This is a genomic window from Bacteroides sp. AF34-31BH, from assembly GCF_003602795.1.
GTDB classification, from domain to species: domain Bacteria; phylum Bacteroidota; class Bacteroidia; order Bacteroidales; family Bacteroidaceae; genus Bacteroides; species Bacteroides uniformis.
This window is the reverse complement of sequence record NZ_QTLV01000006.1, coordinates 162,377-220,047: the sequence shown is the minus strand read 5'-3', so window position 1 is coordinate 220,047 and position 57,671 is coordinate 162,377. Positions and strand designations below refer to the sequence as shown.

Here is a 57,671-nt window from a genome sequence, read left to right as displayed (position 1 = left end):
GTGCAGGAAAGGCTGTCTTGGACAATATCTTATGAATCCTTTCTGCCATTTGCGGACGGTAGCGCTTCGTGAATATGCCGGCTACAATGGGAAGAAGCATCAGAACCAGGTTCTGCATGATAAGGCTGCCTACGGGGAGATGGATATCTATGTCCAGATTGCTGTCTACAAAGTGTGTGGCGAATTCCATAATCACGGGGATAGTGAACAGCGTAATAATGCTGCTGCATGCCGTCAGTGACACGGACAATGCTACGTCTCCTTTGGCTATCATGGAGAAGATGTTGGATGAGCTGCCGCCTGGCGAGCAGGCTATGAGTATGATGCCGATAAAGAACAGAGATTCGAGCTGGAAGACATGTCCTAAAGCAAATGCCAGCATCGGCAGTAGGATGATTTGGCCTGCCAGCCCGGCAATAGTGGGGCGGGGGCGTTTGCGGAACAGTTTAAAGTCTTCGGTTTGTAATGTCAGTCCCAGTTCAAACATCAATAAGGTAAGAATGGGGAGGACTATCCATATTGCGTTCATAAGTCAAATCATTTTTGAGGCTGCAAAGATAGCAAATATTGTTGTATACTTTGCCATTTTGTCAGCCTTTGTCTGCCAAACAATCAGCTTGTTCGTTTGGCACGGTTTTCGTAAGTTGTTTATCGCTTGTTTAAAGCAAAATTACCATTATAACAAATGTATAACATATAAAACAAAAAGATTATGAACATTAAACCATTAGCAGACAGAGTGCTGATACTCCCTGCACCTGCAGAAGAAAAGACAATTGGCGGTATCATTATTCCTGATACAGCGAAAGAGAAACCTTTGAAAGGTGAAGTTATTGCAGTAGGCAACGGAACAAAAGACGAAGAAATGGTGTTGAAGGTTGGTGACACAGTGTTGTATGGCAAGTATGCTGGTACTGAACTGGAAGTTGAAGGAACCAAGTATCTCATCATGCGTCAAAGCGATGTGCTCGCTGTTTTGGGATAATTTTTAATTAGTAAACCGTTAAATAGTAAATAAAATTATGGCAAAAGAAATATTATTCAATATCGATGCCCGCGACCAATTGAAGAAAGGTATCGACACACTGGCAAATGCAGTGAAAGTAACCCTCGGCCCTAAAGGTCGTAACGTTATCATCGAAAAGAAATTCGGTGCTCCCCACATCACGAAAGATGGTGTAACGGTAGCGAAAGAAGTTGAGTTGGCAGACGCATATCAGAATACCGGCGCACAGTTGGTAAAGGAAGTTGCTTCCAAGACCGGTGATGATGCAGGTGATGGTACTACAACCGCTACTGTTTTGGCTCAGGCCATCGTAGCCGAAGGCTTGAAGAACGTGACTGCTGGTGCCAGCCCGATGGATATCAAACGCGGTATCGACAAGGCTGTTGCCAAAGTGGTTGATTCTATCAAAGGACAGGCAGAGAAAGTGGGTGACAACTATGACAAGATTGAACAAGTTGCTTCTGTTTCTGCCAACAATGACCCCGTTATCGGTAAGCTGATTGCAGACGCTATGCGCAAAGTTTCCAAAGACGGTGTCATCACTATCGAAGAGGCCAAGGGTACTGATACTACTATCGGTGTGGTTGAAGGTATGCAGTTCGATCGTGGCTACCTCTCTGCTTACTTCGTTACCAACACGGAGAAGATGGAGTGCGAAATGGAGAAACCGTACATCCTGATTTATGATAAGAAGATTTCCAACTTGAAAGATTTCCTGCCCATTCTTGAACCGGCAGTACAGACTGGTCGTCCTTTGCTGGTTATTGCAGAAGATGTGGATAGCGAAGCGCTGACAACTTTGGTTGTAAACCGTCTGCGTTCTCAGTTGAAGATTTGTGCAGTGAAGGCTCCGGGCTTCGGTGACCGTCGCAAGGAAATGTTGGAAGATATTGCAGTGCTGACCGGTGGTGTTGTCATCAGCGAGGAAAAAGGTCTGAAGTTGGAACAAGCTACTATCGAAATGCTGGGTACTGCCGACAAGGTAACTGTCTCCAAGGATAATACAACCATTGTAAACGGTGCCGGTGACAAAGAAAACATCAAGGAACGTTGCGAGCAAATCAAGGCTCAGATTGTATCTACGAAATCTGATTATGACAAGGAAAAACTGCAGGAACGTCTGGCCAAGTTGTCTGGCGGTGTAGCTGTTCTTTATGTAGGTGCTGCTTCTGAGGTTGAAATGAAGGAAAAGAAAGACCGTGTAGACGATGCGCTTCGTGCTACCCGTGCCGCTATCGAAGAAGGTATTGTTCCAGGTGGTGGTGTAGCCTATATCCGTGCATTGGATGCTCTGGAAGGCTTTAAGGGTGACAATGTAGATGAAACAACCGGTATTGACATCATCAAACGTGCTATTGAAGAACCGTTGCGCCAGATTGTTGCCAACGCTGGTAAAGAAGGTGCTGTTGTTGTACAGAAAGTGCGTGAAGGCAAGGCAGACTTTGGTTACAATGCCCGTACAGATGTTTATGAAAACCTGCATGCAGCTGGTGTGGTAGATCCTGCCAAGGTTACTCGTGTGGCTCTTGAGAATGCCGCTTCTATTGCAGGCATGTTCTTGACTACAGAATGTGTAATCGTAGAGAAGAAAGAGGATAAGCCCGAAATGCCGATGGGTGCTCCCGGAATGGGCGGCATGGGTGGAATGATGTAAGACTTTTCCCCTGATTGCTTAATCAAATAGAAGAACCGCAGTGTCTTTTTGATAGATACTGCGGTTTTTTTTGTTTCATTTTCCTTCTTGATTATCAATAAAAAGAGTGTAATATTACAAAAGTGTTGCAAAAACGGTTCATTTTTATATCTTTTGTTCGTTTTTGTTGTTAGTTAAATAAAAAATCATATCTTTACCCTTTGTAAAGATAACCTAATCAACAAGAGCTATTAACCTTTTTAATTAAAGAGAAAAATGAACAAAAGCGAAATTGGACTAAATGCTGGGAAAGTTTGGCAGTTGCTTAGCGATTATACCAGATGGAGCTACGATTCTTTAAAGAGGAAGTCCGGACTGAAGGACAAGGAATTGGGAGCCGCATTGGGGTGGCTTGCCCGTGAGGACAAGATTGAAATTCATCAGGAAGAAGATGAACTTTATGTTTCACTAGGGGTAAATGTTTATATCGGATAAAGGGAACCGAGTGAATGGATTGATTGAGGGGCACAGATTTCATAGTGCGGAAGCATTTTCTGCCGGGGGGATGAAATCTGTGCTCCTTTGTTTTTTCATGTTGCAGAATATTCTTTCCTTTGCACATTCTTTTCAATGAACAAAAACAGAAAGATTATGAGAAGTTTTGCTTCAGACAATAATTCAGGCGTACATCCGTTGGTAATGGAGGCACTGAACCGGGCCAACAGTGACCATGCTGTCGGTTATGGGGATGACCCTTGGACAGAAGAGGCTGTCCGTAAAATAAGGGAAGCGTTTACGCCGGATTGCGAACCGTTGTTCGTATTCAATGGTACGGGCAGTAATGCGGTGGCTTTGCAGCTGTGTACCCGCCCTTATAATTCCATTATTTGTGCGGAGACCGCACATATCTATGTCGATGAGTGCGGTGCGCCTGCCCGTATGACAGGTTGTCAGATTCGTCCTATAGCTACCCCTGACGGCAAGCTGACGCCCGATTTAGTCCGTCCTTATTTGTGCCATTTCGGCGAACAGCATCATTCGCAGCCCGGAGCCATCTATATTTCGCAATGTTCGGAGCTGGGCACTGTCTATAAGCCGGACGAGTTGCGGGCTTTGACGGATTTGGCCCATCGGCATGGCATGTATGTCCATATGGACGGAGCACGTCTGGCAAATGCTTGTGCAGCCTTGAATCTTGGCTTTAGGGAACTGACAGTGGATTGCGGGATAGATATCCTCAGCTTCGGTGGTACGAAAAATGGACTGATGTTGGGAGAAAGCGTGGTTGTCTTTAACCCAGCTTTGAAGAAGGAAGCTTATTTTGTGCGCAAGCAGTCGGCACAGCTCGCATCCAAGCTCCGCTATCTGTCCTGCCAGTTCACTGCCTACCTGACAGACAGCCTTTGGTTGAAAAATGCCGCGCATGCCAATCGTATGGCAAAGATTCTTTACGACGGATTGAAGGAATTGCCAGGTGCGCATTTTACGCAGAAGGTGGAAAGTAACCAGCTTTTCCTTACGATGCCCCGTCCGGTGATTGACGAGCTGTTGAAGGAGTATTTCTTCTACTTCTGGGATGAGGCCATCCACGAAATCCGTTTTGTAACCTCTTTTGATACTACGGAAGAAGATATCGAGCAATTGCTGCAATCGGTAAAAAGGCTTCTCTGAAATATATAAAAGCTCCTAACCTTCACAGGCTGGGAGCTTACTTCGAAACTTTCCCCTCTTGGGGGTAGGGGAAGGTTTACTGAAAACAAACCGATTGAATATTTACCTTAAATACCTTTGCACGATAACCTTTTTAACTAACCTTTTCAATAAATCCTTGTTAGAGTATGCTTATATACCGACAGCCTCGCGGACCGGTACAAAAGTGTAGCCTTTTCGTTTCAGCGTCTTAATCATCTTGTCCAGATAGCCATTATAGAACTTGTCTGTGCGGCGGTCGTCCGTTCCGAAGTGTATCAGCATTAGGTGTCCGTTCAGACCTTCTTTCTTTTCCATCTCCATAATCTTGTCGTAGATGAATTTGCTGCTCCGGTACTTCTGTCCCATGTCCGGAGTGGTGTAGTCGGCATTGCTCATGGTACCAGGGGTATAGTTGATGACTTGAATACCCATATTCTTTGCCCAGGCGGATATTTCCTTGTTATAGTATTCGTAAGGGGGAATATAGACGGGAGCGTCTTTGTATTCGATACTTGCCTTGTGGAGGGTCTCGTAGCTTTTCATCATATCGTTCTCAAACTCTTCGCGGGTGACCAGCAGAGAATCACGGTCTTCCCAAGGCATGTACAACAGATGTCCGTAACTGTGGCTGCCTACAAAATGCCCTTCGTCGAGCAGGCGTTTCACTACATCGGGATAGAGTTCATAGAACTCTCCGGTAAAGAAGAAGCCACCTTTGATGCCATGCTTCTTCAAGGTGCTGATGATGGCATCGGCACCGTCTGCTTTGTCGGCGGCAGTGAATACGAGGGTGATTTGCTTTTTTGAGGGATCGGTGCGGATAATGCCTCCGTCCACATATACATTCTTGTCATTTGGGATACCGGCTTGCTTCATTCCATCCTTCTGCATGGCAGAGAGGTAGTACGTGAGGCAGGCGGTTCCGTCCATGGTAGGCTCATTGGTGGAATAGTCGTGGATGGCGTCGTGATATACCATCAGGTCTGGCTGGAAGCGTTCGTAGTCTTGTCCGGGAGTTCCGGGAATTCCCGTCATATTGACACCGCGCAGGCTTTCGAAGATGGTACGATAGACAGGACCGTCCACCAGTCCGCCGGTAGTATTGCCCACGCCTGCATTCAGCAGTGAGGAGTGGGGTTGCGAGGGATAGTCTCCGTAAAGGGGAAGTTCCACAATCATGCTGGTTCCCCAAGGGTTACAGCCGAACAGCCAGTCGCGCAGGGAGGCTTCCATTTCGGCGTATGTGTCATCGCCGGTGGTTTCACGGTACAGCCGGCATTGGGTCAGCATGGCGGTAGTCAGATTGTTGGAACACCAGATGTAGGGTATACCGTGCAGGAAGGGGCTTTCTACCGCTTTCTCGTACGTGCGTTCAATGCCCGTACGCATGTTGCGGATGAATTCCTTGCTGATGCGGCTGTTGTCCACTTTGGCAAGATGGTAGTGCCCCATGTTCATGAACGGATACCATTGGTAGTGGCGTGCACTGTCGGCGCCCATCCAAGGAGTCACCGGTTCGCGACGTCCGTATTCAAGGGCTTGGGCCAGGTATTTGTTGTCGCCGGTGGCTTTGTACAGTTCCATGGCTCCCAGTTCCATATCGTCCACCCAGTTGTCCTCTTCGTAAATGTAGGGAGACAAGACAGAGGCTGTCTGGCATGCTCCCGGTTTCTTTACGCCTTCCTGATAGGCGGCATCGGCCTTGGCTTCGATTTCTGCTGCAAATTCAGGATAGTAGTCTTTCAGTATCTTGGCGCCTAAAGCGAAGCAGGAGGCAAACTTGCCGGCAGTGCTTGCCACTCCGGTCGTTGCATTCTTGAACTCTCCACGTACTTGCGGTTCGCCACTGCAAAAGTAAACGGGGCGTCCTTTACCCGGTCCGTAGCCGTAATCCACCAGGTCTTTGTTAGGTAGGCGCATTCCGGCATGGTCACGGTCGTCGGCTATCTGGTTGTACAGCTCGCCCGGAGCAGGATTCATCCGGTTCAGCCAGTCCAGTCCCCACTTGATTTCGTCCACGATGTCGGGAATGCCGTTGGCTCCCGGATGTCCGGCTGCATCATAGGCGTCACCGAATGATTCCGGATTTTCCTGATAGGCAAACATCATCTGGTAGATGGCATTGGCGGAGGTGGTGGTGTATTGCAGATAGTCCGTAGCATCGTGCCAGCCTCCGCGGACGTCTATATGTTGTCCGGTTTTGGTGGGATGATAGACGATGTAGCCGTCGTGCACGTGGCAGCTGTCTTTCAGGAACGGATTATAGCCGCAGCGTTGCTGCCGCATGTAGTGCAGCAGGTAGTCTGCGGTACCGTTGTAGACTTGTGCATTGATGGGGAAACGGGGGGAGACCGCTTTGCCTGCTTTCAGATAATACGTGCCCGGTTCTGTGAAATCACTGAAGTTCAACCGGTAGGTACTCTTTATGCCTCCCATCTTGCCGGTGGCCTTGGTTGTGTTGAAGGTACGCACCACCTTTCCGGTGAAAGCGTCAATCAATGAATAATTTTCTACGTTTGTTCCTTCCTCGCTCATGAATACAGCGACTTTGACGGATTGCGGCAAATAGCCGAGTTGGTTGATTCTGATCCATTCGCCTGCTTTGCCCGGCAGGGCTACGAGAGCGAATATTACCGTTAGGAGCCAATAATTACTTTTCATAATGGGGGTTTTTAATCTAAGGTTGGGGATTATATATAAAACAAATTTTCCTTATTACAAATAAAGCATTTTCTGTCAATTTTAGGAAGATTTAGGATGAATAATTAGACGATATTAGGTGTCGTTTACACTATTTTGGTATTTTATAGACGTGAAATAAGTGTTTGGTTGAAACTAAATGTTTGTTTATCACGTAATTATTATGCTTGATGATGCTTTTTAATTTTCGTTTACCTATTTTAATAATGCGTAAAACAAATTGGCGTGTTATTTGTTTTATGGTATTTAGACAATAAAACTAATAGACTATGGCTTATATTGATTACTATCAGGTCCTTGGAGTGGACAAAAAGGCATCTCAGGATGACATCAAGAGAGCGTTCCGCAAGCTGGCGCGCAAGTACCATCCTGACTTGAATCCGAACGATGCTACGGCCAAGGATAAGTTTCAGGCTATCAACGAGGCGAATGAGGTGCTGAGTGATCCTGAAAAAAGAAAGAAATATGATGAATATGGTGAACACTGGAAACATGCCGACGAGTTTGAAGCGCAGAAGCGGGCACAGCAGCAAGCCGGGGGCTTCGGAGGATTTGGCGGTGCCGGTTTTGGAGGTTCCGGTGCGGGATTTGGTACGGACGGAGGCGGTACGTATTGGTATTCTTCCGACGGCCAGGAATTTTCGGGCAGTAATGCCGGTGGTTTCTCAGACTTCTTCGAACAGATGTTCGGTCATCGTACGCGCGGAGGAGGCGGTGCCAATGCCGGTTTCCGCGGGCAGGATTATCATGCGGATTTGAACCTCTCGCTTCGTGAGGCTGCGAAGACCCATAAACAGATATTGACGGTGAATGGCAAGCAAGTGCGTATTACCATTCCGGCCGGTGTGGCCAACGGACAGGTCATCAAACTGAAAGGCTATGGTGGCGAGGGCATCAACGGAGGTCCTGCAGGTGACTTATACATCACGTTTGTGATTCCGGACGACTCGGTATTCAAGCGTTTGGGAGATGATTTGTATGTGGATGTGACCGTCGACCTTTATACAGCCCTGCTGGGTGGCGACCAGTTGGTGGATACTTTGGATGGTCAGGTGAAGCTGAAGGTGAAACCCGAAACTCAGAACGGGACTAAGGTACGTCTGAAGGGTAAGGGCTTCCCCGTATATAAGAAGGAGGGACAGTTTGGCGATCTCATCGTGACTTATTCCGTGAAGTTGCCGACAAACCTGACGGAACAGCAGAAAGAGATGTTCCGTAAAATTCAGAGTATGAACTAATGAAAGGAGAACGGATTATGCAGAACGAATGGATTGTCATCAGCGAATATTGTGACAAGTGTCATATAGAGCCCACTTTTATTGATATGCTGTGCGAAAGTGGACTGATAGATGTGGAGCAGGAAGGTGGAGAGCGTTATCTGCCTTTCTCCGAGTTGCCGGATGTGGAACGGTACAGCCGTATGTACTACGACCTTTCCATCAATATGGAAGGGATTGATGCCATCCACCATCTGCTGGCAAGGATGGAAGAGATGCAGCGGGAGATACACTCGCTGCGCGGCAGGCTGAGGCTGCACGGAGAGTATTAATTTTCCTTTCGTCTCTTTGAGAACTTTTGTCCTTTTAAGAAGGGGCAAGCAGGAGGAAGTATTTCAGAAAAAACAAGCGGGCACCGGAGTAGCTAAACTCCGGTGCCCGCTATATTTGCCTTGTCCAAGCAATGCATTTATTTGCGGTAGCTTTCCAGCTCTTCTGCCTTGAACTTACGGATGAAGTTAAAGTGTTTTTCCACTTCAGCTTCTGCGTAGTTCACATACACCAGAGCCGACTTGCCGAACAGTTCGGGAGCCTTTGTCGCGTCCTGAATGATGAGGTGCGACATGATACATACCGCAGCCATCTCATAGAGGCGACGTGCCACGAAGTCCAGCAATTCCTGATTCTGTGCCTCTTTCACCGCATTGGTGCAGGCTTCGAACTTGTTGGTCATCTCTTTGATGCGGTCCATCAACGGTTGCATTTCTTCGCTGCACGGCACTTGCTCGTAGTCGCGCAAGGTGGCAGAGTATGAGCCGTTTGTTACATAGCGGATAGCAGCTACGGTCTGCAACTGAGTAGTACCTTCGTAGATAGAAGTGATACGTGCATCACGATAGATACGTTGGCAAGCATACTCCAGCATGAAGCCCGAACCGCCGTGAATCTGGATGCTGTCGTAAGCATTCTGATTGGCATATTCAGAGTTCATACCTTTTGCCAGCGGAGTGAAGGCGTCGGCAAGTTTGGCATACTTCTTTTGTTCCTGGCGTTCTTCCGGAGTCAGTTTGCGTTCGCGAGCAATGTCGTCCAGCGCTTTGTAGATGTCAACGTAGCGGGAAGTCTGGTACAGCAAGGAGCGTCCTGCATCCAACTTGGCTTTCATAATAGCCAGCATGTCATATACAGCCGGGAATTCGATGATAGCCTTGCCGAACTGCTTGCGGTCTTTGGCATAAGCCAGACCTTCGTTGTAGGCAGCTTGTGAAAGGCCTACCGACTGTGCGGCAATACCCAGACGGGCACCGTTCATCAAAGCCATAACGTATTTAATCAAACCAAGCTTGCGGTCGCCGCAAAGTTCTGCCTTTGCATTCTTGTAAACCAGCTCGCAGGTGGGAGAGCCGTGGATACCCAGCTTGTTCTCGATGCGGCGCACGTCTACACCGCCTTCATTCTTATCGTAGATGAACATGGACAAGCCACGTCCGTCTTTGGTACCCTCTTCTGAACGTGCCAGTACGAGGTGGAGATTGGCGTCACCGTTAGTAATAAAACGCTTCACGCCGTTCAGGCGCCAGCAGTTGTTGGCCTCGTCATAGGTCGCTTTCAGCATTACGCTCTGCAAGTCGGAACCGGCATCCGGTTCTGTCAGGTCCATAGACATGGTCTCTCCGGCGCAGACACGCGGTATAAAACGGCTGTGCTGGTCTTCGTTACCGAATTCGTAGAGCGTTTCGATACAGTCTTGCAGTGACCAGATGTTACCGAAACCGGCATCGGCGGCGGCAACGATTTCCGCACACATGGTGTACGGAGTAATCGGGAAGTTCAAGCCACCGAAACGGCGCGGCATGGTCATACCGTTCAATCCGGCTTTTACCATGGCGTCGAGGTTCTGCTTGGTGCCGCTGGCATATTCCACACGGCCGTTGGCACAGTGGGGACCTTCTTCGTCCACGCCCTCGGCATTGGGAGCGATAATCTCTCCGGTAATCTCTCCGGTGATTTCAAGTACCTTGTCAAAAGAGTCCATAGCATCCGCATAGTCTTGCGGGGCATAGTCATACTTGTCTTTGTCTTGGTAACCGCGTTCTTTCAGTTCGCAGATACGTTCCATCATCGAGTTGTTCAGATGATACTTCAATTCGGGAACTTCGGTATAAAAATTTGCCATAATTTCTTGGTTATTTAGGTATTCTGAAGTATAGGGGCATTGTGAATTTCACTCGCTTGGCCTCTCCGTCTTGATAGCCGGGCGACCAGCGGTAGACGTCGGCAATGGCCTCGAAAGCACGTATGGCTTCTTTATCGATGTCATAGCGCACGGACTGGAGGATTTTTGGATAGGTCATCTTGCCTTCTTCGTCTACAACGAACTGCAGGATTACCCTTCCTTCTGCCTTTTGCTTCCAGGCGTCTTCCGGATATTTGGTAACATTGGCCACCAGTTTCATGAGGTTCTCTATTCCTCCGGGGAAGGATGGAAATACGAAATACGGCTGATGTGCCATTTCAGTTTCGTGCTTGTCGAACATCTTTCCATCGGTGCACTGATTCTCTGAATAGTGTTCCTTTCTACGAAGTTTCCCATCGGGATAGTATTGCAGGAGTGTTCCGTCAAGTTTCCCATCACTGTAGCTCCGGGCCAGATGTATGGCACCGTCGGGATAATACACCATGGTCTGTCCCTCCAGGCGGTTGTCTCTATATACTTCTGTCAGGCTGTCCTTGCCATTTGCATAGAATGATGTATGCAGGCCTTCCCTTATCCTTTTGCGGGGATTGCTTTTGTATTCGGAGAAATGCCAGACATCCTTCTTTTGTCCTTCCAAAGCATACTCTTCCACCTTGATGCACTTCTTGTTTATCTTGGAAACAAGAGCATACCTGACTGCCTGGATGGAGTCGTCCGTCCATTGGTAATTCTTGTCCAACCAGAGCTTTTCTTGAGCTATAGCGGAAGATATACCTGAAAGAAGAACAAATATAAGAATCAGCCCTTTCATGATTACCTTTATTGTTATTTACTGTGTGATTTATAATATTTTATCATCTTCGGGATAACCTCTTCCACCGTACCGTTGATGACATAGTCGGCAATCGTATTGATGGGAGCGTTCTCGTCATTGTTGATGGAGATGATAATACCACTTTCCTGCATACCGGCAATGTGCTGGATTTGTCCGCTGATGCCGCAAGCAATATACAGTTTGGGGCGGACAGTGACACCGGTCTGGCCAATCTGGCGGTCATGGTCGGCATAACCGGCATCGACGGCAGCACGGCTGGCGCCTACCTCAGCATGGAGTTCTTTGGCAAGCTCGAACAACATGTCAAAACCTTCCTTGCTTCCCATGCCGTAGCCGCCGGCAATCACGATGGGAGCGCCTTTCAGGTTGTGTTTTGCCTTTTCTACGTGGCGGTCGATGACTTTTACCACATAATCCGTCTCGGGCACGTACTTGGCAACGTCGTGGTTGATGACTTCGCCCTTATAGTCAGCGTCCAGTATCTCTTTCTTCATCACGCCTTCGCGAACGGTTGCCATCTGCGGACGGTGCTCGGGATTCACAATCGTGGCAACGATGTTACCGCCGAATGCGGGACGGATTTGATACAGCAGGTTCTCGTAAACCTTGCCTTCCTTCTTGTCTTCGTGGTTGCCGATTTCCAGTGAGGTACAGTCGGCAGTCAGTCCGCTGGTCAAAGCGGAAGAAACGCGCGGGCCGAGGTCGCGACCGATAACGGTGGCGCCCATCAGGCAGATTTGCGGCTTTTCTTCTTTGAACAAATTGATGAGGACAGAGGAGTGGGGAAGGGAAGTATAGGGGAACAAGCCCGGAGCGTCGAATACGTGGAGTTTGTCTACTCCGAAGGGCAATACTTGTTTTTCAATGCCTGCCAGATTGTTGCCGGCAGCAACTGCCTCCAGTTGACAGCCCAACTGATTGGCTAATTTACGACCTTTGGTCAAGAGTTCGAGACTGACGTCGGCAACTGTTGTGCCTTCTATCTCTAAATATACAAATACATTATTCATAATCTTATCCTATCGTATGGTTAGCTAACAGTTCAACAATCAAATCTTCCACATCCTTGTCGCTGCCCGTCAGCGTTTTGCTTTCTTTGGCCTGGAATGAGATGTTCTGAATGGTCTTCACCTTGGTAGGCGAACCGCTCAGACCGCATTGTGCAAGGTCGCCGTTCACGTCGGCAACACTCCATTCCGTGATGTTCAGATAGGGATATTTCTCGTAGAGGCCGGCGTAGGCAAGCTCAGCGCCTTCCTTGGTGATGGCAGCTTTTTCCTGGGCACCGAGGGCGCGTTTGTACTTCTGCACCAGTTTGGCATTGCGCGGGCGGCAGGGAGCGGCACTTCCGTTTACGGTGATGACTATGGGCAGGGGAGCCTCAACGGTTTCCACACCACCGTCAATATGACGTTTCACGGTAATCTTCTTGGCGGCTTTATCCACGTTCAGAATCTCTTCTGCGTAGGTCACTTGCGTCAGCCCCAGCTTTTCGGCAACCTGCGGGCCTACTTGGGCGGTATCACCGTCGATGGCCTGGCGTCCGCCAATGATGACGTCATAGTCGCCTATCTTCTTGATGGCTGTGGCAAGGGCATACGAAGTGGCAAGCGTATCGGCACCTGCAAAGGCGCGGTCGGTCAGCAGATAGCCGTTGTCGGCACCACGGTAAAGTCCTTCACGAATAACTTCGGCTGCACGTCCCGGTCCCATGGTCAGGATGGTAACGGTGGAGCCCGGATGTTCATCTTTCAGTCGGAGAGCCTGTTCAAGAGCGTTCAGGTCCTCGGGGTTGAAGATGGCAGGGAGTGCCGCGCGGTTGATGGTTCCGTCGGCTTTCATGGCATCTTTCCCAACGTTGCGCGTGTCGGGAACTTGTTTTGCCAATACAACAATTTTCAAACTCATGCTATTAATTATTAGTATTAGTATTTCTTTGTATGTCAGTACCGGGAATAGGAGTAGTAGAATCCTGCTACTGAAATTGGCCGGTTAACTCATTATTAGCCTGCAAATTTACGGAAAGAGTTGGGTTTGACAAGAAAATGGGGTGAAAAATGCACAAGTTGAGGGATTTTGCGCAAATATCAGTTGGCTCTATATCTGTAAAAAAGGTAATAAAACCGGTAATTTATCTACCTTTCCGTTCCCGTTTCCTCTGTACTTTTGCAGCGTCTGGATGAGGTCTGCATAACGGGCAGCATCGGATAAACAAGCATTGCTACTTAAATGTTATTATAGAATATGTATATTGAAAAAGTAAATTCCCCTGCTGACGTGAAAAAGTTATCAGTCAGCGAAATGAACGGATTGGGTGGAGAAATCCGCCAGGTGTTGTTAAACAAGTTAAGCTCCCACGGAGGACACGTAGGTCCCAACCTGGGAATGGTAGAAGCCACCATAGCCCTGCATTACGTGTTCGATTCACCAACGGACAAGATAGTCTATGACGTGTCTCACCAAAGTTATACCCATAAGATATTGACAGGCCGCCGGGCAGCGTTTATGAATGCGGACGAGTATGACGAAGTCTCCGGATATTCCGAACCGTCGGAAAGCGAGCACGACTTCTTCGTCATTGGGCATACCTCTACCTCCGTCAGTCTGGCAAGCGGACTTGCCAAGGCGCGTGACCTGAAGGGGGAGGCGGGTAATGTGATTGCCGTCATCGGCGATGGCTCGTTGAGTGGAGGTGAAGCCTTCGAAGGATTGAATGTAGGTGCCGAACTGGGCACGAACTTCATCGTCATTGTCAACGATAACCAGATGTCCATTGCCGAGAATCATGGCGGGCTATACCGCAATCTGCAACAGTTACGCGAAACGGAGGGGCAGGCTCCCTGCAACTATTTTAAGGCAATGGGATATGATTATCTCTATGTGAAGGATGGCAATGACGTGGAGCAATTGATAGAGGCTTTCCGTGAAGTGAAGGACAAGAAGCATCCGGTTGTGGTACATATCAATACCTTGAAAGGTAAGGGATACAAATTGGCAGAAGAGCAAAAAGAACGTTTCCATTACAGTGTTCCGTTCGACCTTGAAACCGGCAATCTGACCGGTGAGTCTGGAGAGGGTGAAGACTATGCCGACCTTACCGCCGGTTATTTGTTGCAGGAGATGAAGAAAGACCCGACTGTGGTGGGCATCACCGCAGGTACACCTACGGTATTTGGCTTTACACCGGAGCGCCGCAAGGAGGCAGGGCGGCAGTTCATCGATATGGGCATTGCCGAAGAGCAGGCTGTTGCCATGGCTTCTGCCATTGCTGCCGGAGGTGGAAAACCGGTATTCGGGGTCTACAGCACCTTTATCCAGCGCGCCTACGACCAGTTGTCCCAGGATCTTTGCATCAACAATAATCCTGCACTGATTCTTGTCTTCTGGGGAAGCTTATCGAGTATGAATGATGTTACCCATCTTTGTCTTTTTGATATTCCGGTCATCGGTAATATTCCGAATATGGTTTATCTGGCACCTACTTGTCGTGAGGAGTATATGGCAATGCTGGAGTGGGGCATCCGTCAAACGGAACATCCGGTTGCCATTCGCGTGCCGGCCAATGGGGTTGTCCGCAGGAATGTAGAACCGGAGAAGGATTACGGCAAGACGCTGAACCGTTATGAGGTGTCCCATCGTGGAGAGAAGGTCGCCATATTGGGACTGGGCTCTTTCTATCAGTTGGGCGAAGCCGTGGCTGCCCGGTTGAAGGAAGAGAAAGGAGTGGATGCCACGCTTGTCAATCCTCGCTACATCACGGGTGTGGACGAGGCTTTGCTCGATGACCTGAAGCGCGACCATACACTGGTCATTACTCTTGAGGACGGAGTGCTGGACGGTGGCTTTGGCGAGAAGATTGCCCGTTATTACGGTCCGTCGGATATGAAGGTACTGAACTATGGTGTGAAGAAAGAGTTTATCGACCGTTACGATGTGGAGGAGCAGTTGAAGAAGAACCGGTTGACGGTTCCGCAGATTGTGGAAGATATCTGTAGGATTTGGTAAGAATTGAAAAAGGAGATGCATCAAACTGCATCTCCTTCTTTTATTTATTTAATACCCAGTTTCTTGGCAATATCCTTAGGCAGTGCATCCTTGTGCACAATGATGTTCATTGTTTTATAGCGCACGAAAGCTTTGGAAGCATACCACAGTCCTTTGTACTTTCCGGCTTCACCCCAAGAGTTCTTTACCATATAGTATTCGTTGCCTTCCTGGTCTTTGGCTATACCGTAAATCAGCATACCGTGGTCGTCAGTAGTTTCCCAGTTGTCGTATGCCAGCTGGCGCTCTTCTTGTGTGCACCACTTCTGCGGTTGAGGCTTGCTGTTCAGTTTCTTTTCTTCGGGTTTCATTTTCAGCCAGTGTGCCATGTCCGAACCGCTCAGTTCTTGCACCTTTTCTGCATCGGGCATTACGGCTATACCGTCGCGTGTGAAGCCTTGTTCGCTTACGTCACTACCCCATGCAATGGTGTAACCCTTATTGATAGCGTTGTCAAACACTTCCATCAACTCGTCGATAGGCAAGTTGTAGGAAGAAGCCCAACGCCAGTTGTCTTGTATTTCCAGGACGAACGGCTGGTAGAAGGGATGGTGGGTATAGGAAGTCAGTGAGATATAGTCATCTGCATTCAGTCCGGTAGATTCATAGAAAGACTTCGGAGTATATTCCTTGCCTTTGTAGGTGAACTTCTCGGGACGTTCGCCCAGATAGATGTCGTGGATGGCAGTGATGGCCTTCTTCCAAAGCGGGTTATTTTCCTTGTCTGCTTGCAGGCTACGGTGTCTTCCCTTGGCAATGGCTGCCACTACGGCATCAGATACGGCTGTCAATTCGGTGTGGTTGCTCAGCGTGTCGCCATACATAACGCCCGGACGCATTTCCTCTTCGGGCACCAGACCGAAAGTTTTCATACCATAAATTACATCGTAGAACGAACCGCCTTGTGAGAACGAAACGTCACCATGTGTACGCACTGCCTTGTCGGCACGGTCCAGATAGGTGTTGTGTACGATAAACATTTCAGAAAAGTCGTATTCGCCTTTGCCCATGCGGAGCAGTTCGGATTCGATGAATGCCAGTCCGGAATAGCACCAGCATGTACCGGCACGGTTTTGGTTCTTAACAGAAGTGATAGGATTTTCTTTTACGGTTGTAAAAATGAAACCTTCCTCTTTCGGAGTGTCTTGTGCTATTGTGTTTAAACTTAATAAACCCAATGCAGCCATCAGTATTGATTTCTTCATCATAATTAAAATGTTATAGATTTATAGTTGCAACTGCAAATATAGATAGAATATCGTAAACAAAAGCTATCTTTGGAGCGTTAATTCTGACACTTATGGAGAAAATAATACGTATCGACGACCATAGCGGTCTTGTTTTGGAGGGCGGCGGTATGCGCGGCGTCTTCACTTGCGGTGTGCTCGACAGCTTTATGGATCGTGGCATTCGCTTTCCCTATACCATCGGCGTCAGTGCCGGAGCCTGCAACGGACTTTCTTATATGTCCGGTCAGCGCGGGCGTGCCAAGTACAGCAATATCGACTTGCTGGAAAAATACAATTACATCGGATTGAAGTATCTGTTGAAGAAGCGGAATATCATGGATTTCGACTTGTTGTTCCAGGAGTTTCCGGAACACATACTTCCCTACGACTACGAGGCATACTTTCATTGTCCCGAACGCTATGTGATGGTAACTACCAACTGCGAGACGGGCGAAGCGAACTATTTTGAGGAGAAGCGGAGTAAAGAGCGCGTCATTGATATTGTGCGTGCTTCGAGCAGTCTGCCGTTTGTCTGTCCCATTACCTACGTGGACAACATCCCGATGCTGGATGGAGGTATTGTGGACAGTATCCCTTTGATGCGTGCCCGTCAGGATGGATTTACCAATAATGTGGTGGTGTTGACGCGCAATCATGGGTACCGTAAGGAAATTCAGGGAACGAAGGTTCCACCTTTTATATATAAGAAATATCCGCTATTGCGTGAAGCCATCAACCGCCGCAGCATTGTCTATAATCAACAGTTGGAGCAGGTGGAACGGATGGAAGCCGCCGGGGAAATCGTTGTGATCCGTCCACAAAAGCCGGTAGTGGTAGACCGCATCGAGCGTGACATCAAGAAGCTGACGGAGCTTTATGAAGAAGGATACCGGTGTGCGGAACAGTTTGCTTTTCGTTTTTGATTCTGAGAGAGTATACTATGAGAGCTGGTGCAATTAGCATCTGCTCCCATATTGTTTTCATTCTTTTCTATTAATTTGCTGCTAAAGCTAAAGTTTATTTAGCAAAAAACACGCGTAGAATACCTTTAGAAAGGGGATGTATCAAAAATACCACCTTTCGTAACATTTGTTATAGGTGCAAATCCTGGTTTCGCTTAATTTTGCTGACACAAAACTCAATTGCAGAATTGGTTTATTATTAACTTTAAATTAATAGATATGTTGAAAAGCATTAGTCTCAGGCTTTGCACACTAATTGTGCTTCTTTTTGTGGGCATTCTTTCCTTTGCCCAGCAAGTTCAGGTAAAAGGTACTGTCGTTGAAAAATCGAGTGGTGAATCCATTATCGGTGCTTCTGTCATGGAAGTAGGTTCCAACAGCAATGGAACAATTACGGATATTGATGGAAATTTCACGCTGTCTGTAACTTCCGGTGCCACATTGTCCGTATCCTATATAGGATATAAAACCGTTACAGTAAAGGCACAGCCCACTTTACGCATTGAGTTGACGGAAGATTCCCAGTTGATTGATGAAGTAGTGGTGACCGGCTATATGTCCGAGAAGAAGGCCAGTTTGACCGGTTCGGTGGCTGTGGTCAAGATGAAGGATGTAGCAGATATTCCTACGGGAAATGTGTTGTCGAGCTTGCAGGGACGTGTTGCCGGTATGAACATTACGACTGACGGCACACCGGGCGGTGGAAATACTTCTACATTGGTCCGTGGTAAGTCATCTTTCCGAAATGATGCCAATTCCCCGCTTTATGTCATTGACGGTGTGATGACCCGTGAGAACATCTCGTCTATCCTTTCTTCCAATGATGTAGAATCCATTCAGGTATTGAAGGATGCCGCTTCCGCTTCTATTTATGGTGCACAGGCTGCCAATGGTGTGATTATCATTACTACCAAACGTGCCAAGAAAGGGGAGACCCGTGTGGATTTTGATATGTCGTTGACTTTGCAGACCTATCAATGTGGCTTTGATATGTTGAATGCAGATGCGTGGGGCCAGGTTTATTGGTCGGCTTATAAGTATGCCAATAATGGAGCTACGCCAAGCAGCGAAATATATGGTAATGGTGCAACTCCCCAACTTCAAGACTATATCGGCCTGAATGGAGCTAAAGTACATGCCGTTGATACGGATTGGCGCGATGTGGTTTATCGCACTGCCTTGATGCAGAATTATAGTGCGACACTTTCAAAGGGCTCTGACAATGGTGCCTTCTCGTTAGCGTTGAACTATCTCGACCATGACGGTCTGGTAGAGAATACGAATTTCCAGCGTATCAATACCCGCATCAGTTCTAACTATCATTATCTTGACAATCGCTTGCGTATCGGCGAGAACGTTGCCATCAATCGTTGGACACAGACCCTCAGTCCGGCCGGTGTAGATGAGAATGCCATCAAACAGCATCCTGCCAAGACGGTTTATGATGAGAATGGCAATTATAACGATGCCATCAATGATGTTTTGGGTGATGCCCCCAATATGGCACGTTTGTTGGAGAATGAAAAACAGAACAAACATGATTACTGGCGTATCTTTGGTAATGCATTCCTTGAAATTGAACCGATTAAGAACCTGGTGCTGAAAACCAATTTCGGTATGAATTATTATGATGAAACCAACAAAACTTTTGAGCCGGCATGGGCACGCGATGAGGTCAATAAGCTGACTCAATCATCCAACAAAAGACTGGATTGGGTATGGACCAATACCGTGACTTATAGCAAAGCTTTTGGAAAGAACAATCTGACTGCACTTCTTGGTACAGAAGCCAAGAAGAACCATTCGGAATCCATGTTCGGTTATGGTACGGGACTGGCTGTAGAAGATGAAGATTATATTTATCTCGACGGTGTGACTGCCGGTAAGAATGTAGGTGCCGGTGCTTCCAATTATGGTATGGTGTCTTACTTTGGTAAAGTGAACTATGATTATGAAGGACGGTATTTGGCCTCTGTTACGGTGCGCCGTGATGCTTCTTCCCGCTTGGCAAAGGGTAATAATGTGGATTACTTCCCTTCAGTGTCGGCAGGCTGGCGCATTTCAAGTGAGAAGTTTATGGAAGCGACCAGGGATTGGTTGGCTGATTTGAAACTACGTGCTTCATGGGGTGTCAATGGTAACGATATTATTGATAATGAGGCTCCCTATACAAAATACTTGATTAGTCTGAAGGATGCAAGCTACAACATGAACGGTGATGGAACGACTTTGGCTCCCGGTGGTTACAAAGTGAGGTCTACCAATCCCGATTTGAAGTGGGAGAGTACAAGACAGCTCAATATCGGTGTGGACGCCGCTTTCCTGAACGGACGTCTGAGTGCTTCTCTCGATTATTTTGATAAGAAGACAAGTGATATGCTTGTGGAGAAACCGTATATCGCTGTCATTGGCGAGGGTGGTTACTGCTGGTATAATGGTGGTACGATGAACAATAAAGGTTTCGAGATGGCACTGACCTGGAATGATAAGGTAAAGGATTTCCAGTATAATGTAGCATTCAACCTTTCATATTACAAAAATGAAGTGACAGAGCTGACGGAAGAAATTTACTATACTTATGGTGGCGGTAATGGGGTTGACAAGACTTTGGTTGGCCAACCGTTCGGTTCATGGATGGGCTTCAAGACAGATGGAGTGTTCCGTACCCAGCAGGAGGTGGATGAGTATAAATCCAAATATAATGTACAGTTTGGCGCTCCCGGAGTAGGACGTATCAAATACGTGGATGCTGATGGTAACGGTACGATTGATACGAACGACCGTGTATGGTTGGGTTCTGACAATCCGAAAGTGATTGCAGGTCTGAATCTTGGGGCATCTTGGAAAGGCTTTGACCTCAGCATGTTCTTCAACGGTATGATTCGTGATGCCTATAACAACTCCAAATATTATACGGATTTATTCCAATGCTGGACCGGTAATCACTCTACCCGCCTGCTCGATGCCATGCATGCTTACGAGAACTTTGAAAAGACGGGTGTTTACAATAGCAGTGTACCTGCTTTGACCACTCTTAACAGCAACAATGAGCACGAAGTATCTGAGTTCTATATTGAAAATGGTTCGTATATCAAGCTGAAAAGTCTGACATTGGGTTACACGCTTCCTAAAGCAGTTCTCGACAAGATGAAGATGCGTCATGCGCGCATTTATTTCCAGGCTCAGAATTTGTTTACGATTACCGGTTATACAGGTGCCGACCCTGAAGGTCTGGGTTATCCTTATCCGTTGCCCCGTACGTTCTCTTTGGGATTATCATTTGGTTTCTAAACTTTAAAACTATACTATCATGAAATTGAAACATTTATATATGCTTGGCGTAGTAGCGCTGATGACTGCAAGCTGTAATGAAGACCGTTTCCTGGATTTGAAGCCCCAGGGTAGCTTGAATGAAGATATTATGACTTCTACAGAAGGTGCCGACCTTTTGGTGAATGCCGCGTATGCAGCTTTGGGTGGTCCCGAAGGACAGAGCTGGAGTGTATGGTGTCATCCTACTTCCAATTGGACCTATGGTGAGGTACGTTCGGATAATGCCTATAAAGGCGGTGGTGGTGTTGGTGACCTTAATGAAGTGCACCGTATGGAGACATTTGATATGGATGCAACCAATGGATTTCTGGACAGCAAGTGGTACCATCTATATTGCAGTGTACAGCGTTGTAACTCTGCATTGCGCGTTCTGAATGCTGCAACAGATGAGCAGGTGAACGGACGTGTATCCCGTATTGCGGAGATGAAAGTGCTTCGTGCCCATTATTACTTTGAATTGAGCCGCCTTTTCAACAAGATACCTTATTTTGATGAGAACGTTGAGATTTCCCAATATCCGGATATTCCGAACAATGAGTTTACCCGTGACGAGATTCTGAGTATGCTGGCCAAGGAGATGCTTGATGCCGCCGAACTGCTTCCTGCATCACAGTCGGAGGTAGGGCGTATTCATAAATATATAGCACTGGCCTATGCGGCTAAAATCAAGCTGTACCAAGCGTATCAGCAAGATGAGACTACGCATGCCGTAACTTCCATCAATAAAGAGCTGCTGAGGGAAGTCGTTTCGCTTTGCGACCAAGTGACTGCCAGCAACCGTTACGGTTTGCTTGACGATTTCCAGGGATTGGATTTAGTAGCTAATGAAAACGGTAAAGAGTCTGTTTTTGCCATTCAATATTCCATGAATGACGGTACCGAAAGTGCCGGCCGCATCAACTGGAGCAATCTGTTGAATTCTCCGGGTGGAGGCAGCCCTTACGGAGGTGACGGTTTCTTCCTGCCCAGCCAAGACCTGATTAATGCTTATCAGACAGATGCAAACGGTCTGCCCGATTTTAATTATCAGTCAAAGTCTGATTATAGTTGGGCGGTATTGAACAATGGGGTTTATACTTTACAAAACACGACTCCCAATGTAGACCCGCGTCTCGATTTTGTTGTGGGCCGTCCTACTATAACTTGGAAAACTTACCCAGACAAGCCATGTGAGGGATGGGTGCGTGATAAGGAAACTTATGGCTATAATTGCGCGAAGCGCTTCTGGGTTTCTCCGGAAAGTAGTGATATGTTTAATGGCTGGCCTTGGGGGGCTTCACAGTTGAACTGGCAGATTATACGTTACGCAGATATTCTTCTTTGGAAAGCTGAGGCTCTTATTGAACTCAATGAAGGCGATGGACTCGAAACTGCCCGTGATTTGATTAATCAGATACGCAATCGTGCCCGGAACAGTGCCTATGTAAAGGATTTCAACGACCATTCCAAATATGCGGCCAACTACCTTGTCAATCCTTATCCTGCTGATGTCTGGAATCAGGATTATGCCCGTCAGGCCCTCCGTTGGGAAACACGTCTGGAGAAGGCTTTGGAAGGTGAACGTTTCTTCGACCTGGTCCGTTGGGGCATAGTGGAAACAACCATGAACAAGTACATTACCGCGGAGTCAGACAATCGCATTTATTATGCCAATGCGCACTTTACGGGTGGAAAGGATGAGTATTATCCGGTTCCGAACAATCAATACGGATTTTCTGGAGGCAAGTATGTACAGAATCCCGGTTATGCTCCGTTCAACTAATTATATTTTGAAATGAAAACGCAAGGGAGGGGAAACGTTTGTTTCCCCCTCTTCCTTTAAACAATCTTTTATTATGAAACACTTTGCCTATTCTATATTGGGCTGTCTATTGCTTTCTTTGAATGCAGCTTTTGCTCAAAAAACATGGTCGTTTGACGGGCAGGACCCCTTACTTTCCAGTGACGGCAAGTCATTGTTGAATTTGTACACTATAAAGGAAATACCGGAATTTGTTACCGGAGTCGAAGGTAAAGCCCTTCGTACAGACGGGTATTCCACTTGGATGGATACAACCACGGAAGGAGATGTTTCGTCGTTGTCCGGATGGTTTGCTCTGGAATCTTATCCGACGGATACTGCTGCCTTTATGGGAATCAGAGACATGGCAGGAACATCTGTAGCGGTATGTGTAGACCGTTATGGTGAGTTGCTGTTGGGAATGGGGCAGAATGGCTCATACTCTTACTGTTCATTAAAGACAAAAGTCGACCGTTTCAAGTGGCTGCATGTGGTCCTTGATTTGAGTAATGAATCGGTTTGCCTGAATGGGCAGAGGATGAGTGCAGAGGTATGGCCCCGGAACTTGCAGGATGGTGAAATGATGCTTCGGGTAGGTAAGGATTTCAGGGAAAAGAAGGTTTGGATGTACGATGTTACGGCTATAAACGGGTTGATTGACGGGATAAGCCTCACTCCCTTTTCCGATGATTCGTCTGCATGGAGAGACGAGATTGCCTTAGGATTGAAGAAGACTCCGGTTTTGGCTATTCCGGAAACCCGTTTTGCGAAGGACTTCAACCGTCCCCGCTATCATCTGTTGCCGGCTGCCAACTGGACGAATGAGACGCATGGTTTACTTCTTTATAAAGGTAAATATCATATATTCAATCAGAAGAATGCTTCTGCAATCTTCCTGGGACAGATAAATTGGGGACATTTCAGCAGTCCCGATATGCTTCATTGGACGGAGGAAAAGCCGGCTTTGACTCCTGATGCTGCTTATGACAAGAATGGAATATGGTCCGGGCATGCTGTTATCAATGATGACGGTATCCCCCAGCTGATATACACAGCCGGTGGAGACAAGATGGGAGTGGGTATTGCTTTTCCAAAAGATACTGCGTTGATAGAATGGGAGAAATATGCGGGTAATCCGGTTATTGCCGAGAAGCCTGCCGGATATACCCGTACGGACATGCGTGACCAGTATGTCTGGAAAGAGGGTGATGTCTGGTATATGATTATCGGTTTCGGCATTGAGCAGACCGATACACCCCACGGGGCTTTGCTGCTTTATAAATCGGCGGACTTGAAGAGATGGGATTTTGTACATTTGCTGTTTGAGGGCAATCCGGAAGTGGATGACTCCGGTATTTTCTGGGAAATGCCGGTCTTTAAGAAGATGGGCGGCAAATATGTTCTTTTGGTGAATAGGGTTCCTCATAAAGGCATACCTGCGCGTTGCCAGTATTGGATAGGAGATTTCAAGAATGAAAAGTTTATACCGGACAACCCAGTCCCTCAAAATCTGGAGGTCATCAACCGCTTGCTGTCCCCCTCTGTTGTTGAGACTCCGGAAGGGGATGTTGCTGCCATTGCCATTATACCCGATGAAATAGGAGGGGAGGCCACTTATGAACAAGGATGGGCACATCTCTACAGTATGCCCAGAAGATGGCAGCTGAAAGATGGGAAACTATGCCAAACACCCCATCCCGTGATGAAACAATTGCGTGAACAACCGACGGTTTATTCCAGACAGGCATTGACTGCTGCGAAACCGTGCATTGTGAGCAGAAGGGAACATCAGCTTGAAGTCAAGGCGACTTTTTATCCCGGTGACGAAAAACGGTTTGGATTTACATTGTGTAAGAATCCGGATAATAGCGAATATAGCCTGATTTATTATGATGTGGAGAAGGAGGAACTTATTGTGGACCAGACGCATTCTTCCTTGCGTGCACACATTCCTTTGAAGATTCGTAAGGACTGGTATCGGTTGGATACAACCAAGCCGGTGGAGATTCGTCTATTTATAGACGGTTCTGTGGTGGAAGGATTTATTAATGATGAGGATGCATTCACTACAAGAATCTTTCCTCTGAAAGAAAACAGTACGCTATTGGAACTATTCTCTGATGGAAATACAACGGAAGTTGCTGCCGAAGTTTGGAGACTGAAAGATGCAAAGGTAAAGATGAACTTTTAATGAAAATACAGAAAATGAAGATACCAGCTATATTGGGTGCACTTTTATTGGCAGGAACATTGTCTGCCGGTGCACAAATGAATTCAGACAGTTTATACAAAGAGCCTTATCGTCCTCAGTATCATTTCAGTCCGGAGAAGGGATGGATTGGTGATCCCTCGGGATTCATGTACTATCAGGGTAAATATCATATGTACTGGTGGGGCAAAGTCGAATCTACAGATTTGGTACATTACCAACAGATAACCCCTTATGCCATGACCGGAACGGATGACAATATCAGTTACTTCACCGGTTCTGCGGTCATAGACAAGAACAACACGGCCGGCTTCGGCAAGGGGGCTTATGTGGCGGCTTACACCGTTTTTGAGAAGGACTCCAAGAAACAGGCGCAGGGCATCTCTTTCAGTCATGACGGAAAGACATTTCATTATTATGAAGGTAACCCGGTTCTGGACCTTTGGAGTACGGAATTCAGGGACCCTACCGTCTTCTGGCACGAGCCGACCCAAAAATGGGTGATGGTTGTAGCCAAGGCCCTGGAGAAGAAAATAAAGTTTTATACCTCTCCTGATTTGAAGAGCTGGACTTGGACCAGTGATTTTGGCCCTGCCGGTGACAGTGAAAAGTCTTGGGAGTGCCCGGATTTATTCCAGTTGCCGGTTGACGGGGATTCTGACAAGAAAAGGTGGGTGATGGTCGTATCTGTAAACTGGGCGCAAGAACAATATTTTATAGGAGACTTCGACGGCACTTCTTTTAAGCTGATGGAGAACCATCCTGCAGAGCCTCTATATGTGGACAAAGGGCTGGACTTTTATGCATCCCGCACATTTCAGGATTTTGACGGAACGTTGGATTCCAAAATTTCGATGGGCTGGGTTGCAACCTGGGACTATGCACCGGTAGCTCCATCGAAGTATGGGAAGGGCTTCTGGTCCATTCCCCGTAATCTGGAACTGAAGACATACAAGGAAGGCGTGAGGCTGGTGCAGAAACCGGTGGAACAGTTGCAAACACTTCGCCATAAGCCTGCATCGGTGAAACGTGCTTTATCGGTGGGAACACAGAGGTTACCCGGCTTTGTTCCCGATGAGAATGTCTACGAACTCGATGCTTCGTTTTCTACTGACGTATCCAACACCTTTGGCTTGAATTTGTGTGTGGGTGAAGGGCGCAAAGTGGTGGTCAGCTATGATACGGATTCACATAATCTGGTGATTGACCGCACCCATTGCTCCGATGTGCAGATTCCTAAATTCAGCCGTATGGCATATGCCAGGGTGGAACCGGTAGATAATAAGATACGTTTGCATATATTTGTAGACAAATCGAGTATTGAAATCTTTGCCAATGACGGGAAGGATGTATTCACATTATTAACCTATCCGGGCGAGGCTCAAACCGGTATCGAACTTTTTGCGCAGAAGAAGGGGACGAAGATGGAGTTGGATGCCTGGATGCTTAAATCAATATGGAGATGAGGAATTTATTGTTTGCATTGCTGCTTTTGCCTTTGATGGCCTCTTGTGTGAAGGATACGGCACAAGTGACTTTGGACTCTTTGCTGGATGAAATGATATCTGTAGAAGAATCCGCACGTTATCCGCTGGTGCCATATCGTTGTCTGCAAGTCAGCAGTTATGACCGCTCCTCCGTGTCTCCCGATTCGCCGGGATGGTTTGCCAACAATGATGGCTATGGCATTGTCTGTACGGATACGGTTGATGGGAGAGTGGAACGTGTGATGTTCGATGAAAAGGGCCCTGGAGCTATTACCCGTATCTGGATAACCACAGTTGACAAGCGTGGGACTTGGAGATTTTATTTTGATGGCGAAAGTACTCCCGGATGGATAGTTCCTGCCTATGATTTGATGCGTTTCGGAATACCCAGGTTGGGTAGGGGACTGCTTCAACCCCACACCAGCTATACTCCGGACGGGAAAGGCGGCAATACTCTTTTCCTGCCCATCCCTTTTGCCCGGAGTTGTAAAATTACATTTGAAGACGAACCGGGCATTGCGCCTACTCCCAAATACTATCACATCAATTATCGCAAGTATCCCGAAGGAACTTCTGTGGAAACCTTCTCTGCGGCATCCGTAGCCCGCGTCGGTAAAAAGATTTCAGAGGTAGATGATGCCTTGCTGCATCCTGCATCCCGTTCCGGTTTGCAGGTGGACAAGAAGCGGCAGGTGCTCCAGCCGGGCGATTCTTTGTGGATTGACCTGCCGCAAGGGGAAAATGCGGTTTATGAAATCAGTTTCCAGCTCGCGAATGCAGATTCTACGGCTTATGCCCAACTGATGCGCAATCTTATATTTAAGGCTGATTTTGACGGCCGGTCTACGGTTTGGGTTCCTCTTTCGGATTATTCGGGAGGGGGTATGGGTGCTCCGGCTGTTGATAGCTGGTTCTTGTCTGCAGACGGACAAGGCAAGGTGGTGAGCCGCTGGCTGATGCCCTACAAGACAGAAGGCAGACTATTGTTACAAAATATCTCCGCACACACTGCAGACGTGAGTATGGAAGTGGGAACGGCACCTTTGCCATGGGGAGGGCGTTCCCTCTATTTCCATGCTTCCTGGCGCCAGCAGACCGGACTTCCGGTTTATGAGCGTCCGGATGATGATGCAAATTGCCGGGAGTGGAACTTTGCCACATTGACCGGACGAGGCATATACAAAGGGGATGTCCTGACTCTGTATAACCATTCGCGTGCCTGGTACGGAGAAGGGGATGAAAAGATATGGGTAGATGATGATGTTTTTCCATCGCATTTCGGTACCGGAACAGAAGATTACTACAATAGTTCGTGGGCTCCGGTCGTAATATTCCAAACGCCTTTTGGTGGCGCACCCCGTGCCGACCAGGCGAGTTCTCACGGTTATAATACATTCTTCCGTACAAGGAATTTGGACGGTATACCGTTTTCTTCATTATTGCGTTTCGACATTGAATTGTTGAGTTGGGTAAGGGGAACTGTAGATTATGCAACTACCGTTTACTGGTATGGAGATATGGGAGCGAAAGCTGTTGATACTTCAGGACTTGAGGAAGCAGCCCAAGACTTGCTACCCGTTCCCGGCGATTTATCTAAATATCGAAGAGAAAATAGCATAGAATTTGAGGAAACAACTCCAATAGCCTCTTCTCCATCCATTCATTTTGACAAGCAGAGTATGCTTGGTTTCGTTGACGGGCAATGGAGTGGAGGAACCCAACTCTTGTGTATTGGTGGAAAACCGGGTGATTCTGTAGAGTTTGAGTTCAATCAATTGGAAGACTGTCCTTATCAACTGGTGGTGTATGCCACGAAAGCTCCTGATTATGGCATAGTTTCTTTTTCCGTAAATGGACAAGATACACATATAAAGTGGGATGGATATGATACAAAAGTTACTCTTTCTGACCCTATTTCTTTAGGATGCTATAGTCCGGTGCGTGGAGCATTGACTTTGAAAATATCTTTGTCAGGAGCTAACCCAAAAGCTGTTGAGGAGAAGAATTTGTTTGGATTAGATGCTATACAACTTATGAAAAAACAATGATATTATGAAAGAGAGGATACTGATACTTTTACTACTGGCTACTGTTTGTAGTATGCAGGCACAAAATATTCACATGGCACTACGTCCGGATGATTTACTGATAGATAATTTTGAAGGAGATACTTTTGGAAACTGGATATTGGAAGGAAATGCTTTTGGCAATTCACCAGTTTCTATGGAACGTTTGTCAATATGGGGGGATAATAGGTTTGAAGGAAATCGGATGGCTTCTAGCTTTGTCAATGGAGATGCCGGTACCGGTGTATTGAAGTCACCTCTTTTCAGGATAGAACGCAGATATGTTAATTTTCTGATAGGTGGGGGTGTTGATTATCAGCGGGAGTATGTAGCCCTTTGGATTGATGGAAAGGAGGTGAAAAGAAGTACGGGGTATAATAGACGTGTCATGGAATATGAGTCTTGGGATGTTGCTGAATATATGGGAAAAAATGCCCGGATTGTTTTAGTGGACCAATCAAAAGAGGGCTGGGGATTTATCAATGCCGACTGTTTCTACCAGTCTGATACCAAATTGGAAAAAGAAATTTTTGCGAAAAGAATGTTGGTAACTCACCGTTATTTGAATATTCCGGTAAAGATGGGAGCGGTTATAGAACAGATGGATATATGGATTGGTGATAAAATGGTACGTAATATGGAAGTGGAGCTTGGCGGCGATGAACCTGATTATTGGGTTACATTGGAGGTCAAGGATTGGATTGGGCAAGAATTACGGATAGAGGCGAGTAAGAGTCCTAATGTAGAGCAAGCTTTGAATCAATGCTTTTGTTCTGAAACTCCTAAGGAAGAGAACTTGTTTTATAAAGAACCGTTACGTCCTAAAGTACATTTTACTTCTCGCCGGGGATGGCTGAATGATCCGAATGGTCTGGTTTGGCATGAAGGGGAGTGGCATCTGTTTTATCAGCATAATCCCTATGGCTGTATTTGGGGTAATATGACATGGGGGCATGCTGTGAGCCGGGATTTGGCACATTGGACTGAGTTGGGGGATGTATTACATCCGGACTCGTTGGGACCTATTTTTTCCGGTTCGGTAGTTGTTGATAAAAAGAATACGCTGGGGTGTCAACAAAATGGAGATACAGTATTGGTTGCTGTTTATACTTCGGCAGGTGGATTCGGGTATCACACCCGGCATTTGCAACATTCACAAAGTATAGGATATAGTTTGGATAAGGGGCGTAATTGGGTTACTTTTTCCGGTAATCCGGTACTTCCCACGTTGGTCAGGTACAATCGTGATCCTAAGGTGACGTGGCATACGCCGACTGGCAGATGGATTATGGTATTGTACTTGGATAAGCAGGAGTATGCTATCTTTTCATCTCCCAATTTGATGGATTGGACTGAAACGGACCGTTTTAAATTAGAGGGGGCGGATGAGTGTCCCGACTTTTTTGAAATGTCCGTAACCAATGAACCTACTGTCCGGAAATGGGTCTTTACCGGGGCGAACAGTACCTATTTGGTTGGGAGTTTTGATGGATATCGTTTTCGGACTGAGACGAAACCTGTAAAAATGGATAGTGGTACAAACTATTATGCGGTTCAAACATATAGTAATGCACCAGATGACCGAAGAATACAAATAGCATGGATGAACGGAAGTAATTTCCCGGATATGCCTTTCAATCAACAAATGTCCTTTCCGCGTGAATTAACATTACATCGGGTTGATAAAGGATATGTCTTAAAAAGTATGCCGGTAAATGAACTCGCTTTATTATATGGGAGAAAGTACATCTGGAAGAGTCTGGTAGTTGAAGAAAAGAATTGTTTCACGACAAAGTTGAATACTCCTGCCTTCTATCTGAAAACGGGTTTTGCTGTAGATAGTGTTGATGCGCAGATATTGGCTTTTGATATTAATGGTTTGAATTTGATTTACGATTCTGTCAAACAGATACTCACTGTTGAGAAAGAGAATGGGGAAACCTTGAAGCAGATGGTGCTAAAGCCCAATGAAGGAAGAATTGAATTGGATATATTGTCGGATATTGCTTCTGTAGAAATCTTCGTCAATCAAGGAGCACTGTCTGCTGCTTTCTATCATCTGATTGAAAAAAACACTCCTTCTGTCACCATATCAGTTGAAGGCGGACAAACAAAGTTGAAACAGTTGACAATTCATGAATTGAATTCTATGTATGTTCCCCAGTGACATACAGATACCTTTTTAAGGATGGAATGTAACATTTGTAGTATGCTTTGAAACAAAAAAGATAGCCTCCTGCTGCTTGGTGGCGTATCTTTGCATGGTAGAAAAACATAATTAATTTAATACCAACAGAAACATGATTCATTTAAAAGACTTTTGGCGGACAATCAGAAGGACGCTTACCGTATTTATATTAGGAACTACCGTGGCTGTCTTCACATGCCAGGCCATAAATCCTCCTTTCGTGATTAAACATCTGGGTGACGGACAGAGTATCGTCCAAATTGACGAGCAGAAGAAGTTTTTGCTGCTGCCGGTGGAAGAGGCTTCTCCGGAGGCAAAATTGTATATGATAGCGGACAATGATGTTGTACGCAGTATGAACGTGCGATTGGCAGTCAATAAGGTTGACTATTTTGTTCCGGTCGATTTGACCGGCTTCGATAATAAACATCTCTCTTTCAACTTCCAGCTTATTCCGGATTCGGCCTTATGCTGGGAAGAAATGAAACTGTCGGATGAATTCGATGTTTCGAACCGGGAGAAATTCCGTCCGGTGTATCATTTCAGCCCGGCTTACGGTTGGATGAATGATCCTAACGGAATGTTCTACAAAGACGGGGTCTACCATTTGTTCTACCAGCATAATCCCTACGGCTCCATGTGGGGGAACATGCATTGGGGACATGCCACCAGTACGGACCTCGTCACTTGGGAGCATCACGGAGATGCCATTTCGCCCGATGCGTTGGGAACAATTTTCAGTGGCTCTTGTGTTGTCGACAAGGATAATACGGCCGGGTTCGGTGCCGGTGCCGTCATTGCCTTCTATACATCGGCAAGCGACCGCCAAGTGCAGAGCATGGCCTATAGCCTTGACAACGGAAAAACCTTCAAGAAGTATGCGCGAAATCCCATCCTGACTTCCACGCAGCGCGACTTCCGTGACCCTAAAGTCATCTGGCACGAAGATACCAAGAAATGGATCATGGTTCTTGCCGTAGGGCAGGAAATGGAGATATACTCTTCTGCCGACCTGAAGAACTGGACGCTGGAGAGCAAATTCGGTGAAGGACAAGGTGCTCACGGCGGAGTCTGGGAGTGTCCCGACCTGCTTGAACTGCCGGTTGAAGGTACGGAACTGAAGAAGTGGGTACTCGTCTGTAACCTCAATCCGGGCGGACCGTTCGGTGGCTCTGCCACACAATATTTCGTAGGGACATTTGACGGTAAGAAATTCGTGAACGAGTCTCCCGCAGTGACGAAATGGATGGACTGGGGAAAAGACCATTATGCAACTGTCACTTGGAGCAATGCTCCTGCAGGACGTGCCATTGCATTGGCATGGATGAGCAACTGGCAATATGCCAACGATGTGCCCACCCGCCAATACCGTAGTGCCAACTCCGTGCCGCGTGACCTTTCGCTCTATACCTCGGAGGGTGAAACCTATGTAAAGGTAACCCCGTCTCCCGAATTGCTGAAACTGAGGGATAAAGGCAGCAAGAAGCGTGCTTTCAAGGTAGACCGCACGTATAATCTGGACAAACTGCTGAATGACAATTCCGGAACGTATGAAATCGAAATGACTATTAAGAATAAGGATGCGGATGTGATAGGATTCCAGCTCTTTAACTCGAAAGGCGAGGAGGTGGAGATGTACTATAACCTGGCGGAAAAGACGTTCACCATGGACCGTACCAAGAGTGGTGAGGTGTCGTTCAGCAAGGACTTCCCTGCAGTGACCGTGGCTCCTGTCGGGGGTGGCAATGAAATGAAACTCCGCTTGTTCGTAGACAAGTCGAGCATTGAAGCGTTTGGCAACGACGGACGTTTTGCCATGACAAATCTTGTATTCCCGTCGGAACCTTACAACCGTATCAGTTTCTATGCTAAAGGTGGAAGCTGCAATGTCACCTCGTTTACTGTGTACAAACTCGGATTAAAATAACAGATAATAATCTTCAGCATGAAAAATACTAAGAATTCTTCTTTGGCAAAGCTCTTTCCGGTCATGCTTTGTTTCTTCGCCATGGGCTTTGTGGATTTGGTGGGCATCGCCTCCAACTACGTGAAGGCCGACTTGAACCTGACCGACTCGCAAGCCAACATATTCCCGTCTCTGGTGTTCTTCTGGTTCCTCATCTTCTCCGTACCTACGGGTATGCTGATGAACCGCATCGGACGCAAGAAGACGGTGCTTCTCAGCCTTGTCATCACGTTTGCCTCTTTGCTTCTCCCGGTTTTCGGAGACGGCTATGTGCTGATGCTGCTCTCGTTCTCATTGCTGGGCATCGGCAATGCGCTGATGCAAACGTCGCTCAACCCGCTGCTTTCCAATATCGTAAGCGGCGAGCGGCTGGCAAGTTCGCTCACCTTCGGACAGTTTGTAAAAGCCATTGCTTCGTTTCTGGCTCCATACATCGCCATGTGGGGAGCTACGCAGGCCATTCCGTCTCTGGGCATGGGCTGGAGGGTGCTGTTCCCGGTCTATATGGTCATTGCGGTGATTGCCATTCTCTGGCTGAGCGGTACTTCCATCCGCGAGGAAAAGGAAGAGGGACGCCCTTCCACCTTCGGGGAGTGCCTCGCTCTGCTGGGCAAGCCGTTTATCTTTCTCTGCTTCCTGGGCATCATGTGCCATGTGGGCATTGATGTAGGTACGAATACCACAGCGCCCAAAATCCTGATGGAGCGTCTGGGCATGACGCTGGCCGATGCCGGCTTTGCCACCAGCCTTTACTTCATCTTCCGCACGGCGGGTTGCTTTCTCGGAGCCTTCATCCTTCAGAAGATGGCTCCCCGAACCTTCTTCGGCATCAGCGTGTTATGTATGTTGGCTGCGATGGTAGGGTTGTTCGTTTTCCATGAAAAGGCAATGATATACATCTGCATTGCCCTTATCGGTTTCGGCAATTCGAACATCTTTCCGGTTATCTTCTCTCAGGCGTTGCTTGCTATGCCACAAAAGAAGAACGAGGTTTCCGGTTTGATGATTATGGGGCTCTTCGGCGGTACGGTATTTCCGATAGCAATGGGCTTGGCAAGTGATGCTGTAGGACAAAGCGGTGCCGTGGCTGTGATGACGGTAGGGGTAGTGTACTTGTTCTTCTATATGCTGCGTATGAAGCGGTAATCTTTGTTCGCAGGCTGCGGACACATATCCCAAGGCTGCGGATATCTGTCCCAAGGTTGCGGATGTCTATCCCAAGCCTTGGGATAGAGATAATCCTTGGTTCTTAGAAACTTTTTAATAGATAATTGGCAACTTTTCATTCTATAGTTAGGAACTTTTTTATTAGGTTCGCAGCGGGTAGGACATTGAGTTTGCCGTGAATAAAATATATCATTCATTAAATAATATAATATTATGAATAAGATAATAGTAGGTATGGGCGAGGCTCTGTGGGACTGCCTCCCCGAAGGAAAGAAGATAGGCGGTGCTCCGGCAAACTTTGCTTACCATGCATCGCAGTTTGGTTTCGACAGCCGTGTGGTCAGTGCCGTAGGTGCCGATGCGGATGGGGACGAGATTCTGGATGTGTTCGCCCGGAAGGGGCTGCGCACCCAGATAGAGCGCGTGCCTTACCCCACGGGAACGGTGCAGGTGACGCTCGATGCCGTGGGCGTGCCGTGCTATGAGATAAAGGAAGGCGTGGCCTGGGACAACATCCCCTTTACCGACGAACTGAAGCGTCTGGCACTGAACACGCGTGCCGTATGTTTCGGCTCTTTGGCGCAACGCAGTGAAACAAGCCGCATCACCATCAACCGTTTTCTCGACACGATGCCCGATGCGGAGGGGCAACTGAAGATATTCGACATCAATCTCCGCCAAGGGTTCTATACCAAAGAGATACTCTGCGAATCCATGCGCCGCTGCAACATCCTCAAGATAAACGATGAGGAGCTGGTGACCATCAGCCGTATTTTCGGCTACCCGGGCATCGACTTGCAGGACAAATGCTGGATTCTGCTGGCCAAGTATAACCTGAAGATGCTTATCTTGACTTGCGGAACGAACGGCAGCTATGTGTTCACTCCGGGAGTGGTTTCCTTCCAGGAGACGCCCAAGGTACCGGTGGCGGACACCGTTGGAGCCGGTGACTCGTTCACGGCAGCCTTCACCGCTGCCATTCTCAGCGGGAAGCAGGTGCCCGATGCCCATAAACTGGCGGTGGAAGTCTCTGCCTATGTATGTACCCAGAGCGGTGCCATGCCGGAATTGCCGGTGGCCTTGAAAGAAAGGCTGGCATAGATTTTTCTTATTCTTTTCACATTTTTCGTTATCTTTGCTCATCTGCAATCTTAAATCAGAGGAAAGTGAAGATGAGACAGCATAACCTTCGGATTTTATTCTTTTTGCTCGTGCTTTGGGGAGTGGCGGTTGCCTGCTCCCGGCGCGAGGCACGTTTCCGTATCGGCGTTTCCCAATGTAGCGAGGATGAATGGCGGCGCCAGATGAACAGTGAGATACTCCGTGAAGCCCATTTCTACGAGGATGTGGAGGTGGACATCCGTACTGCTGTCGACGATAATGACCGTCAGGCAAAAGACATTCGTGAGCTGATAGCCGAAGGGGTGGATCTGCTGATTGTGGCCCCTAATGAAGCCACTCCGATAACTCCGGTTGTGGAGGAGGCATACAACCGGGGCATTCCGGTGATTGTAGTGGACCGTAAAATCCTTTCGGACAAATACACGGCCTACGTCGGTGCAGACAACTACGAGATAGGGAAAGCTGTGGGAGAGTATGTGGCCAATGTGCTGCATGGGCAGGGAGATGTGGTGGAAATCTCAGGTTTGGTGGGCTCCACACCTGCCGTAGACCGTCATCAAGGATTTGTGAAGGCTATATCCGCTTATCCCGGTATCCGGTTGCTGGCCGTTGAAGACGGTGCCTGGTTGCAACTCAAGGCCGGAGAGAAAATGGATACTCTGCTGAGCCGCTTTCCGCATATCGACCTGGTGTATGCGCAGAATGACCGTATGGCGGCCGGAGCCTATGCTGCCGCTGCCCGAGAGGGGCGGGAAAAGGATATGCGGTTCATCGGCATAGACGCCCTGTCCGGCAAAGACTATGGAGTGGAGAAAGTGCTTGCCGGCGAACTGGATGCCACGTTTATATATCCTACCGGTGGTGACCGCGTGATGCAGATTGCCATGGATATCCTGAACAAGCGTGATTTTCCCCGTGAAACTATCCTGGGCACTTCCGTCGTCGACCGCGACAATGCTCTCATCATGAAGATGCAGACCGCCCACATCGGCACCCTAGATGGAAAGATAGAAACCCTGAACGGAAAGATAAACCAGTATTTGGCCAGTTATGCCACGCAGCAGGTTGTCTTGTACGGTAGTCTGTCCGCCCTATTGTTGCTGGTCGGTTTGTTGGTGGCTGTCTACCTCTCCTTGCGTGCCAAGAACCGGTTGAACCGTGAGCTGTCCATGCAGAAAAAGAAACTGGAAGAACAGAAAACTCAGTTGATACAGCAGAAGGAACTGTTGGAAGTGCAGAAGTCGCAGTTGGAACAGCTTTCCCATGAACTGGAGGAGGCTACGCACGCCAAGCTGGTGTTCTTCACGAATATTTCACACGATTTCCGTACTCCGCTGACGCTGATAGCCGATCCCATAGAGCAGCTTCTTGCCAACCGCACCCTCGACGGACAGCCGCGCCAGCTCCTCGAGCTGATGAAAAAGAATGTGTATATCCTGCTTCGCCTGGTCAACCAGATACTTGATTTCCGGAAGGTGGAGAACGGGCGCATGGAGCTCCATCTCGAACCTTTTGATTTGCTCGACAGCTTCCGGGGCTGGAACGACTCTTTCCGCATGGCGTTGCTGAAGAAACATATTGCTTTCAGCTTTGAGGCATCTCCCGATACGGACTTCCGGATGATGGCAGATGCGGAGAAGATGGAGCGCATTTACTTCAATCTCTTCTCCAATGCCGTGAAGTATACGCCGGAGAATGGGAAGATAGCTATACGCTTGTCAATGACAGAGCAGAACTATAGCTTGTCTGTTTTCAATTCCGGCAGTTACATTTCTTCGACCGATGTGGAAGCTATCTTCGAGCGTTTTTATCAAGTGGACGGACATCAGGCAGGTACCGGTATCGGTCTTGCGCTGGTACGTGCTTTTGTAGAGATGCATGGTGGCAACATTGCGGCACACAGTGATGATAAGGGTACTACCTTCACCGTCACTTTCCCAAAGCAGGATGTTTCGCAGTACCATCCCACCATAGTGACGTTGCCTGCCGAAGAGAAGGACGTGTCGTCCACCCTGATAGATACGGAAGTGAAGGCATGCGAAGAGGTGGTTGAGGCTGATTGTCCTACTGTGCTGGTAATTGACGATAATGCGGATATTCGCAACTATGTGAAGTCACTGTTGACGCAAGAATTTCGCGTGCTGGATGCTGCAGACGGGACAGAGGGTATCCGGCTGGCCATGAAGTATGTGCCGGATGTGGTTATTTCGGATGTAATGATGCCCGGTATGGATGGTGTGGAATGTTGCCGCCGCTTGAAGGGGGAGTTACAGACATGCCATATCCCGGTGATTCTGCTGACGGCCTGCTCGCTGGACGAACAGCGTATCCAGGGCTATGATGGCGGTGCCGATTCTTATATTTCCAAACCATTCAATTCGCAGTTGCTCTTGTCTCGTGTCCGTAATCTTATTGCAAACCGCCGTCAGTTGAGGCAGTTCTTCGGAGATAACCAGACTATCGAGAAGGAAGCCATCAGTGATTTGGATAAGGGTTTCGTCTCCCGCTTCAAATCGCTTGTCGAGGAGAGAATGAAAGATGCGGAACTCAATGTGGAGGATTTGGGACGGAATATGGGTATGAGCCGTGTGCAGCTTTACCGTAAGCTGAAATCGCTGACCAATTATTCGCCGAATGAGCTGCTGCGCCAGATGAGGTTGAAAAAGGCTGCCTCACTGCTTGCCTCCTCTGACATGACGGTAGCGGAGATTGCCTATGAAGTGGGCTTTTCGTCACCTTCCTATTTCACGAAATGCTATAAGGAACAGTTTGGGGAGAGTCCTACCGAGTTTCTGAAAAGAAGGGGATAGCTGTTGTCTATCCCCCTTGTTCTTAATACACGTCTGTTTACTTCTGTAAATGATACAGGAACTTATTTCAGTATTTGAGGCAGGTTTTCCCTTCCCCAGAAGTAGTAAACACAGATTCCAATCCAGCTTGTGAGCAGGATGATAATTGCAACTAATAGTTTCTTCACGCCGTCTACCGGCCACTTCATGATTTCAAGTACGGCTTTGACACACAGAACCACACCGATAATCCAAATGATAAATCCAATCATAACCTGTGATATTTAGTATTGTTAATTAAAAACAAATAGAGACTACGCCTTATTCAGGAGCAGCCTCTATTCTTTATTTAGTAATCGGAATTACTCTGTAACTTCAGCGCCCCAATTTTCTTTGGAAAGACGCTTGTAGCTGTTGTAACGCCATTTAGCGTTTTCTTCAGCAGCCTTGAACAGCTCGTCGGCCTCCTGCGGATATTGCTTCATTACGGATGCGTAACGAACTTCACCCTTCAGGAAGTCTTGGAATCCGCTCCAATCCGGTTCCTTGCTATCCAGCGTGAACGGATTCTTGCCTTCAGCCTCCAGAGCCGGGTTGTAACGCCACAAGTGCCAGTAACCGCACTTAACGGCCTTTTCTTCCTCTGCCTGGCTCTTGCCCATACCTGCCTTCAGACCGTGGTTGATACACGGAGCGTAAGCGATGATGAGTGACGGACCGGGATATGCTTCTGCTTCACGGATAGCCTTTAAAGTCTGAGCCTGGTCGGCACCCATAGCGATTTGGGCAACGTATACGTAACCGTAAGTAGTAGCCATCAGACCGAGGTCTTTCTTGCGTACACGCTTACCGGCAGCGGCAAACTTGGCGATAGCGCCTACCGGGGTAGCCTTGGAAGACTGACCGCCTGTGTTGGAGTAAACCTCAGTATCCAGTACGAGGATGTTGACATCCTTGCCGCTTGCGATTACATGGTCGAGACCACCGTAACCGATGTCGTAAGAGGCACCGTCGCCACCGATAATCCACTGGCTGCGTTTTACCAGGTATTGAGACAGACTGGCGATAGTCTTGCAGCTGTCGCACTTGTCTTTGGCAGCTTCTACCATCGGAATAATCTTTTCAGCCAGTTCCTTGCTCTTGTCTGCATCGTACATGTTTTCAATCCAAGCCTGGAATACTTCTTTGTATTCAGCCGGAGTTCCTTCTGCTGCGATGGCATCTTCCATAGCCTTCACGATACGTGCGCGCATCTTTTCGTTGGCAAGCTCCATACCCAGACCGAATTCGCAGAAGTCCTCGAACAATGAGTTAGCCCAAGCAGGACCGTGACCCTTTTCGTTCTTGGTATAAGGAGTAGAAGGTACTGAACCGGAGTAGATGGAAGAACATCCTGTTGCGTTGGCTACCATTTCGCGGTCACCGAACAACTGGGAAATCAGTTTAACGTACGGAGTTTCACCACAACCGGAGCAAGCGCCTGAGAACTCGAACAACGGAGTAGCGAACTGGGAGTTCTTCACGTTGGCCTTGATGTCAACCAAGTGTTGTTTGCTCTTCACGTTTTCAGCACAGTAGGTCCAGTTGGCAGCTTCCGGCAATTGGCTTTCGAGGTGTTTCATAGTCAGAGCCTTGCCACCCTTCTTCGGGTTGCCCGGACAAACATCGGCACAGTTGCCACAACCCAGACAGTCGAGAACGTCTACCTGAATACGGAATGTCATACCGTCGAATGCTTTACCTACAGCCTTCAGTTGAGTGAAGTTGGCACCCTTCTGCTCTTCAGCATCGAGTACGAACGGACGGATGGAAGCGTGAGGACAAACGTAAGCACACTTGTTACACTGGATACAGTTCTCAGCGTTCCATTCGGGAACGAATGCGGCTACACCACGTTTCTCATATTTGGCAGTGCCTTGTTCCCAAGTACCGTCTTCGATACCCTTGAAAGCGGATACCGGCAATAAGTCACCGTCTTGTGCGTTGATAGGACGAACCACTTCGTTGATGAATGCAGGATCGTTGTTTTCAGCCTTGGCGTCGTCTGCCAGATTGGCCCAAGCCGGGTCAACGGTCAGTTGCTTGTATTCGCCGCCACGGTCAACTGCTGCGTAGTTCTTGTTGACAACGTCTTCACCCTTCTTGCCGTAAGACTTAACGATGAATTTCTTCATCTGTTCTACAGCCAGGTCAACCGGAATAACGCCGGTGATACGGAAGAATGCGGATTGCAGGATGGTGTTGGTACGGTTGCCCAAACCGATTTCTTGTGCAATCTGAGTAGCGTTGATATAGTAAACAGTGATATTGTTTTGTGCAAAGTACTTCTTCACCTTGTTAGGCAGGTTCTTGGCCAGCTCTTCGCCTTCCCAGATGGTGTTCAGCAAGAAAGAGCCGTTCTTACGCAAGCCGCGGGTTACGTCGTACATGTGCAGGTAAGCCTGAACGTGGCAAGCCACGAAATTAGGCGTATTTACCAGGTATGTAGAGCGGATAGGAGTGTCGCCGAAACGCAGGTGCGAGCAAGTGAAACCGCCTGATTTCTTGGAGTCGTAAGAGAAATAGGCCTGGCAGTGCTTGTCGGTGTTGTCACCGATAATCTTTACGGAGTTCTTGTTGGCACCTACTGTACCGTCAGCGCCCAAACCGTAAAATTTGGCTTCGAACATGCCTTCGCCGCCCAATGCGATTTCTTCTTCCTGGGGCAGAGAAGTGAAGGTAACGTCGTCCACGATACCGATAGTGAAGTGGTTCTTCGGCATCGGCATAGCCAGATTCTTGTAAACGGCGAGGATTTGAGCAGGAGTAGTATCCTTGGAACCCAAACCATAACGGCCGCCTACGATAACCGGAGCATTCTCTGCACCGTAGAAGCAGTCTTTTACGTCGAGGTACAACGGTTCGCCGTTAGCACCCGGTTCTTTCGTACGGTCCAGTACGGCAATCTTCTTGGCAGTCTTGGGAACGGCGGCAAGGAAGTGCTTGGCAGAGAACGGACGATACAAGTGAACGGCAACCAAACCAACCTTTTCGCCATTGGCAACGAGGTGGTCGATAGCTTCGCGGGCAGCTTCCGTTACAGAACCCATGGCGATGATAACGCGTTCTGCATCTTCTGCACCGTAGTAATCGAACAAACCGTACTTGCGGCCTGTGATTTTGGAAATCTCGTTCATGTATTCCTCAACGATAGCCGGAACTGCTTCATAGTAGTTGTTGCAAGATTCACGGTGTTGGAAGAAGTGGTCAGGATTTTCGGCCATACCACGGGCAACCGGGTTCATCGGGTTCAATGCACGTGCGCGGAATTCAGCCAAAGCTTCCTGGTCGATAAGCGGAGCGAGGTCTTCGTTCTCCAGCATCTCAATCTTCTGGATTTCGTGAGAAGTACGGAAACCGTCGAAGAAGTTCATAAACGGAACACGGGCCTTGATGGTGGCCAGGTGGGCAACACCTGCCAAGTCCATAACTTCTTGTACAGAACCTTCGGCCAACATGGCGAAACCGGTCTGGCGTGCAGACATAACGTCCTGGTGGTCACCGAAGATACACAGTGCATGGCTTGCCAATGTACGTGCTGATACGTGGAATACACAAGGCAGGAATTCACCGGCAATCTTGTACATGTTCGGGATCATCAGCAACAGACCTTGTGAAGCTGTGTAAGTAGTAGTCAGCGCACCGGCTTGCAGAGAGCCGTGGACGGCACCTGCAGCACCGCCTTCTGACTGCATTTCCTGTACCAATACTGTTTCGCCGAAGATGTTCTTGCGACCTGCGGCAGCCCATTCGTCTACGTATTCAGCCATCGTAGAAGAGGGGGTGATGGGGTAGATGGCAGCTACTTCGGAGAACATATACGAGATATGTGCAGCAGCCTGGTTACCATCACAAGTAATGAATTTCTTCTGTTTAGTCATAACTAAATTGAATTATTTATTTAAGTAAAAAAATCTCTCTCTTAATACAAGAAACCGAATAACCAGAGAGGTATTTGGTTGCCTCGGCCTATTTCTGCCTTATGCAGTACATAAGTAACTCCCGGATTATTCTTTATCTTTGTTCCTTCCGGACAAATCTTGAAAGGCATCACCTCATCTACCATGAAGGAGATGTTCTTGTCACCCTTGTTCACTTTGTGGTCCTTCCACATTGTGTTGGCAAAGAAAGTGTCCAGTACGTCTTGTTCTTCCACCTTGACGGGATAGATGGAATACATCAGATTTGAATTGTGCATCATTATCTTCGACGGCTTCTTGGGGAATTCTTCTCCTTTCGGATAGACCATATTGATGAGTCGTGCGTCTGCCAGATACTTGATGTAATTCATTACTGTGGCGCGGGAGGTCTGTATGTCGTTTGCCAGTTGGCTGACATTCGGCGCTTTCGGCCCGTCCACGGCCAACAAATATAGTAATTTCTTTATCTTCGAAAGGTATTTCAGCTCAATTTGTTTGATGAGCAGGATGTCTACTTCCACCATCATGTTCATTGTCTTGAGCAGATTCTCCGAGAAGTTACGCTTTTCGAGGAAGAAAGGGTAGAAGCCGTGGTGCATATAGTCCTGCATGTAGTCCAATGGACGTACTTTGGAGAGGATGCCTTTGGCTATCTGTTCGTGGTTGCTCAGGATTTCTTCCAACGGATAGGCGTGGAACTTCATGCCCGTCTGCAGGTTCAGGTATTCGCGGAAGGAGAAGCCGCGCAGGTTGTAGCTCTTCACGATGTCGCGCAACTCCATATTCTCCTCTTTCAGGCGCATCACGGACGAGCCGGTGAACACGATTTTCAGGTTGGGGAAGCGGTCGTAGCACATACGCAGTTCCTTGCTCCATTCCGGGTACTTGAATACTTGGTCTATCAACAGCACTTTTCCTCCGCGGCGCTGGAATTCGGCGGCGAACTCCACGATGCCATGTCCGGAGAAGTAAAAGTTGTTCATGTTGATGAAGAGGCAGGAGCGGTCTGTGCCGAATTTCTCTTTGGCATATTGCAGCAAGAAAGTAGTCTTACCTACGCCTCTTGTGCCTTTGATACCGATAAGACGGTCATTCCAGTCTATTTCGTCCATTAGGTCGCGGCGTACGGGGGCATTGGTATGCTCTACGAGATAAGCGTGTGTACGGTAAAATGCTTCCATGCTTTAAATTCGGTTTATCGGGCGACAAATATACGGCTTTTTTATAGATTTGCAAAGTAGAGATGGCAAAATATTATATAACTTTGCACTCTCATACAAAACGTGAGTAATTGGTTAACATTTGAAAGATGAAACTTTATGTGTTCAATCCTGATGCAGATATGGCATTGGGAAATAATGAAGAAAATTATATGGCGCCCGCTACCATCCGCCGTATGGCTGAAGACTTGGCTTTGTTGCCGATTTGGTATGCCCAGCCGGGTAGTGGGGTACTGGCCTCTTCCGCCTATAATGCAGATTATCTGAAACAGATGCAACAGTTGTTCCGGCTGGATGTGCATTTGGTGACAGAGCCGGAGCTGCCCGATTATGCTGATGTGCGGGTAATGCCTTGGGGATGGAACCCCGCTATCCGTAAACGGATGTTGAAAGGCGGTGTTCTGGAAAAAAATCTTCCTACGCCGGATGCTTTGGATAAATATCGTATGAAGGCTGTCCGTAGTAACGCTTTGGCTTTTCGCGCACTTTTCTATTTCAATAAAATAGATTATACTTGTGGTGACGGTTGTTGCTTGGTGGAGGCTGATGGTAGAATGACGGATATCTCTCCGGATATTGTTGATCGTTACAAGGAGGGATGTGTGTTCAAATCACTTTGGTCGGGAAGTGGAAAGGGATTGTGTTGGTGCCGTCATGGCTTTACGAAAAATGTTTCCGATTGGTGTAGTAGGGCGCTGAAAGAAAATAGAGGTTTTGTGATGGAGCCTATATTTGATAAGGTGGAAGACTTTGCCATGGAATTTTATTCGGATGGTCGGGGAAAGCTTCTTTTTGTCGGCTATTCCCGTTTTGTTACGGATGACAAAGGGGCATATCGTGGTAATATCCTTACTTCGGATGAGCAAGTGGAGGAATGGATTCAGCAATATGTACCCTTTGAAGCATTTGTACGCATACGCAATATGATGCAGAAAGCATTGGAAACGAGTTATGCTACATCTTATATGGGTTTCTTGGGTGTGGACATGATGGTCTGCCGTCAGAAGGAAGGGCATCCGTATGCCATCAACCCCCATGTCGAAATAAATCTACGGATGAATATGGGAATCGTTTCCCATGTGCTTAGTGATCATTTCATTGTCCCCGGTGGGGAGGGACGTTTCTCCATTGATTGTTTTCCGACCCATGAAGCTTTGATGGAGCGGCATGAGCAGGATATGCAAAGCTATCCGCTGGTGGTGAAGGACGGCAGGGTTGTTTCCGGCTATCTGCCTCTGGTACCGGTCACTCCGAAGAGCCGTTACCGGGCTTTTGTCTGTGTCACTGCTGCTGAATAGCTTCGCTTTCGTTTCCGCAACGGTCTATGGCTGTCACGGCAAAATATTTTCGGGCAGTCCACGGGCGGATGGGGGCATAGGTATATTCCGTGCCTTGTACTCGTTGTGCCAGGATATTCTCCGGATTGGAGGTGTCTACGGGATAGGTGTCCGAACCGTAGATTACATACATCGGAGCATTCCGCTTGTCATTGTCCGTGGCGGGTTGCCAGCTTAGTTTCCAATAGCCGTTTTCCGGTGTTTCCACCGTGAGTCCGGAGGGAGGTGTAGGAGCTACATTGTCTATCCACGGCATGGCGGGTTGCAGGGCCGGGGCGGTATAGAAGTCTTCTTCCAGCGCATCATAAAGCCCTTGCGTATTGTCCATCAGATACTTCACGCGGTAGTGTGCCTCGCCCGCCAGACCGTGGGCGCGGATAAAGTGCATCTGCCGTTCAATCTCGTCCAGCGTCCAGTTCCCTTCGCTGGGGTCGAGGAAGTAGATGCCCAGACCGGGAATGATTTGGCGTCCGTTACTTTGTTCCTGCCAGTCGAGGGCAAAGGGATAGAAATGATTGCCACGGAAATAGAGCATCGGATAAATCTGGTCCTGGATGCCCTCGCCCAGCCAACCCTGCACGTCTTGATAGACGGTGTGGAAGGCATTCCAGCCACGGGAGGGGTAGCGGGAAGTGTCTTTGTATTTTCCTACCGGGCAGGTGCTGACCTTTACCCAGGGTTTCATGGCTTTTACACCTTTATATATATAGCGTACTATTTCCGTCAGGTTGTCTCTGCGCCATTGGGCAAGGCTGCGTCCTTTGCTGTATTTGCGGTAGTCGTAGCTGTCGGGAAAACGGGGGGCGTTTTCCGGATAGCGCAGGTAGTCGAAGTGTATCCCGTCTACATCGTAGCGTTCCACCACTTCGCGGACAAGGCTCATCAGGTACTCTTTGGTTTGCGGATGTCCGGGATTCAGGAAGTATTCGCGTTTGTAGGGTACGCAGATGGCGCGTTTCTTTTTGGTGACGGACTCTTTACCGAGGGCGGCTACATGCTTGCGGTTGCCCAGAGGGATGGTCACCATCCAGGCATGGCACTCCATGCCGCGTTTGTGGCATTCGGCTATGGCAAAAGCCAGCGGATCGTAGCCGGGGTCGCCGCCCACCTTTCCGGTCAGTATGGAGTTGTAGGGCTCGATGGCTGATTTGTAGAGGACATCTCCCCGTGTACGGGTCTGGAACAGTACTGTGTTGAAATTGGCGGCTTTCAGTCTGTCCAATATTTCAATCAGTTCGGCCTGTTGCTTGCGGATGCCTTCGGGCGAAGTGGCGCGTGTCTGCGGCCAGTCCAGGCCATAGACGGCGGTTATCCAGGCGGCACGCACTTCATGCTTGGGCGGTTGCGCAGCCAGTGGTAGCAAGACGGCCATATATAGTAAAATGGAAATAATTCGTTTCATTTTTCTCTTTTCTTCTTTATTTCTGTCATATTTCTCGGCGAAGATAAGCAAAACACCCGATTATTTTGTGCTGTTTACTTGGAAACTGTTACATTTGCATACATTAAAGATATTAACACGCCATGATTACATTTACGCTTTGCCTGCTGGCGTTGATAGCCGGCTATTTTATCTACGGACGCTTCATAGAACGCGTCTTTGGTCCCGATGACCGCAAAACACCCGCCCTTACCAAAGCCGATGGTGTGGATTACATTCCACTGCCTACTTGGAAAATCTTTATGATACAGTTTCTCAATATTGCCGGGTTGGGACCTATCTTCGGTGCCATCATGGGAGCCAAGTTCGGTACGGCATCCTATCTGTGGATTGTACTTGGCAGTATCTTTGCCGGTGCAGTGCACGACTATCTTGCCGGTATGCTCTCCTTGCGGCATGACGGGGAAAGCTTGCCGGAAATCATCGGACGCTATCTGGGGCTGACCACCAAGCAGGTGATGCGCGGCTTTACCGTCATCCTGATGATATTGGTGGGAGCTGTCTTTGTGGCAGGGCCGGCCGGACTGCTTGCCAAGTTGACCCCCGACAGCTTGGATACCACCTTCTGGATTATTGTTGTTTTCGCTTATTATATCTTTGCCACTTTGCTGCCGGTAGATAAGATTATCGGTAAGATATACCCGCTGTTCGCCGTTGCCCTGCTGTTCATGGCGGTCGGTATTCTGGTAATGCTTTACGTCAACCATCCTGCATTGCCGGAGATATGGGACGGATTGCAGAACACGCATCCCGATGCGGTTGCATTGCCCATCTTCCCCATCATGTTCGTCAGCATTGCCTGCGGTGCCATCAGTGGCTTCCATGCCACGCAGAGTCCGCTGATGGCACGTTGCATGACAAGCGAGCGCCACGGACGCCCCGTTTTCTATGGGGCAATGATAACCGAAGGCATTGTAGCCCTGATATGGGCTGCCGCCGCCACTTATTTCTTCCACGAGAACGGGATGGGGGAGACGAATGCCTCTATCATTGTAGACGCCATTACAAAAGACTGGCTGGGTGCCGTAGGTGGTGTACTGGCCATTCTGGGTGTTATTGCCGCGCCTATTACCAGTGGCGACACGGCTTTCCGTTCAGCGCGCCTCATTGTGGCGGATTTCTTGGGAATGGAACAAAAATCCATGCGTCGCCGTTTATATATATGCATCCCGATGTTCCTGGTAGCCATTAGCTTGTTGCTTTACAGCCTGCGGGACAAGGATGGATTTGACATGATTTGGCGTTATTTTGCCTGGGCCAATCAGACTCTGTCCGTCTTTACGTTGTGGGCCATTACGGTCTATCTGGTACGCGAGAAGAAAGGACGTTATTATTACGTCACCTATTTCCCGGCATTATTCATGACGGCTGTGTGTACCACTTACATCTGCATTGCTCCCGAAGGTTTCGGGCTCGGTCCGAATTATGCGCTGGGCATAGCCTTGATAGCTGTTGTGCTGGCTGCTATTTGGTTTAATATTTGGTATTTTAAGACGACTAAAAAACTTTGGTAATGAAGAAAATCAAGAAATCTACCGGGCTCACGTTGGCCCTGCTTATTTACGTTTCTGCTACTGCCGCTTATTTCCTTCCCCGCAATACGGAAATCAGCGATACTGAGAAGTATGTCACCGTAGCTGCTTCGTACCTCATTGTATTTGTGCTGTGGCTGGTGCTTCGCAAGAAGGAGGCGCTGCAACGCAAGCGATTCGAAGAAGACAATAAACAACATTGATTATTTACTCAAAAAACAGAACAAGATGAAAAAACTGGCATTATTCGTTTGCTTGCTTGTTGTCACAGTGGCAGCTCAGGCACAGTTTGAAAAAGGTAAGTGGATTTTGAACCCGTCCATCACCGGTTTGGAATTTTCTCATGACACGGGAACCGACAAGACAAGTTTTGGCCTTGAAGCCAAGGGAGGTGCTTTCCTGCTCGACAACATCGCCTTGCTGGTGCATGCCGGGGCTGCTTGGAATACCGGAGGGTCTGACCTCGATGTCTATACGCTGGGTGTAGGCGGACGTTATTATTTCGACAAGATTGGCGTGTATCTGGGTGCCGATGTCAATGTGGACCGTTGGGATTGGGGACATGATTTGGATGATACCAAGTTCTCTTTCGGTCTGGAAGCCGGTTATGCGTTCTTCCTGACGCGTACGGTAACCATTGAGCCTGCTGCTTATTGGAACATTAACGACGACCGTTCTAAATTTGGTCTGAAAGTAGGTTTCGGATTCTATTTCTAATCTCATTTTGCTACTACCACAGAGTTTGTTTTTGCAAAACATCTGTCATGCTATCACGCGGAGGGGTATATTCTATTGATTACAAATACCTTACCGCGTGATAGATAGGCGTGATAGATAAGAATCGTTACACTTATCTGTCACGCCCATTTCGTTTCCATTTCAATTGTACTGCATACTTCTTTCATTGGCGCTATTATCTTAGTTATCAGTTCTTTCCTACTGCAAAGTTCTGCACGCTTTTTGCAGTGTCACTGCATGAGGCTTGCAGTAGCTCTGCAATACGGTTGCAGTCGTACTGCAATGGGCGTGCAGCAGCACTGCAAAAGGAATGCAGTGACTTTGCAGTGGCGATGCAGTGTCTTTTAGCCGTAATCTTTTCTATTCTCATACCGTTATTACATGTATTCCTAATATAGTCTTATGAGATTAGGGGTTCTATTTTTGATTATGATTGCGAAAATGAGTATATTTGATGCTATGGACTTGAAATACAAAATGCTATGAACAGAGTTTGTTTTCTCCTATTGCTTTGTTGCCTTTCATCCTGCAAGATGAATAAGACGGAACGCGTAGAAATGCCTGAAGATTCTGTAGATACGGTAGGGTTAGACCGACGGTTGCAGGAAAAATCAGTGAGCGATAGCCTCAAGATAGGGCTCGTGGATGACGGTGACTGCTTGCAAAAACAATTGCTTGCCATTCACGACGAACTGAGAAAGCGGTTGGAAAACACAACCTACACACACATCCGGAGGAATGTGACCGGATATGGGGTGGGGATGCATTGCATAGATATAGATTTGATTGTGAATACTCCTGAAAAACGGAAAGAGTTCCGGGAGGAGATAATGGACTCCCCCGTTTTCTGTTTTCATGGTGTAGAAGTCCCCGTCATCAACGAGAGAGTAGGCAGGAATCATATTCGTGGCATCCATATCCGTCCCGAATATCCAGTCTTTTCAACGAAAGCGCCTCATGCGACATTCATCCTCAGCAATCACAGTGGCGGAGATTTGACCTGCGGCGAGCATTACTACCTGACGTTCGAAGACGAAAAAGGTACCTGGCGGGAATTGCCGATAAACGCTGCCTTTTGGGACATCGCCTATGTGCTGCGAGATAGGGAGGAAAGGGTTATGAAAGCCTCCCTTTATCCGGATGTGCATCCCAACAAGCCGGGACGCTACCGTTACTTTTATGAGATAACCATCAGGAGGAAACCTGTCTTGATGATGGCTGAGTTCAGACTGACGGACAATGAGGAAGAATGGAGAACGGCGGAAAAGACATCTCTTCCCCCTTATGTTTCGGATGCAGGGAAGGGCGGGAGCCCACAATTGATAACGGAAGAGCCAATGGAAGAACCGGTCTATAAAGTAGTGGAAGTGATGCCCGAGTTTCCGGGAGGTATGAAAGCCTTAATGGATTTTATTCAAAAGAATATCCGTTATCCGGAAGAAGTCCGTAAGAATGGCATTCAAGGAAGAGTTGCTGTCAGCGTGGTGATTGACGAGAATGGTCGTGTGACGGACCCCGTTATTATGCGCAGCAGGTATCCTGCCCTGGATGAGGAAGCATTACGGATTGTAGAATTGATGCCACAATGGAAACCGGGGATGCAGCAGGGTAAAGCCGTGAAGGTGGAATTTACTTTTCCGGTTACTTTTAAATTGGAGTAGTAGCACCCGGTAAGATTAAGCACAAAGACACGGAGGCATAGAGTTTTATTCTTTTTCCTTGAATTTAATATCTCTGTGTCTCCGTGCCTCTGTGTTCTATTTAAGGAAGCGAGGGGTGTAATTTCTCTTGCAAGAATTGTCCCGTATAACTTGCCGCACACTTCGCCACTTCCTCCGGTGTACCGGTAGCTACGATGTTTCCTCCTTTGTCCCCTCCTTCGGGCCCCAGGTCTATCACATGGTCCGCACACTTCACCACATCCAGATTATGTTCGATGATGACAATGCTGTGCCCGCGGCGTATCAGGGCATCGAAGGCTTCGAGCAGTTTCTTGATGTCATGGAAGTGTAGTCCGGTGGTCGGTTCATCGAAGATGAACATGGTCGGGTCCGCTTTCTCCTGGCTGAGGTAGAAGGCGAGTTTCACGCGCTGGTTCTCTCCACCGGAGAGGGTGGAGGAGGCTTGCCCCAGTTTGATATATCCCAAACCTACATCCTGCAAGGGTTGCAGCTTCTTCACAATCTTTTTCTGTCCGTGTTGCGTAAAGAATTCGATGGCTTGGTTTACGGTCATCTCCAATACGTCGTAGATATTCATGTCGTGGAACTTCACTTCCAGCGTGTCCGCCTTGAAGCGTTTGCCGTGGCAGGATTCGCATTCCAGTACAAGGTCTGCCATGAATTGCATCTCCACCGTGATGGTGCCTTCACCCTTGCATTCCTCGCAACGGCCGCCTTCGCTGTTGAAGCTGAAGTATCCGGCACTGTATCCCATCTGCTTGGCAAGCGGTTGGTCCGCCCATAGTTTACGGATTTCATCGTAGGCCTTGATGTAGGTCACGGGGTTACTTCTCGATGACTTCCCGATAGGATTCTGGTCAACAAACTCTACATTGCGCAGGTTCTGCAAGTCTCCTCCAATGGAAGTGAACTCGCCTGGACGTTCGTTGCATTCATCCAACTCTCGTTTCAGGGCGCGGTAGAAGATGTCGCGTACCAGCGTACTCTTGCCCGAACCGCTGACACCGGTGACTACGGTCATTACATTCAGCGGGAACCGTGCCTCTACACCCTTCAGGTTGTTTTCGCGCGCGCCTTTTATTTCTATGTAGTTGTTCCACGGGCGGCGGTGTTCCGGCAGGGGGATGGTTTCTTCGCCCAGCAGATAGCGCACGGTATAGCTGTCACTGTCTTTCTGAAGGTCTTTCATATCTCCTTGGTAGACGACCTTCCCTCCCAGGCGGCCTGCCCGGGGACCGATGTCGATGATATAGTCGGCAGCACGGATAATCTCTTCATCGTGTTCCACTACCACTACCGTATTGCCCAACTGTTGCAGCTGGCGGAGCACGTGTATCAGTTTGTCCGTATCGCGGCTATGCAGGCCGATGCTCGGTTCGTCAAGAATATACAGGCTGCCCACCAGACTACTTCCCAGCGAGGTGGCGAGGTTGATTCGCTGGCTTTCACCGCCGGAGAGCGAGTTGCTGAGGCGGTTCAGCGTGAGGTATCCCAAACCGACATCCAATAGGAATTGGATGCGGCTGTTGATTTCTGTCAGGATGCGGCGGGCTATGTCGGCGTCATGTGGGTCTAGCTGCAGGTTGTCGAAGAAGAGCTTCAACTCAGTGATGGGCAAATCTACCAGTTCGGAGATGTTGCGTCCTCCCACGCGTACGTAGTTTGCTTCGGGCTTCAGGCGGGTGCCGTGGCATTTGGGGCAGAGCGTCTTTCCGCGGTAGCGTGCCAGCATCACACGGTATTGTATCTTGTACTGATTTTCCTGCACCATCTTGAAGAAGGCGTTGATGCCCTCAAAGTAGGGTGTCCCTTCCCACAGCATCCGGCGTTGCTCGTCGGTCAGTTCATAATAGGGAGTGAAGATGGGGAAGCCGGCTTTCTCGGCTCCGTGTATCACCATATCCCTCCATTCGCCCATCTTTTCGCCCCGCCAGCATACAACGGCTCCATCATAGACGGACAAGGAGCGGTCGGGTATCACGAGATGCTCGTCGATGCCGATGACTTTCCCGAATCCCTCGCATACGGGGCATGCACCGATGGGAGAGTTGAAGGAGAACATCTGGTCGTTCGGTTCTTCGAAGGTGATGCCGTCTGCCTCGAACTTGGTGCTGAAACGATAGAGGCAGGTACTCCCGTCGGGCTGGTAGAAACGCAGCAGGCAGGCACCGTCTCCTTCATACATGGCTGTTTCGGCCGAGTCGGTGAGGCGGCTGACGGAATCCTTTTCTGAAGAGGCTGTCATACGGTCAATCAACAGAAAAACGGTGTCTCCGGCTTTCGGCTTGTATTCGTCGATGCGCATCATTTCACCGTTCACTTCCAGACGGGTGAAACCTTGCTTCATGTCTATCTCCAGTTGTTGTTGCAGCGTGCGGTCTTCGCGCAGTAATATCGGAGCGAGCACGGTATACCTGGTCCCTTCCGGATGCTCCAGCATGCACTTCACGATGTCTTCTGCCGAGTGTTTCTTCACTTCCTGTCCGCTGACCGGGCTGAATGTTTTACCGACACGCGCGTAGAGCAACCGCAGATATTCGTATATTTCAGTGGAGGTACCTACGGTGGACCGTGGGTTACGGCTGCTTACTTTCTGCTCAATGGCAATGGCAGGTGGAATCCCTTTGATGAAATCGCATTCAGGCTTGCTCATACGTCCCAGAAACTGGCGGGCATAACTGCTCAAGCTCTCTACATAGCGGCGCTGCCCCTCGGCATATAATGTATCGAAAGCGAGTGAGGATTTTCCGGAACCGGACAGTCCGGTGATGACTACGAGTTTGTTACGGGGAATCTCTACGTCAATATTCTTGAGGTTATTGACACGGGCTCCCTTTATGATAATCGATGTATTTTCTGCCATATAAAAGTCACTTATGTGATTTAGGATTTGCAAAGATAATGCAAACCGGGGTAGAATAAAACGAACCTGCTGGAAAAATCGTATCAGATAGGCAAGGTTAAGATTTGTTATACTTTAGGATGACTGCTAATTTACATTAAATAAAAGCACTAAATTCGCATCCGACTCCTTTTAATGTCCGAACATGGTAAAGCGTAATATAAAATGGCTTCTTGTTGTGCTGGTGTTAGGTTTATGCCCCTCAATCCTGCATGCCGAAGACCCTTATGGAGAGATGAAAGCTCTGGCAGATAGTGCGCAGAAAGTGTTGGGACAAGACCGATTGCCTTCCATCAATGCCCGGTGGATAAAACTTGCCCGCGAACTGAACGATACGGTACAGATTAGTGATGCCCATAACAACTTGATTTCTCATTATTATCAGTTGGGGGACATTGACCAATTGAAAGCCGCAACCTATGAATATATGGACTGGTGCCGGAAATACCAACGGACACGAGACCGGTATATGGCGTGGCGGCAGTACATTCAGCGTATGACGGAGAAAGGTATGCAGGAGGAGGCGATGGCTGAAACCGTCAGGCTCCATCAGGATGCCGAGCAAGCCCGGGACAAATACGGATTGGCATGTGGCGAAATGTGCATCGGGTATAACCATCGGGTCTTTGGAAACAACGTAAAACTGTGTATAGAGAATTACAACAATGCACTGAAACTTTTCGAGGAGGGCAGCTATTATCGTGACGCATACGTGGTGTTGCTTAATATTATCCAGACTTATCTTTCACGCAGTGAGTATGCGGAAGCCGGCGAGTATCTGAGTAAATTGTCGCAACTGGAGGACAAACTGAACCGTAAACAAGTCAGCATAGACTCTTCCCTGCACTTGCGTTTCTGTGAATTCAGGGTTATAGGCTTATTGGCCAATGAAGGTAGAAAGGCTGCTGAGCCTTATATTGAGGAGACCGACCGCTTTTACCGTCAACATCCGGAGAGCTCGACGCCCGAAGCATGGTTTGGCTATAAGATAATGTGTTGCCGTATCCTCGGTGATTTGAAAGGTAACATTGCTTACGTGGATTCACTCATGGATTATCAGCATTCACTGGGGCTTTGCTATCCTTATAACCATTATATGAAAGGAGAACTGCAGGAACAGTTGGGCGATTATCGTGCGGCTTGCCGCAGTTATGCCAGATATGCCGCCGTGAGTGACTCCGTGCGTACGGCAGAAATGGATGACAAGCTAAGCAAATATACGGCACAGTTTGAGGTGGACCGGTTGAAGATGGAGAAACTGGAACTGAGTGCCAGATTGAACAAGGAAAGACTGATGATAGCCTTGGCCGTTGGCGGACTGGTATTGCTGCTCTTGCTGCTCATTACTTATCTGTATGTCCGTACCCTCTCCATGAACCGCAAGTTGGAAGCTGCACGCAGGGCGGTGGAAAAAATGAGCCAGGTCAAAAGTTCCTTTATACAGCATATCACCCATGAAATCCGTACTCCGTTGAATTCCATCGTCGGCTTTTCTACCTTGCTGGCTCAAGAGAAACTGGATGATGTGGAGAAACGCGAGTATGTTGAACAAGTGGAGGGCAACAATACATATCTGTTGAGTCTGATGGAGAACATACTCAATATTGCGGATATGGATTCGCGAGTGTGGGAGATGCCGCGGGAGGAGATAGAAGTGGATGCGTGTTGCAAGGAATGTATTGAGGGCTTCCGTCCGGAACTGAAGCCGGGAGTTGAACTGGAATATGTGCCTGCTTCCGGCATTATGGCCTTTTATGCAGCCCGGCAATGGCTGAAAATGGTGCTGGTGTCTTTGTTGGATAATGCGGTGAAGTTTACGGAAGAAGGTCATATACGCGTTTCCTGCGAGGAAGATAAGTCCCGACATGTATTGCGCTTCGTGATAGAGGATACCGGTATAGGCATCAGGCCGGACGAATCGGACCGTATTTTCGAACGTTTTTATAAAGTGGACACGTTTACCAAAGGGTCCGGATTGGGGCTTGCCATAGCCAATGAGATAATGGAGTTGGTGGGAGGCCGGATTTATCTGGATGACACCTATTGCGGAGGATGCCGCTTTATTGTGGAATGGCCGATGAAGGACAAACCTTAATTATAAACTATTTTAAGTATTAAAAAGCTGTAATTAGAGAATGAGAGTAAAATCCCTTTTATGTGTATTCTTCTTGCTGCTAATGGCGGGAGGAGTATTTGCGCAAGTGCAGACCGGGTCTGCCTATCCTAAACGTGAATTTCGTGCAGCATGGATACAGTCAGTAAACGGACAGTTCCGTGGAATGCCGACCGAAAAACTGAAGCAGAATCTGATCGGGCAGTTGAATTCCTTGCAGAAGGCGGGAATCAACGCCATAATTTTCCAGGTACGTCCCGAAGCGGATGCTCTGTATGCTTCCAGACTGGAACCGTGGAGTCGTTTCCTTACCGGAGTGCAGGGTAAAGCGCCCGAACCCTATTGGGACCCTATGCAGTTTATGATTGATGAATGCCATAAGCGTGGTATGGAGTTTCATGCATGGATTAATCCGTATCGCACGAAGACGACCTTGAAGAGTGAGTTGGCTCCCAATCATGTGTACAATATCCATCCGGAATGGTTTGTTACTTATGGCGACCAGTTGTATTTTGACCCGGCACTGCCTGAGAGCCGCCGACACATCTGCATGGTGGTGAGTGACATTGTTTCCCGTTATGATGTGGATGCTATCCATATGGACGATTACTTTTATCCTTATCCCATTAAGGGAAAGGATTTCCCCGACGATGCAAGTTTTGCACGTTTTGGTGGAGGATTCAGCAATAAAGGAGACTGGCGCCGGAGTAACGTGAATGTGCTGATTAAGAAACTGCATGAAACTATCCGTGAAATCAAGCCGTGGGTGAAGTTCGGGGTTTCTCCGTTTGGCATTTACCGGAACGAAAGCAGTGACCCGCTTGGCAGTAAGACCAAAGGGTTGCAAAACTACGATGACCTTTATGCGGATGTACTGCTGTGGGCCCGTGAAGGTTGGATAGACTATAATATTCCGCAGATTTATTGGCATATAGGACATCCGGTTGCCGACTATGAGACACTGGTGAAATGGTGGGCCAAGAATACGGAAAACCGTCCTTTGTTTATCGGTCAGTCCGTAATGAACACTGTGCAGAATGCCGACCCAAAGAATCCGTCAATCAATCAGCTTCCCCGTAAGATGGCTTTGCAGCGGGCTTATCAAACCATCGGCGGCAGTTGCCAGTGGCCCGCCAGTGCGGTGATTGAGAATGCGGGCAAGTATCGTGATGCCTTGATTGCCGAATATCATAAATATCCGGCATTGCCTCCCGTTTTCGATTTTATGGATAACGAAGCTCCAGGAAAGGTGCGTAAGATGAAACCGGTATGGACGGAAGACGGATATATTCTTTTCTGGACAGCACCCAAGTACAAAGAGGAGATGAATCGTGCTGTCCAGTATGTAGTCTATCGTTTTGATGCCAAAGAGAAAGTGAATATAGACGATCCTTCCCATATTGTAGCCATCACGCGCGATAATTTCTATAAACTTCCTTATGAAGACGGAAAGACAAAGTACCGTTATGTGGTGACAGCCTTGGACCGTCTGCATAATGAATCGAAATCCGTTGGAAAGAAGATTAAACTTTAAAAAGAAAATTAAGGATTAGGGATTAATCATTAATCCCTAATCCTTAATTTCCCTCCCTAATAAAGTATCAACCCTGCTATTCCACAGGCTACAATCATTCCTATCGGGTTCAGTTTATATTTCTTTGTACCTATAAATGCCACGAGGAAGATGAGGCAGCTGATGACGAAGGAATATATGTCTTCTTTGGGAGAACTGAAGTTTTCCGAATTCATCAATACCAGCGCGGCTGAGGCCAGCAGACCGACCACTGCCGGGCGAAGCCCACTGAATACCGCTTCTACCGAAGGATGTTTCTGATATTTCAAAAAGAACTTGCTGATGGTCAGCATCAGTAGGAAAGAGGGGAGCACTACGGCAAAAGTGGCGACAATAGATCCCCATACACTACCAGTGGCAGTAAAACCTACATAGGTTGCCGAATTGATACCTATCGGACCGGGTGTCATCTGGCTGATTGCCACGATATCAGTAAACTCTTGAGGGGAAAGCCAGCCATAACGGGTGACTACTTCGCCTTGTATCATGGACAGCATGGCATATCCGCCGCCAAAGCCGAAAAGGCCGATTTTAAAGAATGTATAGAATAACTGTAAGAAAATCATAATCAGAGTGATTAATGGTTAGTGGTTAGTGTGCTTGTCCTGCATCTTTAATTTTAATTCTTTGATTCTTCATTTCTGGAATGTTGAAAACGTCCGAAGAAGTATCCTCCCACTCCTGCAGCAATGATAATCCAGATGGGAGAGAAGCCCAACAGCCAGATGAGCAGTGCTGAAACCACCGGTATCCATATGTTGTATCGGTTTATCCGGGCCGATTTTGCCATGCTGAATGTAGGGGCGGCAATCAATGCAACCACTGCCGGGCGAATACCTTTGAATATACGTTCCACGATGGTGTTGTCCTTGAAGTTGTGAAAGAACAACGCTATGGCGAGGATGATGAGAAACGAAGGAAGTATGGTTCCCAATGCAGTGATTATGCTCCCTCGTATTCCCCGTAGCCGATACCCTATAAAAATGGATATATTGACGGCAAGGATGCCCGGAGCGGACTGTGATATAGCAAGCAGGTCAATGAAATCTTCTTTGGCTATCCAGTTTCGTTTGGTTACGATTTCGTTTTCTATCAGCGGTACCATGGCATAACCGCCGCCGATGGTAAAGGCTCCTATCTTAAAGAAAATGGAAAATGCTTCAAGATATATATTCATATTCAAAATGTTGTAATTTACTTTATTTCTTTATCATCTTTCCCTTCCTTCCCTCTCTTGGCATACTGGCTTGGGCTCATATTGAAATGTTTCTTGAATACTTCACGGAAATATTTCGCATCACTGAAACCGGTCAGCTCTGAAATCTCGGTGATGGTATGCTTTTGTTCTTTCAGAAGTTGGGCAGCATGTTTCAGTCGAATCAGCCGGATGTAGTCAGCCGGAGCTTGGTCGGTCAGTGCCTTTATCTTATTGTAGAAGCTGGTCCTACTCATATTCAGCAGGTTGCAGAGCACGTCGACGTTGAAGCTTGGGTTGTCCATATTGTCTTCGACACTCTTTTTGACGGTTGCAATGAATTTCCAGTCCAAGTCG

The 57,671-nt window shown here is 48.0% G+C and carries 41 protein-coding genes (2 of these 41 running past the window's edge); 25 read left to right on the top strand and 16 right to left on the bottom strand.

Annotated elements, in window-relative coordinates; genetic code table 11:
- Positions 1-529: the 5' portion of a bile acid:sodium symporter family protein gene (locus tag DWZ67_RS11510; RefSeq protein WP_120138873.1), read on the bottom strand. Its footprint begins 323 nt before the window's first position; 529 of the gene's 852 nt are visible here — the first part of the coding sequence; the start codon lies at positions 527-529; the stop codon falls past the left edge of the window.
- Positions 530-712: 183 nt separating this feature from the next.
- Between DWZ67_RS11510 and DWZ67_RS11505 the strand changes: the two genes are divergently transcribed.
- The 4 genes from DWZ67_RS11505 to DWZ67_RS11490 all read left to right on the top strand — a co-directional run bounded on the left by DWZ67_RS11505 (position 713) and on the right by DWZ67_RS11490 (position 4,310).
- A complete protein-coding gene (locus DWZ67_RS11505; protein ID WP_004290132.1) occupies positions 713-985 on the top strand; it encodes a co-chaperone GroES in 273 nt (90 codons plus the stop codon).
- Between the two features lie 37 nt (positions 986-1,022).
- On the top strand, positions 1,023-2,660 hold the full coding sequence (gene groL, locus DWZ67_RS11500) for a chaperonin GroEL (RefSeq protein WP_016273163.1): 1,638 nt from the start codon (positions 1,023-1,025) through the stop codon (positions 2,658-2,660).
- A 255-nt stretch (positions 2,661-2,915) separates the two neighbouring features.
- Complete coding sequence (locus DWZ67_RS11495) at positions 2,916-3,134, top strand: winged helix-turn-helix domain-containing protein (protein WP_016273164.1); 219 nt, start codon at positions 2,916-2,918, stop codon at positions 3,132-3,134.
- A gap of 156 nt (positions 3,135-3,290) precedes the next feature.
- The gene (locus DWZ67_RS11490; protein ID WP_034528911.1) at positions 3,291-4,310 is read left to right on the top strand and encodes a threonine aldolase family protein; all 1,020 of its coding nucleotides are present in this window, start codon (positions 3,291-3,293) and stop codon (positions 4,308-4,310) included.
- Positions 4,311-4,481: 171 nt separating this feature from the next.
- On the opposite strand, the gene DWZ67_RS11485 is transcribed toward DWZ67_RS11490, so the two are convergent.
- A complete protein-coding gene (locus DWZ67_RS11485; protein WP_120138871.1) occupies positions 4,482-6,992 on the bottom strand; it encodes a glycoside hydrolase family 9 protein in 2,511 nt (836 codons plus the stop codon).
- Positions 6,993-7,300: 308 nt separating this feature from the next.
- Between DWZ67_RS11485 and DWZ67_RS11480 the strand changes: the two genes are divergently transcribed.
- Both DWZ67_RS11480 and DWZ67_RS11475 read left to right on the top strand, forming a co-directional pair.
- The gene (locus DWZ67_RS11480; protein ID WP_005826253.1) at positions 7,301-8,269 is read left to right on the top strand and encodes a DnaJ C-terminal domain-containing protein; all 969 of its coding nucleotides are present in this window, start codon (positions 7,301-7,303) and stop codon (positions 8,267-8,269) included.
- A 17-nt stretch (positions 8,270-8,286) separates the two neighbouring features.
- Positions 8,287-8,580, top strand: a complete 294-nt coding sequence (locus DWZ67_RS11475; protein WP_009036538.1) for a chaperone modulator CbpM — start codon at positions 8,287-8,289, stop codon at positions 8,578-8,580.
- 137 nt (positions 8,581-8,717) lie between these two features.
- Here the strand turns inward: DWZ67_RS11475 and DWZ67_RS11470 are convergent, their stop codons facing one another.
- The 4 genes from DWZ67_RS11470 to DWZ67_RS11455 are packed head-to-tail and all read right to left on the bottom strand — an operon-like array spanning position 8,718 to position 13,188.
- Entirely contained in the window at positions 8,718-10,424 is a 1,707-nt protein-coding gene (locus DWZ67_RS11470; RefSeq protein ID WP_005826256.1) for an acyl-CoA dehydrogenase family protein, read from the bottom strand.
- A 10-nt stretch (positions 10,425-10,434) separates the two neighbouring features.
- Positions 10,435-11,256: an energy transducer TonB gene (locus tag DWZ67_RS11465; protein WP_120138869.1), complete on the bottom strand. Its 822-nt coding sequence runs from the start codon at positions 11,254-11,256 to the stop codon at positions 10,435-10,437.
- A gap of 14 nt (positions 11,257-11,270) precedes the next feature.
- Positions 11,271-12,290 (bottom strand): electron transfer flavoprotein subunit alpha/FixB family protein, encoded by a 1,020-nt coding sequence (locus DWZ67_RS11460; RefSeq protein WP_005826260.1) that lies wholly within the window; start codon positions 12,288-12,290, stop codon positions 11,271-11,273.
- A gap of 4 nt (positions 12,291-12,294) precedes the next feature.
- A complete protein-coding gene (locus DWZ67_RS11455) occupies positions 12,295-13,188 on the bottom strand; it encodes an electron transfer flavoprotein subunit beta/FixA family protein (RefSeq protein WP_005826262.1) in 894 nt (297 codons plus the stop codon).
- 336 nt (positions 13,189-13,524) lie between these two features.
- On the opposite strand from DWZ67_RS11455, the gene DWZ67_RS11450 reads away from it, so the two are divergent.
- A complete protein-coding gene (locus tag DWZ67_RS11450) occupies positions 13,525-15,285 on the top strand; it encodes a 1-deoxy-D-xylulose-5-phosphate synthase (protein ID WP_005826266.1) in 1,761 nt (586 codons plus the stop codon).
- A gap of 44 nt (positions 15,286-15,329) precedes the next feature.
- On the opposite strand, the gene DWZ67_RS11445 is transcribed toward DWZ67_RS11450, so the two are convergent.
- On the bottom strand, positions 15,330-16,529 hold the full coding sequence (locus tag DWZ67_RS11445) for an aminopeptidase C (RefSeq protein WP_034525503.1): 1,200 nt from the start codon (positions 16,527-16,529) through the stop codon (positions 15,330-15,332).
- A 95-nt stretch (positions 16,530-16,624) separates the two neighbouring features.
- Between DWZ67_RS11445 and DWZ67_RS11440 the strand changes: the two genes are divergently transcribed.
- The 11 genes from DWZ67_RS11440 (at position 16,625) to DWZ67_RS11385 (ending at position 37,643) form a co-directional block, all read left to right on the top strand.
- The gene (locus DWZ67_RS11440) at positions 16,625-17,476 is read left to right on the top strand and encodes a patatin family protein (protein ID WP_008663962.1); all 852 of its coding nucleotides are present in this window, start codon (positions 16,625-16,627) and stop codon (positions 17,474-17,476) included.
- 258 nt (positions 17,477-17,734) lie between these two features.
- A complete protein-coding gene (locus DWZ67_RS11435) occupies positions 17,735-20,806 on the top strand; it encodes a SusC/RagA family TonB-linked outer membrane protein (RefSeq protein ID WP_120138867.1) in 3,072 nt (1,023 codons plus the stop codon).
- Positions 20,807-20,825: 19 nt separating this feature from the next.
- Positions 20,826-22,610 carry a RagB/SusD family nutrient uptake outer membrane protein gene (locus tag DWZ67_RS11430; protein ID WP_016273168.1) on the top strand — a complete coding sequence of 595 codons (1,785 nt, stop codon included), beginning with the start codon at positions 20,826-20,828 and terminating at the stop codon, positions 22,608-22,610.
- A gap of 73 nt (positions 22,611-22,683) precedes the next feature.
- Entirely contained in the window at positions 22,684-24,819 is a 2,136-nt protein-coding gene (locus DWZ67_RS11425; protein ID WP_120138865.1) for a glycoside hydrolase family 32 protein, read from the top strand.
- The gene (locus DWZ67_RS11420; protein WP_005826280.1) at positions 24,819-26,303 is read left to right on the top strand and encodes a glycoside hydrolase family 32 protein; all 1,485 of its coding nucleotides are present in this window, start codon (positions 24,819-24,821) and stop codon (positions 26,301-26,303) included. The genes DWZ67_RS11425 and DWZ67_RS11420 overlap by 1 nt, the downstream gene beginning before the upstream one ends.
- 35 nt (positions 26,304-26,338) lie before the next feature.
- On the top strand, positions 26,339-28,372 hold the full coding sequence (locus DWZ67_RS11415) for a glycoside hydrolase family 172 protein (protein ID WP_227212870.1): 2,034 nt from the start codon (positions 26,339-26,341) through the stop codon (positions 28,370-28,372).
- Between the two features lie 4 nt (positions 28,373-28,376).
- Positions 28,377-30,557: a glycoside hydrolase family 32 protein gene (locus DWZ67_RS11410; protein WP_005826283.1), complete on the top strand. Its 2,181-nt coding sequence runs from the start codon at positions 28,377-28,379 to the stop codon at positions 30,555-30,557.
- A gap of 133 nt (positions 30,558-30,690) precedes the next feature.
- The gene (locus DWZ67_RS11405) at positions 30,691-32,505 is read left to right on the top strand and encodes a GH32 C-terminal domain-containing protein (protein WP_025834539.1); all 1,815 of its coding nucleotides are present in this window, start codon (positions 30,691-30,693) and stop codon (positions 32,503-32,505) included.
- A gap of 18 nt (positions 32,506-32,523) precedes the next feature.
- Positions 32,524-33,690, top strand: coding sequence for an MFS transporter (locus DWZ67_RS11400; RefSeq protein ID WP_120138863.1), 1,167 nt, complete (start codon positions 32,524-32,526; stop codon positions 33,688-33,690).
- A gap of 234 nt (positions 33,691-33,924) precedes the next feature.
- Positions 33,925-34,812, top strand: coding sequence for a carbohydrate kinase family protein (locus DWZ67_RS11390; protein WP_005826288.1), 888 nt, complete (start codon positions 33,925-33,927; stop codon positions 34,810-34,812).
- Positions 34,813-34,883: 71 nt separating this feature from the next.
- Positions 34,884-37,643 (top strand): substrate-binding domain-containing protein, encoded by a 2,760-nt coding sequence (locus tag DWZ67_RS11385; RefSeq protein ID WP_057256357.1) that lies wholly within the window; start codon positions 34,884-34,886, stop codon positions 37,641-37,643.
- A 62-nt stretch (positions 37,644-37,705) separates the two neighbouring features.
- Here the strand turns inward: DWZ67_RS11385 and DWZ67_RS11380 are convergent, their stop codons facing one another.
- From DWZ67_RS11380 to DWZ67_RS11370, 3 genes are all read right to left on the bottom strand, one after another.
- Positions 37,706-37,894, bottom strand: coding sequence for a hypothetical protein (locus DWZ67_RS11380; RefSeq protein ID WP_005826290.1), 189 nt, complete (start codon positions 37,892-37,894; stop codon positions 37,706-37,708).
- A gap of 90 nt (positions 37,895-37,984) precedes the next feature.
- A complete protein-coding gene (gene nifJ, locus DWZ67_RS11375; RefSeq protein WP_005826291.1) occupies positions 37,985-41,542 on the bottom strand; it encodes a pyruvate:ferredoxin (flavodoxin) oxidoreductase in 3,558 nt (1,185 codons plus the stop codon).
- A 41-nt stretch (positions 41,543-41,583) separates the two neighbouring features.
- Positions 41,584-42,762, bottom strand: coding sequence for an ATP-binding protein (locus DWZ67_RS11370; protein ID WP_005826292.1), 1,179 nt, complete (start codon positions 42,760-42,762; stop codon positions 41,584-41,586).
- A 128-nt stretch (positions 42,763-42,890) separates the two neighbouring features.
- Here DWZ67_RS11370 and DWZ67_RS11365 point away from each other — a divergent pair, with 128 nt between their 5' ends.
- A complete protein-coding gene (locus DWZ67_RS11365) occupies positions 42,891-44,099 on the top strand; it encodes a hypothetical protein (RefSeq protein ID WP_005826294.1) in 1,209 nt (402 codons plus the stop codon).
- Here DWZ67_RS11365 and DWZ67_RS11360 read toward each other — a convergent pair.
- Positions 44,083-45,540 (bottom strand): glycoside hydrolase family 10 protein, encoded by a 1,458-nt coding sequence (locus DWZ67_RS11360; RefSeq protein WP_232058953.1) that lies wholly within the window; start codon positions 45,538-45,540, stop codon positions 44,083-44,085. The two genes, DWZ67_RS11365 and DWZ67_RS11360, sit on opposite strands and share 17 nt — an antisense overlap.
- 122 nt (positions 45,541-45,662) lie before the next feature.
- On the opposite strand from DWZ67_RS11360, the gene DWZ67_RS11355 reads away from it, so the two are divergent.
- Genes DWZ67_RS11355 through DWZ67_RS11345 form a run of 3 tightly spaced genes read left to right on the top strand, consistent with a single transcriptional unit; the run spans position 45,663 to position 47,828 of the window.
- Entirely contained in the window at positions 45,663-47,093 is a 1,431-nt protein-coding gene (locus DWZ67_RS11355) for a carbon starvation protein A (RefSeq protein WP_008663941.1), read from the top strand.
- On the top strand, positions 47,093-47,314 hold the full coding sequence (locus DWZ67_RS11350) for a hypothetical protein (RefSeq protein ID WP_005826297.1): 222 nt from the start codon (positions 47,093-47,095) through the stop codon (positions 47,312-47,314). The genes DWZ67_RS11355 and DWZ67_RS11350 overlap by 1 nt, the downstream gene beginning before the upstream one ends.
- Before the next feature lie 25 nt (positions 47,315-47,339).
- Positions 47,340-47,828, top strand: a complete 489-nt coding sequence (locus tag DWZ67_RS11345; protein ID WP_044467944.1) for an outer membrane beta-barrel protein — start codon at positions 47,340-47,342, stop codon at positions 47,826-47,828.
- 208 nt (positions 47,829-48,036) lie between these two features.
- On the opposite strand, the gene DWZ67_RS20100 is transcribed toward DWZ67_RS11345, so the two are convergent.
- Complete coding sequence (locus DWZ67_RS20100) at positions 48,037-48,219, bottom strand: hypothetical protein (RefSeq protein WP_044467943.1); 183 nt, start codon at positions 48,217-48,219, stop codon at positions 48,037-48,039.
- Between the two features lie 112 nt (positions 48,220-48,331).
- Between DWZ67_RS20100 and DWZ67_RS11340 the strand changes: the two genes are divergently transcribed.
- Complete coding sequence (locus DWZ67_RS11340; RefSeq protein ID WP_120138859.1) at positions 48,332-49,510, top strand: energy transducer TonB; 1,179 nt, start codon at positions 48,332-48,334, stop codon at positions 49,508-49,510.
- A gap of 100 nt (positions 49,511-49,610) precedes the next feature.
- On the opposite strand, the gene uvrA is transcribed toward DWZ67_RS11340, so the two are convergent.
- Positions 49,611-52,394 carry an excinuclease ABC subunit UvrA gene (gene uvrA / locus DWZ67_RS11335; protein WP_120138857.1) on the bottom strand — a complete coding sequence of 928 codons (2,784 nt, stop codon included), beginning with the start codon at positions 52,392-52,394 and terminating at the stop codon, positions 49,611-49,613.
- A gap of 184 nt (positions 52,395-52,578) precedes the next feature.
- Between uvrA and DWZ67_RS11330 the strand changes: the two genes are divergently transcribed.
- Both DWZ67_RS11330 and DWZ67_RS11325 read left to right on the top strand, forming a co-directional pair.
- Positions 52,579-54,528 carry a sensor histidine kinase gene (locus tag DWZ67_RS11330; RefSeq protein ID WP_120138855.1) on the top strand — a complete coding sequence of 650 codons (1,950 nt, stop codon included), beginning with the start codon at positions 52,579-52,581 and terminating at the stop codon, positions 54,526-54,528.
- 40 nt (positions 54,529-54,568) lie between these two features.
- Positions 54,569-56,080, top strand: coding sequence for a glycoside hydrolase family 10 protein (locus DWZ67_RS11325; protein ID WP_044467939.1), 1,512 nt, complete (start codon positions 54,569-54,571; stop codon positions 56,078-56,080).
- Between the two features lie 56 nt (positions 56,081-56,136).
- On the opposite strand, the gene DWZ67_RS11320 is transcribed toward DWZ67_RS11325, so the two are convergent.
- The 3 genes in view from DWZ67_RS11320 to DWZ67_RS11310 are tightly spaced (at most 53 nt apart) and all read right to left on the bottom strand, a layout consistent with a single transcriptional unit that may run on beyond the window.
- On the bottom strand, positions 56,137-56,685 hold the full coding sequence (locus DWZ67_RS11320) for a chromate transporter (RefSeq protein ID WP_119958152.1): 549 nt from the start codon (positions 56,683-56,685) through the stop codon (positions 56,137-56,139).
- Between the two features lie 53 nt (positions 56,686-56,738).
- A complete protein-coding gene (locus DWZ67_RS11315; protein WP_119958157.1) occupies positions 56,739-57,296 on the bottom strand; it encodes a chromate transporter in 558 nt (185 codons plus the stop codon).
- 17 nt (positions 57,297-57,313) lie between these two features.
- On the bottom strand, positions 57,314-57,671 hold the 3' end of the coding sequence (locus tag DWZ67_RS11310) for a two-component regulator propeller domain-containing protein (RefSeq protein WP_120138853.1). 3,686 nt of this gene lie beyond the right edge of the window; 358 of the gene's 4,044 nt are visible here — the last part of the coding sequence; the start codon falls outside the window, past its right edge; its stop codon occupies positions 57,314-57,316.

Excerpts from the sequence above, each read along its gene's own strand:
- DWZ67_RS11505 (WP_004290132.1), top strand. The coding sequence starts at position 713 with ATGAACATTAAACCATTAGCAGACAGAGTGCTGATACTCCCTGCACCT.
- groL (WP_016273163.1), top strand. The coding sequence starts at position 1,023 with ATGGCAAAAGAAATATTATTCAATATCGATGCCCGCGACCAATTGAAG.
- DWZ67_RS11495 (WP_016273164.1), top strand. The coding sequence starts at position 2,916 with ATGAACAAAAGCGAAATTGGACTAAATGCTGGGAAAGTTTGGCAGTTG.
- DWZ67_RS11490 (WP_034528911.1), top strand. The coding sequence starts at position 3,291 with ATGAGAAGTTTTGCTTCAGACAATAATTCAGGCGTACATCCGTTGGTA.
- DWZ67_RS11485 (WP_120138871.1), bottom strand. The coding sequence starts at position 6,992 with ATGAAAAGTAATTATTGGCTCCTAACGGTAATATTCGCTCTCGTAGCC.
- DWZ67_RS11480 (WP_005826253.1), top strand. The coding sequence starts at position 7,301 with ATGGCTTATATTGATTACTATCAGGTCCTTGGAGTGGACAAAAAGGCA.
- DWZ67_RS11475 (WP_009036538.1), top strand. The coding sequence starts at position 8,287 with ATGCAGAACGAATGGATTGTCATCAGCGAATATTGTGACAAGTGTCAT.
- DWZ67_RS11470 (WP_005826256.1), bottom strand. The coding sequence starts at position 10,424 with ATGGCAAATTTTTATACCGAAGTTCCCGAATTGAAGTATCATCTGAAC.
- DWZ67_RS11465 (WP_120138869.1), bottom strand. The coding sequence starts at position 11,256 with ATGAAAGGGCTGATTCTTATATTTGTTCTTCTTTCAGGTATATCTTCC.
- DWZ67_RS11460 (WP_005826260.1), bottom strand. The coding sequence starts at position 12,290 with ATGAATAATGTATTTGTATATTTAGAGATAGAAGGCACAACAGTTGCC.
- DWZ67_RS11455 (WP_005826262.1), bottom strand. The coding sequence starts at position 13,188 with ATGAGTTTGAAAATTGTTGTATTGGCAAAACAAGTTCCCGACACGCGC.
- DWZ67_RS11450 (WP_005826266.1), top strand. The coding sequence starts at position 13,525 with ATGTATATTGAAAAAGTAAATTCCCCTGCTGACGTGAAAAAGTTATCA.
- DWZ67_RS11445 (WP_034525503.1), bottom strand. The coding sequence starts at position 16,529 with ATGAAGAAATCAATACTGATGGCTGCATTGGGTTTATTAAGTTTAAAC.
- DWZ67_RS11440 (WP_008663962.1), top strand. The coding sequence starts at position 16,625 with ATGGAGAAAATAATACGTATCGACGACCATAGCGGTCTTGTTTTGGAG.
- DWZ67_RS11435 (WP_120138867.1), top strand. The coding sequence starts at position 17,735 with ATGTTGAAAAGCATTAGTCTCAGGCTTTGCACACTAATTGTGCTTCTT.
- DWZ67_RS11430 (WP_016273168.1), top strand. The coding sequence starts at position 20,826 with ATGAAATTGAAACATTTATATATGCTTGGCGTAGTAGCGCTGATGACT.
- DWZ67_RS11425 (WP_120138865.1), top strand. The coding sequence starts at position 22,684 with ATGAAACACTTTGCCTATTCTATATTGGGCTGTCTATTGCTTTCTTTG.
- DWZ67_RS11420 (WP_005826280.1), top strand. The coding sequence starts at position 24,819 with ATGAAAATACAGAAAATGAAGATACCAGCTATATTGGGTGCACTTTTA.
- DWZ67_RS11415 (WP_227212870.1), top strand. The coding sequence starts at position 26,339 with ATGGCCTCTTGTGTGAAGGATACGGCACAAGTGACTTTGGACTCTTTG.
- DWZ67_RS11410 (WP_005826283.1), top strand. The coding sequence starts at position 28,377 with ATGAAAGAGAGGATACTGATACTTTTACTACTGGCTACTGTTTGTAGT.
- DWZ67_RS11405 (WP_025834539.1), top strand. The coding sequence starts at position 30,691 with ATGATTCATTTAAAAGACTTTTGGCGGACAATCAGAAGGACGCTTACC.
- DWZ67_RS11400 (WP_120138863.1), top strand. The coding sequence starts at position 32,524 with ATGAAAAATACTAAGAATTCTTCTTTGGCAAAGCTCTTTCCGGTCATG.
- DWZ67_RS11390 (WP_005826288.1), top strand. The coding sequence starts at position 33,925 with ATGAATAAGATAATAGTAGGTATGGGCGAGGCTCTGTGGGACTGCCTC.
- DWZ67_RS11385 (WP_057256357.1), top strand. The coding sequence starts at position 34,884 with ATGAGACAGCATAACCTTCGGATTTTATTCTTTTTGCTCGTGCTTTGG.
- DWZ67_RS11380 (WP_005826290.1), bottom strand. The coding sequence starts at position 37,894 with ATGATTGGATTTATCATTTGGATTATCGGTGTGGTTCTGTGTGTCAAA.
- nifJ (WP_005826291.1), bottom strand. The coding sequence starts at position 41,542 with ATGACTAAACAGAAGAAATTCATTACTTGTGATGGTAACCAGGCTGCT.
- DWZ67_RS11370 (WP_005826292.1), bottom strand. The coding sequence starts at position 42,762 with ATGGAAGCATTTTACCGTACACACGCTTATCTCGTAGAGCATACCAAT.
- DWZ67_RS11365 (WP_005826294.1), top strand. The coding sequence starts at position 42,891 with ATGAAACTTTATGTGTTCAATCCTGATGCAGATATGGCATTGGGAAAT.
- DWZ67_RS11360 (WP_232058953.1), bottom strand. The coding sequence starts at position 45,540 with ATGAAACGAATTATTTCCATTTTACTATATATGGCCGTCTTGCTACCA.
- DWZ67_RS11355 (WP_008663941.1), top strand. The coding sequence starts at position 45,663 with ATGATTACATTTACGCTTTGCCTGCTGGCGTTGATAGCCGGCTATTTT.
- DWZ67_RS11350 (WP_005826297.1), top strand. The coding sequence starts at position 47,093 with ATGAAGAAAATCAAGAAATCTACCGGGCTCACGTTGGCCCTGCTTATT.
- DWZ67_RS11345 (WP_044467944.1), top strand. The coding sequence starts at position 47,340 with ATGAAAAAACTGGCATTATTCGTTTGCTTGCTTGTTGTCACAGTGGCA.
- DWZ67_RS20100 (WP_044467943.1), bottom strand. The coding sequence starts at position 48,219 with ATGAGAATAGAAAAGATTACGGCTAAAAGACACTGCATCGCCACTGCA.
- DWZ67_RS11340 (WP_120138859.1), top strand. The coding sequence starts at position 48,332 with ATGAACAGAGTTTGTTTTCTCCTATTGCTTTGTTGCCTTTCATCCTGC.
- uvrA (WP_120138857.1), bottom strand. The coding sequence starts at position 52,394 with ATGGCAGAAAATACATCGATTATCATAAAGGGAGCCCGTGTCAATAAC.
- DWZ67_RS11330 (WP_120138855.1), top strand. The coding sequence starts at position 52,579 with ATGGTAAAGCGTAATATAAAATGGCTTCTTGTTGTGCTGGTGTTAGGT.
- DWZ67_RS11325 (WP_044467939.1), top strand. The coding sequence starts at position 54,569 with ATGAGAGTAAAATCCCTTTTATGTGTATTCTTCTTGCTGCTAATGGCG.
- DWZ67_RS11320 (WP_119958152.1), bottom strand. The coding sequence starts at position 56,685 with ATGATTTTCTTACAGTTATTCTATACATTCTTTAAAATCGGCCTTTTC.
- DWZ67_RS11315 (WP_119958157.1), bottom strand. The coding sequence starts at position 57,296 with ATGAATATATATCTTGAAGCATTTTCCATTTTCTTTAAGATAGGAGCC.